Genomic DNA, 57,671 nt, shown 5'->3' on the forward strand with positions numbered 1-57,671 from the left:
ACGAATCTCGCTGACGCCGATGCTGATGGTCACTGGCAACTCGCGGCTGTCGTGCATCGCTGCCGTTTCCGCGACCTTGCGGCGCAGACGGTCTGCGAACAGCTCCGCGTCGGCAAGCGCAGCGCCGGGAAGGATGATCGCGAATTCCTCGCCGCCAAGGCGTCCCGCCGTGTCGACGCGGCGCAGTTCCTGACGCATCGTGGCGGAGAGGTGGCGCAGCACCTGGTCGCCGGCGACGTGCCCGCTGCTGTCGTTGACCCGTTTGAAGTGGTCGATGTCGATCATCAGCACGGAAAGCCCGATCGAATATCGCATCGAACGCGCGACCTCATCTTCAAGGCGACGGTCAAGATAGCGGCGGTTGAATACCTTGGTCAGCGGATCGGAGATGTTCTCTGACTCCAGCAGGCTTATGCGCTTCAGATCGGCAGCGGTTTGCAGTGCAAGCGATATCGTCAGCCAGACGAATAGTGCGCCAAACAGGAATATGCCGGGCGTGAAAAGCTCGTTCCACTCCGTCTGTTTGCCCCAAAGTACGATGATGTATCCCAGATAACCGGCGATGAACAGGAGTACCAGTCCGCCCATGGCGAGCCACTTGTTGCGTAGCGTGCCGGCCGGAAGGATAGAGACCAGTCTGCGCAGCGGGTAGAGCGTGGCCACATGGATGATCAGGCCGACCAGAACCAGCAAGGCAGATAGATAGGAGATGAGGGGCGCTTGCATATATCGCGTTCTGGGCTATTCCGGAGTATCGGCGGAATGTACCTGAGACGGATTGATTTGACTACCTGCCTATCGGTTTTGTTTGCAGCCGCTGTCGCGGAGGAAACTCATTTCACGCTCGCCACCGCCACCCGCGTCTTGGGCAAACCCTTGCCGAGGAAGAATCCCTCGGCGACGCTCACCGCCTCTTCCGGTCCGGCGATATAGATGTCGCCCTTGAGCATGTTCTTGTCGGCGGCATGGATGTCGTCAAGCAGTTTGAGCAGCGTCGCTTCGCGATTGCCGCTCACCGTGCGCAGGTCGAAGCCCGCGACATGCTCTTCGTAGTGAAAATCGTCCAGCGCGTCGTCCCAGGCATGGGCGATGTTGGGCAGGTAGATGCTTTGCGGGTTGGAGCCTATCCAGTGCAGGTTGACGGTCTCGATATTGAGCGACAGCGCGTGTTCGATCACGCTCTTGATCGGGGCGAAGCCGGTGTCGAAGGCGAAGAAGTAGAGCGGTCTCGGCGATCTGTCGTGCAGGATGAATTCGCCCAGCGGTCCCTCGACTTCTACCGTGTCATTGTGTTTGAGGTGATCAAAAATGAAGTCGGAGAACAGGTTGCCGTTCTGCCGGTGCACATGGAACAGCAGGTTGCGGTCGTCGCAGGGGCAGCTGGCGATGGGCAGTTCCGCGCTGTAGGACTGGCCGACGCGCAGCGTGACGCTCTGACCCGCGAGGAAGCGCAGGCGCTGGGTGCGCGGGGTCTGCAGGTGCAGCAGGAGCATGTCGTCGTTGATATGCCCGGTGGTTTTGACGTGGGCCTTGATCTGTTGGAAGGGCATGTCGAGCACACTGTTCGCCACGGGAGCTTCGATCACCACATCGCTGACGGCGGTGTTGCTGCACAGCAGGATGTAGCCTTGGCTCTTTTCCACTTCGGAGATGACGAAGTCGTGCAGGCGGGTCTTCCTGACCTTGCCGGAGACGACCTTGGCTTTGCATTTGCCGCAGTTACCGCCGCTGCAGCCGTAGTCGAGCGGGATGCCTGCACGCATGGCGGCTTCGAGCAGGGTGTCGTGGCCTTCGACGAGGAAGTCGTGTTTGCTGGGCAGCACGGTCACCTGGGCGGTCATGACGCTGAGTACGGCGTCCTTGACCGCCAGCGGATTGATGAAGCCGGGTTCAGTCGCCATTTCGACCTCCAGTGTTATCCATTGTCTGAGTTCTTCCACCGTCGCGTGCGCCCCGGCGTCGAGTTTTGCTTCGGTCTCGTTGAGTTTGTCCCACAGCTTGCCCAGCAGAGTGTTGAATCGCTTCAGCTGCGCCTCGCTGTGCGCCAGGGTCTTGCTGAGTTCGATGATGCGCGCGGCGAGGACTTCCGGCTCGGGCAGGGAACGCTCCAGCACACGCTTGCCAAACGCGCGTTCCTTGATCTGGGCGATGCGCCGGGTCTCGGCATCGTCTTCCAGTTGCGCGTCGGGATAGCAGGCCAGCAGATTGCCGACCGTGACAGTCCCGTCGTGCGAGATCATCTCGCCGCGCTGTATCTTCTTTTGCAGTTCGGCGCGCGTCACGCCGATCAACCTTGCGGCGCGCGTCAGGCTCAGCACGTCACTCATCGCATCCTCCAATCGGATCCCATGCCTGTTGCTGCAATGTACCGGAGTCGGGGCGCTTTTTCCATCGGCAGACCGCTAAGGGGCGTAGCCGATGGATGCCAACTCCCCGAATATGGTTTCCGCCAGCAAGGCATGGCCGGCGGCATTGGGGTGGATCTGGTCTGCCTTCAGTTGAGGGTCGGAGAGCACATCGGGGACCGCATCCTCGATCAGCGGCACCTGCTGTGCCGCGGCCAGCTCGCGGTAGAAGCCGGGGGCGGACAGGTTCTGGAACACGGCCCCTGCAAGGCTCGGCTGCGGTATCGACAGCAATACCGGTTTGGCACCCCGGGCCTTTATCAGGACGAGGATCTTTTCCAGATTGGCGATGATCTCCTGCGGCGGGATGCGGCGCAGCATGTCGTTGCCGCCCAGCGCGACCAGCACCAGCACTGGCTCGTGCTGCTCCAGCAGATGCGGCAGCCGCTTCAACGCGGCCTCGCTGGTGTCGCCGCTGACCCCGCCGTTGCTCACATCCCATCCGGTCTTGTCCGCCAGCAAAGCTGGCCACGCTTCCTCGCGCTTCACCCCCAGCCCTTCGGTCAGGCTGTCGCCCAGTGCGAGCACCCGGCTGCCGGGCGGGATGGCAGTCTCTTTGTCTTCCTTGCCGCAGGCGGCGAGCAAGGCGAGGACGGCGCCGAGCAGCAGCGCGGTGAACCGAATGGAGGGGCGGATGTCCATGCAGGGAATGTAGCGCAGTCCATCGGGTTTGACCATCGCTGAACCGGTTTGCAGAAAAATGCCGGGCATGCCGGTCTTGTTCTTTGCTACTGTATTGCCTTGTTCCGCAGCTACACGTATCCACCGTGTCGGGAGGGTGATGCAGGCGGAAGGTTATGTTTTGAATGGGGAGTAGGCGCTTGGTTCTGGCATTTTTCGCGGTTGTCTTTGGTGTGGCGTTGCTGGTCTGGAGTGCGGACCGTTTTGTAGAGGGCGCGGCATCTTCTGCCCGCCATTTCGGCATGTCTCCGTTGCTGATCGGCATGGTGGTCGTGGGTTTTGGTACGTCCGCCCCGGAGATGACGGTCTCGGCACTGGCGGCAGCGCAGGGGAATCCCGGCATCGCGCTCGGTAACGCCTATGGTTCGAACATCGCCAATATTGGTCTCATCCTGGGCATCACCGCGCTGCTCAGCCCCATCGCGGTTCATTCGCGCGTGCTGCGCAAGGAGTTGCCCTTGCTTGTGGCGGTGACCGCAGTGGCTGCCTGGCAGGTTTGGGATGGCGGGATCACCCGTCTCGAAGCCTGGATATCGCTGGCAATCTTTGCCGCGGTGATGGGGTGGAGTATCTGGCAAGGCACGCGAAAAACGGAAGATACGCTCGGGACCGAATTCGAGCAGGAGTTGAGCGACCGCGCCCTGCCGTTGCGGCGCGCGGTGTTCTGGCTGGTTGTCGGTCTGATGTTCCTCATCCTCAGTTCGCGCATTCTGGTCTGGGGCGCGGTGACGATTGCCCAGGGGTTCGGCATCAGTGATCTGGTCATCGGTCTCACCATCGTCGCGGTCGGTACCTCGCTGCCGGAACTCGCCGCATCCATCATCGCCACCCGCAAGGGAGAGCACGACATCGCACTGGGGAACGTGATCGGTTCCAATCTGTTCAACACACTGGCGGTGGTGGGGCTGGCCGGGGTGATCGCACCGATATCGGTCGGGGCGGAGGTGTTCACACGGGATATGCTGGTGATGGCGGTGTTGACCATTTCTTTATTCGTCTTCTGCTCTGGTTTTCGCGGACCGCACCGCATCACCCGCATCGAGGGTGGTATCCTGCTGATGTCCTATGCGGCTTACACCGCGTACTTGATGGCGACGGCGCTCGGCTGAGCCGCATTCGATGCGGGGATGCGGAACACCTTTGCCGCACATGATGCTATCGGGGTAGACTGTGCCTGTGCTTCGTTCACGCAAGGATGATGATATGGAAACACCGAAAGCGCAGGGCGCGAAGCTGACGCCAAGCATGATTCTCAAGTTCCTCGACCAGTACGTGGTGGGGCAGGACGAGGCAAAAAAGGTGCTGTCGGTGGCGGTATATTCGCATTACCGCAAGCTCGGCAAGCGGCGGCCGGATTCGGTGGAGGTCGCCAAGACCAACATCCTGCTGATCGGGCCGACCGGCACCGGCAAGACGCTGATGTGCGAGACGCTGTCGCATTTCCTGAGCGTGCCCTTCGTCACCGCCAACGCCACTTCGCTGGCGCAATCCAAATACGTGAACGAAGAGATCGAGGCCCTGTTGCTGCGCCTGCTGGAGAAGGCGGGCGGCGATATCGACAAGGCACAATGCGGCATCGTGTTCATCGACGAAGTGGACAAGCTGAAGACGGGCACCGAGCAGCAGGGCGTTTCGGGAGAGCGCGTGCAGCATGCCATGCTGAAGATCATGGAAGGCACGTCGGTGCGGGTCGGCGCGCAGACAATCGATACCGCCAACATCCTGTTCATCTGCGCGGGTGCCTTCGTCGGGTTGGAGAGCATCACCGCCAACAGCCAGGCCTACGGTTTCATCGCCACCTCGCAGGACGATAACCAGAAGATCCTCGACCGCCTCAATTCGCGCGTGAAGCCCACCGACCTGTTCAAGTTCGGCCTGATCCCCGAATTCGCCGGGCGCCTGCCCATCATCGCCAACCTGGAAAGTCTGTCCAAGGAGTTTCTGGTGAAGATCATGACCGAGCCGCGCAATTCCATCTACAACCAGTTCCGCGAGATGCTGAAGGACGAGGGTGTGGAACTGGTCATCGAGGAGGCAGCCTTCCGCCAGATCGCCGAGATGGCATTCGAGTACAAGGTCGGCGCACGCAGTGTGCGCGGAATCTTCGAGGAGATGCTGATGCCGGTGATGTACGCCATTCCCGACCGGCCGGAAGTGCGCAAGGTCGTGATCCGGTCGCTGTTTGAAGAAGCGGAGCTGATCGCCGCTTCGTGATCCCCTGACCCGCGGGTTTTGCCATGAGCGCGTCTCTTCAGTACGCAAACCAGCAACGACTCATCGCCGCGCTGCGCTATCCGCGGCGCTATCCGCATGCCGCGCAAAACGTTGAGGTGATCGAGACGCATATCTCCTGGGTGCTGCTGGCCGGGGACTATGCCTACAAGATCAAGAAGGCGCTGAACCTCGGTTTCCTTGATTATTCGACCCTGGCCGCGAGGCACGACTTCTGCGACCAAGAGTTGCACCTCAACCGGCGCACCGCGCCGGACATCTACCTCGACACGGTCGCCATCGGCGGCTGTGCGGATGCGCCGGTGTTCGGCGCTCAGCCGGCCATCGAATATGCGGTGAGGATGCGCCGCTTCGATCCAGCAGCCACGATGGATCACCTCCTGCTGCAAGGCAAGATAGAGGCGCGGCATATCGACAGGCTGGCAGTCGTGATCGCCAACTTCCATTCCGGTTTGACGGTGGCGGCGGCCGATTCCGCGTTCGGCACGCCCGCCGCGATCCATGCCGCGGCGATGCAGAACTACGAGCAGTTGTGCGCATTGCTGCCGGGCAAGGCGGACAGGGCTGACATCGAAGAACTGGAAGCCGCCACCGAAGCGGGTTTCGCTGAGGGCAAAGAGATGTTCGCGCGGCGCCGCGCACAGGGTTTCGTGCGCGAGTGTCACGGCGACCTGCATCTGGGCAACATCGTGCTGCCGGGCGACGAGCCCGTTCCATTCGACTGCATCGAATTCAATCCATCCCTGCGCTGGATCGATGTGATGGACGAGGTTGCCTTCGCGGTGATGGACTTGCTGCATCGCAACCATGCAGACTTCGCCTGGCGTCTGCTGAACGCGTATCTGGAGGCGAGCGGCGATTACGGCGGATTATCGGTATTGCGTTTCTATCTTGCCTATCGCGCCGCGGTGCGCGCCAAGGTCTGCGCCATTCGCGCCGGTCAGGCGGATATCTCCAAACCGGTGAGACAACAGGAGTTGCTTGCATGCCGCAGCTATCTGGCGCTGGCGCGGCGCTGTCTGGTGCAATACGCGCCGGCCCTGATCATCACCCACGGTCTGCCCGGTTCGGGCAAGACCACGTTCTCCCAGCTCGCTTTGCAGCAACTGGGTGCGCTCCGCATCCGCTCCGATGTCGAGCGCAAACGTCTTTTCGGATTGGGTATGCTGGAGAATAGCCGGGACAGGGGCGGCGACATCTACAGCCGCGAAGCGACCCTGGCAACTTATGCGCGTCTGCGCGAACTGGCGCGCGAGTCGCTGGCGGCGGGCTACACCGTGATCGTGGATGCCGCCTTCCTCAAGCGCGGGGAAAGGGAGTCGTTCCACCGACTGGCGCGGGATATGTCTGTGCCTTTCGCCATCGCTTCGCTGTACGCAAAGGATGAGGCGTTACGCGAGCGTATCCGGCAGCGTTGCAACGATGCCTCGGAGGCCGATGTGGCGGTGCTGGAAAAATTGAGTGCGGTACAGGAAAGGCTGACGCCGGAGGAGAGCAAGTTGGCAGCCAGTTTCACTACCGCAGAAGCGCCCAATAGCGCGGCAAATACACGGGCCTGGAAAAAACTTTCCGATTTGCTGGCTTGAGCCGCTTATGCGCGCGGGCTCTTGAATGCGTGCAGATCGCACACCTGCGAATAGCTGGCGGGCATGGTCTTCAGATGCGGGACGCACACGACCGTGTCCTCGTTGCTGTTGTGCTTGAATGTGTGGACGCAATTGTCGCAGGTCGGGTGCTTTGTCTTACCGTCACGCTGATGAGACTTCTGTTTCTTGTTCATGCCACTCCTGCAGGTTCAAAACGGGTCGCCATGCTATTCATCCGCATACGGGCGGACGCACGTTGACATACAGATTCGATGGCGCAAGGGGGTAGAAGAACGGGCATGGGGAAGAGCCTCCATGTCGCAGTCCCGCTGCCGTAGTTTCCCTTAGGCCGGAGACTTTGCGTCGATACTTTTCAGTATGTTTGCCAAGTGGTGCGTACAGTACAGCCTGCGCAGCAGAGGGTCAATCGCAAAAGCTAAAGTGTTTGTTTTTGCTTGGACATCACTGCGTCTGCTTTTCCAGCTCTTTACGCTGTTTTTCCGCTTCTTCCTGCTGCATGGTGTTCACATCCTTGGCTTTGTCGAGCGCGTTGCGCTGGTCCTCGAACAGTTTCGGCGGCGGGGTGTCTTCTTTCTGGCCGCAGGCGTTGAGCAGGAAGATGAAAAGGATGGAGGATATGCGGTAGCTCATATCGCGTTCCTCAATCGTTTGGGATGGCGGTGCCGATGGGGCGGGCGAACACTTCGTCGACGCGGTTCTTGTCCATGTCGACCACCTCGAAGCGCCAGCCGTGCCAGTCAAAGGTCTCAGCCTTCTTCGGGATGCGGCCGACGGCGGTGATGACGAAGCCGCCGACGGTGTGATAGTTGCCGAGGTCTTCTTCCGGCAGCGAGGTGATGCCGAGTTTGTCCTTCATCTCGTCCAGCGGCAGCAGGCCGTCGAGTAGCCAGGAGCCGTCCTCGCGCTGCACGGCGAGCGGCAGTTCGTCGACCGAGCTGGGCACATCGCCGACGACGGAGGAGAGCAGATCGCTCAGCGTGACCAGGCCTTCGGTCTGGCCGAACTCGTTGACGACGATGGCGAGGTGGGTCTTCTGCTTGCGGAAGAATTCGAGCACGCCGATGAGCGACTGGGTGTTGGGGATGAACTGGATGGCATGGGTGGGTAGTTTGCCGAGGTCGAGCTGGTTGCCCGCCAGCAGGTGTTGCAGCAGTTCGCGGCTCTCGATGTAACCCATCACCTGACTCAGTCCGCCCTTGCAGACGAGGAAGCGCGAGACGCTCTGTGTCTTGATCTTTTCCAGGTTGATCTCGCTGGGGGCCTGCAGGTCGAGGAAGATGATGCCGTTGGCCGGCGTCATCACGCTCGCCACCTTGCGGTCGTCGAGACGGAACACGTTGCCGAGCAGTTCCCCAGAAGTGCCGTCCAGGCCGCCGTCGCGGCGCCCGGCGGTGATCATGGCGCGTATCTCGTCCGAGGCGACATGCGCGGCGCTCTCCTTGAACGGGAACAGCGCAAGCAGTCTCTCGCTGGCGACCGACAGCGCCCAGATGAAGGGGCGGTTGAGCTTGGCGAACATCGCCATGGCGGGGGCGAGCAGGGCGGCGATGGCTTCCGGTCTGGCCAGCGCGATGCGCTTGGGGATGATCTCGCCGATGACGATGGTGGCGAAGGTGATGCTGCCGACCACCAGCAACAAAGCCAGCGGATATTTGGCGAAGGCGAGCCAGGCGATCTCGGTTTCGATGAAGGTCTCGATGCGCGGCACCCACATGGCTTCGCCGAACACGCCGAGCAGGGTGGCGAGGGCGGTGAGCCCCGTCTGGGTAGCGGCAAGCAGGCGCGAGGGCTGGCTGCGCAGTGCGGCGGCGATGCGCGCACCTTCGTTGCCGGCTTCGGCCATCTGCGTGAGGATGGCGATGCGGCTGGCGCCTATGCTCATCTCGGACATGGCGAAAAAGCCGCTGAGCAGGATCAGCAGCAAGAGTATCCAGAATTCCATGTTGTTCTCCTAAAGGGGAGCTAGATCTTGCCCGTATCTTGGTCGTGGCCGTGCTTCTTGTAAAGCACCGCCATCAGTCCCGCCATCAGCAGACCGAAGAAAAGGATGATGAGGTTGAGCGAGAGCTCGAGTTTCTCCATCAGGGCGTACAGCCCCAGCATAAGGAAGATGCTGATGTTCTCGTTGAAGTTCTGCACGGCGATGGAACGTCCCGAACCGATCAGCAAGTGGCCGCGATGTTGCAGCAGCGCGTTCATCGGCACCACGAAGAAGCCGGCCATCACGCCGATGCAGATGAGCAGCAGGATGGCGAGCAGCGGATGGGTGATGGGGATCATCACCAGCACCATCAGGCCCATGCCGATACCGACCGGCAGCACTTTCACCGCATGCTCCAGTTTGATGAAACGTGCGGCGAGGACGGAACCGATGGCGATGCCCACGGCGAACCAGGCGATGAGCTTGGCCGCCTCGCCGATGCTGTAGTGCAGGGCGACGCCCGCCCAGGCTAGCACCAGCAGGCGCAAGGTCGCACCCGCGCCCCAGAACAGCGTGGTGACGGCGAGCGAAACCTGGCCCAGGGGATCTTTCCACAGCAGGATGAAGCAGTGCCAGAAATCCTTGAGCAGGAACAGCGGGCTGGGGCTGAGCGGTTTGTGCTCGATGGGGACGAGCGGGATGTAAAGATTGATCAGCGCCGCCAGCATGTAGACGAAGAGGATGACGAAGATAGCCATCTCGGCCGGTGTGATGCTGGCGGGCAGATTCAGCATGCGCTCGATGGAGGATGAAATGCTGGGCGTGACCAGCATGCCGCCGACCACCGCGCCCAGGATGATGGCTGCGACTGTCAGGCCTTCCATCCAGCTATTTGCCCACACCAGCCGCTCCGGCGGCAGGTATTCGGTGAGGATGCCGTACTTGGCGGGAGAGTAGGAGGCTGCGCCGAAGCCGACCATGCCGTAGGCCAGCAGCGGGTTCACGCCGACCAGCATGGCGAGGCAGCCGATCATCTTGATCGCGTTGCTGAGGAACATCACGCGGCCTTTCGGCAGCGAGTCGGCGAAAGCGCCGACGAAGGGCGCGAGCAGGATGAACGACAGGATGAACGCCTGTTGCAGAACGGGTGTTTGCCAACTGGGTGCATGCACCTGCTTGAGCAGCGCGATGGCAGCGAACAATAACGCGTTGTCTGCGAGCGCGGAAAAGAACTGCGCCGCCAGGATGGTGTAGAAGCCGCGATTCACTATGGGTTGGTCATTTGAGAGACGGTGTTTTATAACACGAAAATATGAGGCCTGCTATCATTCGCGGCACTTAAACCGTGCTTTCCCGATTTATCCATGTCCCGTCCGATACAAGCCCGCATCGACCTTTCGGCTTTGAAGAGCAACCTGCGCGTGGTGCGCCGTCTTGCGACGAGTCGCATCATGGCGGTGATCAAAGCGAACGCCTACGGGCACGGCCTGCTGCGCGCCGCCGAGGCGCTGGACGAGGCGGAGGGCTTTGCGCTGCTCGATGTGCGCGATGCCATCGCCCTGCGCGAGGCGGGTTTCCGCCAGACCATCCTGCTGCTGGAAGGGTTCTTCACGGCGGACGAACTCCCGCTGCTGGCCGAGTACGAGCTCAGCACCGTCATCCACAGCACGCAACAACTCGCCATGCTCGATGCCTATCCGCGTCGCGGCAGTCTGTCGGTGTGGCTCAAGATCAACACGGGCATGAACCGCCTGGGTTTTGCGCCGGAGCAGCTTCCAGCCGTGATGGAAAAGCTCAAGTCGCATCCGGCGATAGGCGAGGTCACCCTGATGACCCATTTCGCGCATGCGGACGAGGCGGAAGGCGTCGCCGAGCAACTCGAACGTTTCAAGGGGCTGACCGCCGCCTATCGTGCGCCGCGTTCGCTGGCCAACTCCGCCGCGGTGCTACGTTATCCCGCCACCCATGCCGAATGGGTGCGTCCCGGCATCATGCTCTACGGTGCCTCGCCGTTCGCCGATACCAGCGCACAACAACTCGGTCTGCAGCCGGTGATGACATTGAGCAGCGAGATCATCTCGGTGCGCGAACTGAAGGCGGGTGACCGCGTCGGTTATGCCGGGCTGTTCCGCGCCGACAAGTGCATGCGCATCGGCACCGTCGCCTGCGGCTATGCCGACGGTTATCCAAGACAGAGCGGAAGGGTGGAGCCGGAGGCTCCGGGTACCCACCGGCCTACCCCTGGCGGGTACGCACCGACCGGCACGCCGGTACTGGTGAACGGCCAGCGCACAAGCACGCTGGGGCGCGTATCGATGGACATGCTGAGTGTGGATCTGAGCGAAGTATCGGGTGCGGAAGTCGGCAGTCCGGTCACCCTATGGGGCAACGGTATGCCGGTGGAAGAAGTCGCCGCCGCCGCCGGGACGATCAGTTATGAACTGATGTGCGCCTTGACTGCGCGCGTACCGGTCGAATATTGACGCAAATAAAAACGGGCGGCGCGATCGCGCCGCCCGTTGTCTGAAGTCAGAACATCACTTCGCTTCGTTACACTGCAGTACGTTCTGTTTTCCGACTTCTTCGGTGACCGCCTGGATGCCGGAACCGCCTACAAAGACGCCCATCTTGATGTACTGCTGGAAGTAATAGTTCTTCCCGCCTTCGGCAGTGAATTTAAGGGTGTTGTCCCCGAATTCGGACTCGGTAGACAAAGTGTGCTCGCCCGGGGTGACTGTTTTGTGGAAGTAAACGCCATTGGCAGTTTCGCCGATGCCGACGTTGTCGATCATGAGTCTCTTCTTCAGCGCTTTTCCGACAAAGTTATTGCGATAGATATAGACGCCGGCCTGATCGGCGGCGGGAGCTGCGAAGGTCTTGCTTGCCGCATCCTGCTCTTTGGGAGCCATCGGGACTGTCGATGCGCAGCCGGTCAGGACGGCAAGTGTTGCAACAACTACCAGGGTTTTCAAGGAGGTACTGATTTTCATGGTGCGCCTTTCACAGTAATTGGACGAGCGATTGTTTGACAATCGCGCGATAGCCTAGCATAGCCATGATAAAAATGTGGGATTGGATATTGCTATGCGTTGCCGGGAGGCCATCGATCGGATCGCGAGCAATTTGATGCATAAAATTGGCAATTGCGCGCGTTCCCGTCACTGCTGGCAGTGACGGGAACGCACTTTAGTTCAGGCGATACGGAAGCGCCCCGCCAGTTCGTCCAGTTGTTTGCTGAGGTCCGTCATCTGCTGGGCGGATGCGGCGGTCTGGGCCGAGGCCAGATTGTTCTCTTCGGTTCCCTGGGCGATCTTTTCGATGCGTTGCGCGATGTCGCGGGCGGCGAGTGACTGTTCCTGGATCGCCGAGTTGATGTCGTCCACTGCATGCGCGGCGTGCTGAGCCGCATCGCGGATGCTGCTGACGGAATCGCCGGCCTTGCGTGCCAGACCGACCCCGTCGCTGACCCGCTTCACCCCTACTTCCATTTCATCGACCGCCAGTTTGGTGCTGTTCTGGATCTTGTCGATCATGCCGGTGATCTCCTTGGTCGATGTCGCTGTCCGTTCGGCCAGTTTGCGCACTTCGTCCGCGACCACGGCGAATCCGCGGCCCTGTTCGCCGGCACGAGCCGCTTCGATGGCAGCATTGAGCGCCAGCAGATTGGTCTGGTCGGCGATGTCCCGAATGGTGTTCACGATCCCGGAGATTTGCGCGGAATACTCGTCCAGGCTGCGGATGGTCTCGGCGACATGGTTCACCGCCGTGGCGATGTTCTCCATCTCGGTTGCCGCGCTGTGGATGATGCGGCCGCCTTCTCCGGCCTGTTCGCTGGAAGTCTGGCTGACGCGGTAGGCCTCGCTGGCGTGCTCGCTGACCTGATCGATGGATACGGAGAGTTCTTCCATTGCTGCGGCCATGCCCGATGCCGCTTCCGATTGCATCTCGGTCACTTTCGAACTGCTGTGTGCGGAGTCCGATACGTCGCCGGAGGTCTTGTTCAAGTCGCTGATGCCGTCGCGGACACTGGCGATCAGTTCGTGCAGGTTGTTGCGCATCACCGATAGCGAGGCGGTCAGGTCGCCGAGTTCGTCCCGGGTGGGAGCGGGCAGGGGGCGGGTGAGATCGCCCGCGGCGATGGCATCGGCGGCATCCTGCGAGGACTGCAGGCCGTTCTTGATCCTGCGGATGAGGAGCAGGGATTGACCCAGCAAAACAAGCGTTCCCGCCGCGAACAGAATGGTGAATACCGTCATCCCGGTGGTGGCTGCCTGCTTCGACTGTTCATACTCGCTCTTGGCGACGCTGGTCTGGTGCACGATCAGCTTGTCCATCGCGTCGTGCAAGGCCTGACGTTCTTCTCTTCCCCCCTTGAGATACGCGGCCAGCACCGACGGGCTGTAGTTGCCCGCCATCAGCGCATTGATCGCGACATCTTGCTTGCTTCGCCAGGCGGCACGTTTGGCATCCACATCCGTGGCGAGCGTTTTCTCGCTGTCGCTCATTTCGCTGGACTTGTATTTGCGCCACACTTGATCCACGTTCTCCCTGCGTTCCTTCACGGCATTCAGGTGACGGTCGAGCGGATGGTCGTGGATCGCGGCGAGTTGGCCGGAGGGGTCGTGCTGGAACGACAGCAGCACTTCGGAAAAATTCTTGCGTGTCTCCGCATCGATCTTGGAAAGCTCGTACATGGGCAGCGCGCGGTCTTCGTACACCGTCTTTAACGAGCGCGCCGAAGAAGACAGGCTTTGCCAGCCGATCGCGATCGCGATGACGAAGCAGAACAGCCCGCTGAGCGCCAGGAACCACAGGCGCGGAATGATGCGTATGCTGCCGATCTTTCGGGCCAGACTCGAAACCATGCTGTTGCCGACAAGTTGGCCCTCGTCCAGTTTGAGGTTCTCATTGCCGCGCATCTGCGCATAGAGCTTTTCGGCGGCAGCGGATTCCTCGCGGGTTGCGGCAACGCGGACCGAGACATAACCGCTGCCGTCCGCCAGCGGAGAGGCATAGGCGCGTACCCAGTAATGGTCGCCGTTCTTGCGCCGGTTCTTCACCAGTCCGCTCCACGGGCGCCCCTGCTGCAGGGTATGCCACAGGTCGCGAAAGGCTTCCGCGGGCATGTCGGGATGGCGCACGAGGTTGTGCGGTTGGCCGATTAGCTCTTCTTTGGTGAAGCCGGACAGATCGATGAAGGCCTCGTTGGCGCGGGTGATCTGCCCTTTCAGGTTGGTATAGGAGATGACCGTCTTGCCTGGCGGGAAGGGGTGTTCGCGCCCTGTGACTGGTTGGTTGTTTCTCATCAGGTAATCCTTTGAATATGAATCGCTAAAGAGGCTATCGGCTTTGAATGATTATACTTGAGCAAGTACGTATATTATTTTAATTACTGCATTGTTAAAGCCGGAGTAGGCAGTGAAAAGCAATGCAATTCATTAAGTTGCTGCCGGGCTATAGGGGGAGGAGCCTATCTGCCCTGGGAGGCAGGGCGGGCATAGTGGGTCAAGCGCGGTAAGGAGAAATGCCGAAGCGTGTCAGGTCGGCAGTCGCTGCAGGAACTGAGCTGCCGGTTCCGGTCTGCCGAACAGGTAGCCCTGATGAATGACCGGTCCCCGCAGGTTGAGGAACGCGGCCTGTTCTTCTGTCTCCACCCCTTCGGCCACCACCTTGAGGTGCATGTGCTGTGCCACCAGCAGGATGGTCTCGACCAGCGAGGCATCGTTGGCATCGGTGGTCATGTCCTGCACGAAGGTCTTGTCGATCTTGATTTCGTGGATCGGCAGGCGCTTGAGGTAGGACAGCGAGGAATAACCCGTGCCAAAATCGTCCAGCGAGAAGTGGATGCCCATGGCGCTCAATTCCACCATCTTGGCGATGACGTCGTTGATATTGTCGATCAGCATCCCCTCGGTCACCTCCAGCATCAGGCGCGCGGGATCAACGCCGGTGTGGAGGATGCTGCGTTTGAGTTGGTCGACGAAATCCGCCTGGCGGAAATGGCGCGGACTGATGTTGACCGAGATGCGCATCGTGGAGGTCGACATCTCCTCCTGTGTCAGCAAGCGGCTCACCTCGGCGAACACCCAGTTGCCGATCTCGACGATGAGGTTTGATTCTTCCGCGATGGGGATGAATGCGCCGGGTTGTATCAAACCGCGCTGCGGATGCTGCCAGCGAACCAGCGCTTCCGCGCCGACCGTCTTTCCTGCCGCATCCACCTGGGGTTGCAGGAATACGCGCAGCTCTCCCGCTTTGATGGCCTGGTGCAGTTCGCGTTCGATATCGAAGCGCTGTTTGGCGACCTCGTCCAGCGCCCCCTCGAAGAAGGAGGTTTGGCCGTTGCCCCGCGTCTTGGCATGGTGCAGCGCGGTGTTGGCGCGGCGCAGGATGTCCAGCGGCGTATCTTCGTCGCGGTCCGGGAACATCGCGATGCCCAGACAGGCGGTGAGCGTGATGTGCTCATTCCCGACCTTGAATGGCTTGTGCAGCGAGGCATGGATCTTGTCGGCAACGTGCAGGGCGTAATGGGCTGCCGACTGCTGCTGCGGGGCAAGGTCGGTGAGCAGGATGCCGAACTCGTCGCCCGCGATGCGTGCGACGACATCGCCCTCGCGCATGGTAGCGGACAAGCGTTCGGCCACTGCCTTGAGCAGGGTGTCGCCCAGCTCCTGGCCGCCGGCGTCGTTGAAGGTCTTGAAACGGTCGATATTGAAAGCGATCAATGCGCTGAGATGGCTGGTGCGCCGCGTCAAACCCAGCGTCTGTGTCACGCGCTCCAGCAGCAAAGTGCGGTTGGGCAGGCCGGTGAGCGTATCGTAGAAAGCCAGCCGGTTGATCTCCGCCTCGGCCTGTTTCTTGGCGGTGATGTCTTCCTTGACCGCGACATAATGGGTGATGCGGCCGTCGGGTTGGCGGATCGGGCTGATGACGGCGTGCTCTGTATATTCGCTGCCATCCTTGCGCTTGTTATGGAACTCGCCTTGCCAGATGCTGCCATCGCTCAGGGTCTTCCAGAGCTCATCGTATGTTCCCTTCGGCGTCTTGCCCGAATGCAGCACGCGCGGATTCTTTCCAAGGACTTCCTCGCGGTTGTAGCCGGTGTTGCGAACGAATGCTTCGTTCACATATTCGATGCTGCCGTCGAGGTTGGTGATGACGATGCTTTCCGGGCTTTGCTCCACCGCCAGAGAGAGTTGACGCAATTTCTCCTCGTGCATCTTGCGGGTGCTGATGTCCAGATTGACGCCCGAGAGCCGGATCGGTTTGCCGGCATCATCGTACTGAGCGCTACCTTTTGACATCAACCAGCGCATCTCGCCCGATTTCAGCCGATAGCGGAATTCCGCTTCGAAGGGCTCGCCTTTCAGGATGTGTTTCTCCCACTCATCATCGATCAGATGTAGGTCTTCGGGATGCACATTGGCACGCCAGTCGTCGTCGTTGCGCAGGGTGCCCGGTTCTACGCCGTAGAGGCGCTCGGCTTCCGGACTCCAATAGGATCGGCCGGAAACAAGGTCCAATTCCCAGATACCGGCATGTGCGGCTTCCTGAGCCAGCAGCAGGCGCTGTTCGCTTTCGCGCAATGCTCCCTCGGTTCGCTGTTTCTCGGTGATGTCTTCGCCGGAACTCAGTGTGCCGATGATGTTGCCCGCCTGATTCATCAGAAATCTGTTGCGCCAGGAGATCAAGCGTTGCGTGCCGTCGCGGCAGAGGACCGTGTTCGTATATTGTTCGGTGTTGTCCAAATTCCCCGACATGAGTTTGCGGTACACCGGATAGACGGTTTCCATCCCTTCTGGTTGCGGCAAACAGGTCTTGAACCAGTTCTCGCCCAGCAACTCGCTTTCCCGGTAGCCCAGCAGTTCGCAGCCGTAGCGGTTGAGCATGGTGATGCGACCTTCCGAATCGAGCGCGAGCATGATGCCCTGCAGCGTATCGAGATAGCGCTGGTTGCGGTCGCGTTCCCGCCGCAGGGCGTCCTCTGCCGTCTTGATCGAGGTGATGTCGCGGGCGATACCGAAGACGCCGGTGACGGCGCCATGCTCGTCATGCAGCGGTCCCTGCGTCGTGGAAAAGACCCGGCCGCCCAGCGCGGTGGTGAGTCTGTGTTCCCAGGTCATGACCTGATTCGCTTCCATGACACGTTGGTCGTCGGCCATGACCAACGCGGCATCCTGCGGTTTGAAGATCGAGGTGTCGTCCTTGCCGATCACCTCTGCGGCCGTCTTGCCGACGTTGCGTGCGGCTGCCTGGTTGAACAGCAGGTAGCGCCCCTGGCTGTCTTTGGCAAAGATGGCATCTGTGGCGCCTTCGGCGATGCCCTCGAGCAGTTGCATGGCGCGAGTCTTCTCAGTCAGACTGGCCTCGGCCTGCCTGCGGGCCTGTTCGGAACGGTAGCGCGCCTCGTGCAGCATCATGCTGAGGTAACTCACCAGCAATCCGTTAACGATCATGAATCCCGTCGGCAGCAGGTCTTGTGGCAGGCGGAAGCCTGCTTCGCCCGCTGCCGGGGTGAAGTAGTAGCCCGCATACAGCGTGGCGATGCCGGTGGAGAGCAGGCCGGGGCCGAATCCGCCGAGGGCGGCGCTCATGATGATGGGGAACATGAGCATGATCAGCATCGGCCGCATGTTGAACTGGGTGCCGATGCCTTCACGTACCAGCAGGGCGAACAGCGTGATGATCGCAGCGAACAGGTAGAGTTGCCAGCGTTTCCAGTTGACGATCCCGCCAAACTGAGTAGGGGCCTCGTGGACATGCTGGCGGTGCTCGATCCTGCGCAGCAGGTAATAGAGCAGCAGCGAAGTGACTGCCATGAACAGCCAGCCTTTGACGGTCTGGAGGATCATGTGGGTCTCGTGGGTGGTGGGAAACGATTCGACCATCTGGTCGGAGAAGAGTATCCAGAGACTGCCGAAGAGTGCATAGATCAGCACGACCTTGAGGGTGTCGGAGTGCGACGAGCGGTTGGTGCCAGGGTCGTGCATGACGAAACTCCCGATCCGTTTTGCGTCTGGTGTCCCCGACAGGAATCGAACCTGTAATTGACCCTTAGGAGGGGCCGGTTATATCCATTTAACTACGAGGACTTGCGTGATAGGTGCTGAACTGCGCGCATTCTAACGTAAAATCTCGGCTCCGCTCAGGCATGTCCAAGGAGAGCAACATGAAATGGTTGATGCTGTTCGGTCTGTTTGCCGCACTGGCACTGGTGTTGAGCCAGATGGCGCGTGCGGGCGAGTTGCCCAAGGTGGGCGAGGCTGCGCCTGATTTCGATCTGCCCGACCAGAACGGGGTGCGACACACCCTGAATGGATATTCGGGCAAGTGGCTGGTGCTGTATTTCTATCCCAAGGACGATACGCCCGGTTGCACGCAGGAAGCCTGCGCTTTCCGTGACGACTTGCACAAGCTGACGGCATTGGGCGCGCAGGTGGTTGGCATCAGTGTGGATGACAGCGAGAGTCATGCCGAGTTCGCCAAGAAATATCATCTGCCGTTCCCGCTGCTGGCGGACAAAACTGCAGCGGTGGCGGCGAAGTACGGCGCGCTGACGAATCTGGGGCTGATCAAGTTCGCCAAGCGCTACACCTTTTTGATCGACCCGCAGGGTAAGGTCGCGAAGGTTTATATGAAGGTCGAGACCTCGAAACACTCGACCGAGATCATCGAAGATTTGAAGAAATTGACTGAGAAAGGCAAGTGATGCGTTATCCGAATGTGAATGTGTTTGCAGCATGGTTCCTGATGCTGCAGACGTTGGCGATGGGCTGGGTCGCGGCGGCCGGGCGCGTGGTGCTGGAACTGCTGGGCGTGGCGACCACCGAGGGCGACATCCCCGGGCGCGTGGTCGGTGCCTTGCTGTTGCTGCTGATCGTGTTCCTGGTCTGGTATTTCATGCGCGGTTTGCCGCCGCAGGGAAAACCGGAGGGCAACGGATTCAAACTTGGTCACCGTTTGTTGCTGGCCGGCAATGTCATGGCGGCGTTGCTGTTCGTGTTCCATTTTTTCGCCACCGGTATCGACGACTACAACACGCATCTGGTGTTGAGCAAGTTCACCACCTCGTTCGGCTATTTTTCGATGGGCTTCTTCGCTGTCGGTTTCTCGCTGGTCTATCAATCCTCGCTGCCGCAAGAAGAAAAGAAAACCTAAATGCCGTATATCACGCTGGACAAGGCGAGTATCGCCTTCGGTCACGTCGCCCTGCTGGACCATGTGGACTTTCAACTCGACGAGGGTGAACGCGTCGGCCTCATCGGTCGTAACGGGGGGGGTAAATCCACCCTGCTCAAGGTGCTGGCCGGGCAGGCCCATCTGGACGACGGCACATTGTGGCGCCAGCCTTCCACACGCATCTGCTACGTGAGCCAGGAGCCGGTGCTGGATCCCGAGGCCACCGTGTTCGACGAAGTCGCGCGCGGGTTGGGCGAGCTGCACCAGATCATTACCGACTACCATCATCTTTCGCACCAGCTGGGCGAGCCGGATGCCGATTACGACAAACTGCTGGAAGCCATGCAGCCCTTGCAGACCGCGCTGGAAGCGCAGAACGGATGGGCGGTGACAGCGCGCATCGAGACTGCGATCCAGCGGCTGGAGCTCGATCCGGAAGCGCTGGTGGGTTCGCTTTCCGGCGGCGTGCGCAAACGCGTGGCGCTGGCGCAGGCGCTGGTGGCCGAGCCGGAAGTGCTGATCCTCGACGAGCCGACCAACCACCTGGATTTTTCCTCCATCGAATGGCTGGAAGGTCTGCTGACCAGTTTTCGTGGCAGCGTGCTGCTGGTCACCCATGACCGGCGCTTCCTCGACAACGTCGCCAACCGTATCGTCGAACTGGATCGCGGCAAGCTGGCGAGTTTCCCCGGCAACTTCGCGGCCTACCAGAAGATCAAGGAACGCATGCTGGCGGACGAGGCAGTGGTGAATGCCAAGTTCGACAAGGTGCTGGCGCAGGAAGAGGTGTGGATACGCCAGGGCGTGAAAGCGCGGCGCACGCGCAACGAGGGGCGCGTGCTGCGACTGGAGTCGTTGCGTCTGGAGCGCGCTGCGCGACGCGAGAAGGTCGGCAAGGTGGAGATGAATCTGGATGCGGGTGACCGCTCCGGCAAGCTGGTGGCGGAACTGGAGCATGTCAGCAAGTCTTACGGCGAGCGCAAGATCGTCGACGATTTCTCCTGCCGCATCCAGCGCGGCGACAAGATCGGTCTGCTCGGTCCCAACGGCGCGGGCAAGAGTACCTTGCTTAAGATCATCCTGGGCGAACAGGCACCGGATTCCGGCACCGTGAAACTGGGCACCAAGATCAGCGTGGCCTATTTCGATCAGTTGCGCGCGCAGCTCGACGACAACGCCACGCTGGCCGATACCATCAGCCAGGGCTCGGATTTCATCGAGATCGGCGGGGCGAAGAAGCACGTCATCAGCTATCTCGGCGATTTCCTGTTCGCGCCGGAACGTGCTCGCTCGCCGGTGAAGTCGCTCTCCGGCGGTGAACGCAACCGTCTGCTGCTGGCGCGCCTGTTCACCCGGCCATCCAATGTGCTGGTGCTGGACGAGCCGACCAACGACCTCGACATCGAGACGCTGGAGTTGCTCGAGGAGATGCTGGCACAATACGACGGTACGCTGTTCCTGGTCAGCCATGACCGTGCTTTCCTCGACAACGTGGTGACGCAGGTGATCGCCTTCGAGGGTGACGGCAAGCTGATGGAGTACGTCGGCGGCTACGAGGACTGGGTGCGGGTGAAGAAATTCGAATCCGCGCAGAAGCCGGCGGCGGCGCCGGCCAAGGCGGCAGCAAAGGTCGAAGCGGCCAAACCAAAAGCCACGAGCAAGCTCAGTTTAAAGGAACAGAAAGAGCTGGACGAGATGCCGTTGCGCATCGAAAAGCTGGAGCGAGAACAGGAAGAGATCACTGCCGCACTCGGGGCGGGTGCGCTGTTCCGTGACAATCCCGCACATGCCAAGCAGTTGCAGCAGCGTGCGAGCGAGATCGAGGAAGAGTTGCTGCATCTGATGACGCGCTGGGAGGCGCTGGAGAACCGGTAAGGGGGTAAGGGTGAAGTTCAAAAGCGGATTGATATCCATCGCGGTCGCTGCCTTGTGTCTGCCGGCCTGTTCCACGCAACAGTTGGTCACGGTGGCGACGGCGAAAGACCCTGAGAAGGCGCTGAAGGGCATGGCCGAGCGCCGGGTGAATTCCTACAAATACAATCCCGAGTTGATCGTCGTCGATTTCAAAAAGGCCAAGTCCGAGTACGACCGCCTGATGGGCAACGTGAAGAAGGAGAGCGGTGCCAAATGGGGCAAGCGCGAATCCGCCACCCTGCCGACACGTACCCGCTATGTTAAGTACACCGAGGACTACAAGAACCGTGTGGTGGTGGATTACGACGCGGGCAGCATACTCATCGAGCATCTGGACGAGGAAGGCGTGCAGGAGAAACTGCGCAACGCTGCCGTCGTGGCGCTGCTTACCCCGGACGATCCGGGCGCGGTCGACCTGTTCTCGGACAAGGAGATCCGGCTCGACGGCACACCTTATTTGCGCGAACTGGTGGTGGACGAGAACGGCGTGGTGCTGAAGTCGCGCGAGGATATCGACCGCTATACCGCCTGGCTGGTCGGGAACAGATTGCAGAACCGCATGATCGACGCCAACGGTGTCAGCAAGATGGTGTTCTACGTGCAGATGAGCATGGTGAACGCGCATGTGGACAAGCGCGCGCTGCAATACGCCGAGTCCGTGCGCAGGCATGCCGAAGGGACACAGGTCAGCCGCAGCCTCATCTATGCGGTGATCAAGACCGAAAGCGCATTCAATCCCTTTGCCGTGTCCAGTGCACCTGCCTACGGCATGATGCAACTGGTGCCGTCCAGTGGCGGGCGCGAGGCCTACCGCAAAGCCAAGGGGCAGGATGTGATGCCGAGCAAGGAGTACCTGTTCAATGCCGACAACAACATCGAACTGGGTTCAACCTACCTGAGCGTGTTGCTCAACGACAGTCCGCTGCGCGGGATACGCAGCGCGGTGGCGCGCGAGTATTGCGCCATCGCCGCCTACAACACCGGCCCGTCCAACGTGTTCCGCGCGTTCAGCAAGCTGAGCGGCAAGGCGCGCCAGGAGGAAGCGCTGGACAGGATCAATGCCATGAAGCCTGACGAGGTGTACGACACCCTGCGCACCAAACTGCCGTACGAGGAGACGCGCGGTTATGTGGCCAAGGTGGTGGACGCGAAGAAACGTTACGCGACGATGTGAGTCAGATAACCGGGTTCTGCAGCAGCCAGCCCAGCGCGCCCAGCGAGCCGAACAGGATAGTCAGATGCAGCCCGGTCCATAGCTTGTAACGCCAGGCGAGTTTTTCGTGGTCGAGGTTGCTGATGAGATACAGGCGACCGTCGTGCGGCTTGAGCATGAAGTTGGTGTCGGGTTGGGCGTGCAACTCGTTCAGTCTATTCTCCGCCTCGCGCTTTGCGGCCGAGCGAGCCAGTCCCCACTCCCGCATGTCCAGGACCCCGTTGTTGTCGAGGTCGAAACGCTGCATCAGGTTCTCGTTGTCCATCTTCCATTCCGACAGCACGTCCTTCACCAGATCCTCATGCGTGGTCGTTAGCGTGCTACCGCCCACGGTTTTGAATTCGCCCAGCGTGTAGATGTCGTCGATGTCGAGCAGCTTCCATTCGGTATAGCGCAGGTCGCCGGTAGTCCAGCTATCTTTATGTCGGGTGAGTATCTCGGCGTGCTCGGGATCGACCACGCATTTGCCGCTGCCGTCGTCGATGACGAAGGGGGCGCTGGTCTCGCCTTTTTCGACGGTGTGCCAGCCTTTGTTGTCACTGCTGCGTTTCTCTTGCAGGTGGCGGCACCACAGGCAGGGCAACATCGAATAGCGCGACATGACCGGATTGCCGTGCGGCTCGCCCTGCCCGATGAGTTCGACATAGCCCTGCGCGGCCGAGCCGATGCGCGAAGTCGGTGTGCCGCTGACCATGCGCAGGCGGTGCAGGGCCGAATACCAAGCCATCAGGCTGATGAAAGCCATGAGGCCCAAGCACCACAGCCAGCCGGCATAGGATTCCAGCTTGATGCCGACGAACAGCAGGAAGAGCTGTGAGCCGGAGGTGACGAGCTGTGCGTATTCGCGTTTCAGCGAAACGAGCATGGGACGCTTAGCTGAACAGCGACTTCATATCCACATCGGCCTTTTCCGCGGTGGAGAATTCCAGCAGCGGTTTCGCCGAGTAGGCGAACATGTTGGCGATGAGAATGGCAGGAAACTGTTCGATACCGACGTTGTAGATGTTGACTGATTCGTTATACAACTCGCGGCGGTCGGCGATGCCGTTCTCCAGCCCGGTGATGCGGGTTTGCAGTTGCATGAAGTTCTGGTTGGTCTTCAGATCGGGATAGGCCTCGGCCACCGCGAAGATGTTGCCCAATCCCATGCGCAACATACCCTCTGCCTTGCCCAGAGCCTCGATGTCCTGTCCCTGGCGCGCGGTCTGCACCATGGAGCGCGCTTCGATCACGCGTTGCAGGGTCTCCTGCTCGAACTGTTTGTATTGTTTGCAGACTTCCACCAGCTTGGGCAGTTCGTCGTGACGCTGCTTGAGCAGAACGTCGATATTGGCCCAGGCTTTGCTGACAGCATGCTTGAAGCTGACAAGGGTGTTGTACAGGCTGACGGCATAGATCAGGACAACGAGGCAGATGCCGAGAAGGATGAGAGTGCTGGTCATTGCGAAGCTCCTTGTGCGAGTGGAAGACGACGCGGCGAATCATAAAACAAAACGCCGCGCCTCTGCACAGGATTACTTCTGGATCACTGGCCGAAAAACTCCTTCACCTTGCCCATCCACGACTTGGCGCGAGGATTGTGGCGTCCGGTGTCCTGCTGGCTGATGGCCTCGAACTCGCGCAGCAGTTCCTTCTGGCGGTCGGTCAGGCTGGAGGGCGTCTCGACGATGACATGGCAATGCAGGTCGCCGTGGGTGTGCGTGCGCATGCCCTTGATGCCCTTGCCGCGCAAACGGAAGATCTTGCCGCTCTGCGTTTCTGCGGGGATCTTGATGCTGGCCTTGCTGTCCAGCGTGGGTATCTCGATCTCGCCGCCCAGGGCCGCGGTGGAGAAACTGATCGGCATCTCGCAATGCAGGTCGTCACCGTCGCGCTGGAACACGCTGTGCGGCTTGATGTGGATCTCGACGTACAGGTCGCCGTGCGGCGCACCGTGCGAACCCGCCTCGCCGTGGCCGCTGTGTCGCAGGCGCATGCCGCTGTCGATGCCGGCCGGGATCTTGATCTCCAGCGTCTTGTGCTTCTTCACGCGCCCGGTACCCTGGCAGTCCTTGCACGGCGAGCTGATCTGCTTGCCGCTGCCGTGGCAGCGCGGGCAGGTCTGCTGCACCGAGAAGAAGCCCTGCTGCATGCGCACCTGACCGTGACCGGCGCAGGTCTGGCAGGTGGTGGCGCTGGTGCCGGGTTTTGCGCCCGAGCCGCTACAGGTCTCGCACTCTTCCATGACCGGGATACGGATCTGTTTCTCGGCGCCGCGTGCGGCTTCTTCCAGCGTGATCTCCATGTTGTAGCGCAGGTCGGCACCGCGATGCGCCTGGCTGCGCCCGCCGCGGCCACCACCGAAGATGTCGCCGAAGATATCGCCGAAATCGAAGCCCTGCGCACCCGCACCGCCGGCACCAAAGGGATTGCCGCCGCCCATGCCGCCCGCTTCGAACGCCGCGTGGCCATACTGGTCGTAAGCGGCACGCTTCTGTCCGTCGGATAAAGTCTCGTACGCTTCCTTCGCTTCCTTGAACTGCTCTTCCGCTTTGGGATTGTCCGGGTTGCGGTCGGGGTGGTGCTTCATCGCCAGCTTGCGATAAGCCTTTTTGATCTCTTCCTCCGATGCGTCGCGGTTGATGCCGAGGACTTCGTAGTAGTCGCGCTTGCTCATGTTTTTTCCATGTGACGATGGGGCGCACGCGCCCCACCGGTTACAACCTCAATTAATTTCCGGCTTACTTCTTGTCTTTGACTTCGGTGAACTCGGCATCCACCACATCGCCTTCGTCAGCCTTGGCTTCCGGTTGCGCACCGCCTTGTGCGCCTTGCGTCTTGGCCTGCTCGGCGGCATACATCTTTTCGCCCAGCTTCTGCGCGGCAGTGGCCAGTGCTTCGGTCTTGGCGTCAATGGCTGCCTTGTCGTCGCTCTTCACCACTTCTTCGGCTTCCTTCACGGCAGCTTCGATGGCGGCTTTTTCGTCGGCAGACAGTTGCTCGCCGTATTCCTTCATCGACTTGTTGGTGGAATGGATCAGGCCATCCAATTGGTTGCGCGAAGTCACCAGTTCCATCGCCTTTTTGTCTTCGTCGGCGTGTGCTTCGGCATCCGCCACCATGCGCTGGATCTCTTCTTCACTCAAGCCGGAGCTGGCCTTGATGGTGATATTGGCTTCTTTGCCGGTGGCCTTGTCCTTGGCGCCCACATGCAAAATGCCGTTGGCGTCGATGTTGAAGGTCACTTCGATCTGCGGCATGCCGCGCGGTGCGGGCGGGATGTCGGCCAGATTGAATTGCCCCAAGCTCTTGTTGCCCGAAGACATCTCGCGCTCGCCCTGCAGCACGTGGATGGTCACCGCAGACTGGTTGTCGTCGGCAGTCGAGAACACTTGCGATGCCTTGGTCGGGATCGTGGTGTTCTTCTTGATAAGCTTGGTCATCACGCCGCCCATGGTTTCGATACCCAGAGACAACGGGGTCACGTCCAGCAGCAGCACGTCTTTCACTTCACCCTGCAGCACGCCGCCCTGGATCGCCGCGCCAACCGCCACGGCTTCGTCCGGGTTCACGTCCTTGCGCGCTTCCTTGCCGAAGAACTCTTTAACTTTTTCCTGCACCATCGGCATACGGGTCTGGCCGCCGACCAGAATCACGTCGGCGATGTCGGCGTTGGTTACGCCCGCATCCTTCATGGCGATCTTGCACGGCTCGATGGTGCGTGCGACCAGGTCTTCCACGATGCTTTCCAGCTTGGCGCGGGTGATCTTCACGGCCAGGTGTTTCGGGCCGGTCGCGTCTGCCGTGATGTACGGCAGGTTCACTTCGGTCTGCTGTGCGGAAGACAGCTCGATCTTGGCTTTTTCCGCCGCGTCTTTCAGGCGCTGCAGGGCCAGCATGTCCTTCTTCAGGTCGACGCCGCTTTCCTTCTTGAACTCTTCCACCAGGAACTCGATCACGCGCATGTCGAAGTCTTCGCCGCCGAGGAAGGTGTCGCCGTTGGTGGACAGCACTTCGAACTGGTGCTCGCCGTCGATTTCGGCGATGTCGATGATGGAGATGTCGAACGTGCCGCCACCTAGGTCATACACCGCGATCTTGCGGTCGCCTTCCTGCTTGTCCAGGCCGAAAGCCAGCGCAGCCGCAGTCGGCTCGTTGATGATGCGCTTCACGTCCAGACCGGCGATGCGACCTGCGTCCTTGGTGGCCTGGCGCTGCGAGTCGTTGAAGTAGGCCGGAACCGTGATGACGGCTTCGGTGACGGGCTCGCCGAGGTAGTCTTCGGCGGTCTTCTTCATCTTGGCCAGCACTTGCGCGGAAATTTCCGGTGCGGAGATTTCCTTGTCGCGCACCTTTCCCCAGGCGTCGCCGTTCTTGGCCTTGACGATGGTATAGGGCACCATGTTGATATCTTTTTGAACCATCGGCTCTTCGAAACGACGGCCAATCAGGCGCTTCACGCCGTACAGGGTGTTCTTCGGGTTGGTCACGGCCTGGCGTTTGGCGGGCGCGCCCACCAGTACTTCACCGTCTTCCATGTAGGCGATGATGGAAGGTGTCGTGCGCGTACCTTCCGCGTTCTCGATCACCTTGGTCTTGCCGTTTTCCATGATGGCCACGCAGGAGTTCGTCGTGCCCAGGTCGATACCGATGATTTTTCCCATGATGCTTTCCTTTCAGTTGAATTCTTAAGATTGGTTGAATGCCGTTGTTGCCTTGCCGCCTAACATCAGGGCGGCATTCGATATTTCAAGTGCTTATTCCTTGGACTTCGCCACCATGACCAGGGCCGGGCGCAAAATGCGGTCATTCAGGCTGTAGCCCTTCTGCATCACGTTGACCACGGTGTTCGCCTCCTGCTCGCTTTCCAGCATGCCGATGGCCTGGTGCTTGTGCGGGTCCAGCTTTTCCCCGACCGGGTTGATTTCCTTGATATTGAACTTCTCGAACACGCTGGAGAGCTGCTTCAGCGTCAATTCCATGCCGCTCTTGAAACTCTCGATATTGTCGGTCTGCACGGCCATGCCGGCTTCCAGGCTGTCCTTCACGGCCAGCATCTCGTTGGAGAAGCGCTCCACGGCGAACTTCTGTGCCTTGCTCACGTCTTCGGCGGCACGGCGGCGGATGTTCTCGCTCTCGGCCTTGGCGTACATCCAGGCGTCGTAGTGTTCCTGCGCCTTGCGCTCGGACTCCTGCAGCATCTCTTCCAGGCTGGGCGTGGTGTCCGGTGCTGTTTCGGCGGCCGGGGTCGCCTGCGCTTGCTCGTTCTGCTGGGTGTTTTCGTTCTTTTCCATGCTGCTCTCCTGTTTTCGACTTCGGGCAAATTGGGGCGGGATGGGGGATTTCAAGTGTCATGGCGAATTTTTTTTTTCGCATGAGATAATGCGGCCCGTTCAGTTGCCCGTCTGTTATGTACACCACCAAGAACTACCACTGGCGCATCGCCGGCTTTTACTTTTTTTATTACGCCTTCGTGGGGATGTTCTCGCCCTACTGGAGTTTGTATCTGCAATCCATCCACTTCGATGCCATCGAAATCTCCATTTTGATGTCGATTCAGCCTGTGATGCGCATGGTCGCGCCCAACATCTGGGGCTGGTTGGCCGACCACACCGGAAAACGGCTGCTGGTGGTGCAGGTCGCCGCCAGCCTGAGCGCGCTGTTCTATCTGGGGGTGTTCGCCACCACCGACTTCTGGGGCCTGTTCCTGGTGCTCGCGCTGATGAGCTTCTTCTGGAGCGCTTCCATGCCCCTGGTCGAAGCGACCACGCTCAGTTATCTGGGCAAGAACACCGCGCATTACGGGCGCATACGGTCCTGGGGGTCCATCGGTTTCATCGTCTCTGTGGTGGGGTTGGGCTATGCCTTTGACTACATTGCGATTGCATGGTTGCTGTGGGCGGGGCTGGTGTGCGAGGTCGGCATCCTGATTTTCTCGCGCCAGATCCCAAAGACCGAAGTGCTGGCGCATCACACCGATCACCAGCCGATCCGGCAAATCCTGCTGCAGCCGCGCGTGCTGGCGCTGTTCGGCGCGTGCTTTTTGATGTCCGTCGCGCACGGTCCTTACTACACCTTCTTTTCCATCTACCTGGTCGAGCACGGTTATGCCAAGAGCGTGGTGGGCGGGCTGTGGGCGCTGGGGGTGATCTGCGAGATCGGCGTGTTTTTCTTGATGCCCGCGCTGGTGCGGCGTTTCGGCTTCACGCGCATCCTGCTGGTCAGCTTCAGCGCGGCGGTGCTGCGCTTTCTGCTCATCGGCTGGGCGGTGGACGTGGTCGTGCTGCTGCTGTTGGCGCAGGTGTTGCACGCGCTGTCCTTTGGCGCTTTCCATGCCGCCTCGGTGGGCCTGGTGCACCAGTTCTTCCAGGGGCGGCATCAATCCCGAGGGCAGGCGCTGTATGGCAGCTTCACCTACGGTGCGGGCGGCATGCTGGGCGGCCTGGCGAGCGGCCCGATCTGGCAGCACTGGGGCGCGTCGGCGCTGTACACCTTCAGTGCCGGAATGGCTTTGGCGGGGCTGCTTCTGATGTGGTGGAAACTGCGCAACATGGAAAATGCCAGGGCGCCAGGGGCATAGGTTCAGAGCGGCAGCGCTGTCTTGTCCACTACCCGCCGCAATACAAAACTCGAATGCACGCCCGTGACACCCTCGATGCGGGTAATGCGGTTCAGCAGCAATTCCTGGTAGGCGTCCATGTCTTTCACCACCACCTTGAGCTGGTAGTCGGCGTCCTGTCCTGTGATCAACAGGCATTCCAGCACATCCGGGATTTCCACAACTTTCGCCTCGAAATTGCCGAGGCGCTCCGGCGTATGTTTATCCATCGAGATCAGGATCAGCGCCGTCAGGGACAGCCCCAACTTTTTCGCGTCCAGCAATGCGCGGTATCCGGTGATCAGTCCGGATTCTTCCAGCGCATGCAAGCGGCGCAAGCAGGGAGAAGGCGTGAGGCTGATGCGGTCGGCCAAATCCTGGTTGCTGATGCGCCCGTCTGCCTGCAGTACACGCAAAATCTGTAAATCGTAGCTGTCTAGTTGCATGATATTTCCAGTTAGTCGACTTGCGGGGTGGATAGTTCTAACTATAACGCCAATATGCGCAATATTATTGCCAATAAGTCAATTATTTGGGTGAAGTACGCAAGTATCTGCCGAGGATGTTCTATTAATATGCAACTCATTGAGTTTATGTAAATTACTTAAGGAGTGATCATCATGTTGCGACATCCCGAAACCAAATACAGGCCGTTTCAGCCGATCAATCTGCCCGACCGCCAATGGCCAAACCGCACCATCACCAGGCCGCCAGTCTGGATGAGTACGGATTTGCGCGACGGCAACCAATCTTTGTTCGAGCCCATGAACGCCGAACGCAAGATGCGCATGTTCCACATGCTTTGCGATATCGGTTTCAAGGAGATCGAGGTCGCTTTCCCTTCGGCTTCGGCCACGGATTTCAATTTTGTGCGCGGCTTGATCGAGGGAGGGCATATTCCGGAGGATGTCACCATCGAAGTGCTGACCCAGGCGCGTGAGCACTTGATTCGCCGCACCATGGAATCGCTCAAGGGCGTGCGCCGGGCCATCGTGCATGTGTACAACCCTGTCTCCAAGCCATTTCGCGAAATTGTGTTCCGGATGAGCAAGGCGGAGGTGGTCGATATGGCCGTGTCCGCTGTGAAACTGGTCAAACAGTTGGCTGCCGAACAGCCGGAGACGGAATGGGTGCTTGAATACAGCCCGGAAACCTTCACGGCGACCGAGCTCGATTTCTCTCTCGAAATTTGCAATGCGGTGACCGAAGCCTGGAGCGCGACGCCGGACAATAAAGTTATTCTCAATTTACCGATTACCGTGGAGCTTGCCACGCCCAATGTCTATGCGGACCAGATCGAGTGGATGCATCGCCACCTCGCGCGGCGTGACAGCGTGATTCTCAGTTTGCACACGCATAACGACCGGGGCACGGCCGTGGCGTCCGCCGAACTCGGCTTGATGGCCGGTGCCGACCGCGTCGAGGGTTGTCTTTTCGGCAGCGGGGAACGCACCGGCAATGTGGATATCGTGACGCTGGCCTTGAACCTCTATACGCAGGGCGTAGCTCCCGGGCTGGATTTCTCCGACATCAACGCGGTGGCGCGCACGGTCGAGTATTGCAACCAGATGCCCATCCATCCGCGCCATCCGTATGTGGGCGATTTGGTTTTCACGGCTTTTTCCGGCTCGCACCAGGATGCGATCAAGAAGGGTTTTGCCGTGCAGCAGCCGGAGGCAGCCTGGAACGTGCCTTATTTGCCGGTCGATCCCAAGGATGTGGGGCGAAATTACGACTCGGTGATTCGCGTCAACAGCCAGTCCGGGAAGGGCGGCGTCGCGTATTTGCTGGAGACGGAATACGGCGTCGTCATGCCGCGCCGTTTGCAGGTCGAGTTTTCCGGTGTCGTGCAGAAGCATGCCGACAGCCATGGCGGTGAAATCAGTGCTGCGGAGATATGGCGGCTGTTCGCGGCAACCTATTTCGACACGGCCGAACCGGTGCATTACCGGGAACACCATCTGTTTGAGCATGGCGCGGCACAAGGCATACGGTTGAATGTGGAAATCAACGGGACGTCGCATTTGCTGGCAGGCGAAGGGAATGGGCCCATTGATGCCGCAGTTCATGCCCTGCAAAGTGCGGGATTCGGTGTTCAGGTTCGCAGCTATGAAGAGCGTTCGATGAGTGCAAGCAGCGCTGCGGGCGATGCAAGAGCCTGTGCATTCATGGAGATAGCCAATTCACAGGGTGGTGCCGAGTGCTATGGAGTGGGCATGGACTCGAACATCGTGACCGCATCGATCAAAGCGCTGGTGAGCGGCGTCAATCGGGCGGAACTGGCCGTGCAAAGCACGATCCGGAAGCGGGCGGCTTAGGCGTATTTTGACCGGTAACCATCCCGGAAGAGCCCCGGATGGGGTGGTGCTGTTTGGGATGGCGCGGCGGCTGTGGCATAATCACAAGCTCTATTGAGGTGTGGAAATGAACGCAAAAACGTTGTACGACAAACTCTGGGACAGCCACGTGGTGCGGCAGGAAGCCGACGGCACGGTGCTGCTGTATATCGACCGTCATCTGGTGCATGAAGTCACCAGTCCGCAGGCCTTCGAGGGCCTGAAGCTGTCCAACCGCGGCCTGTGGCGCACTTCGTCGATTCTGGCTGTGGCCGATCACAATGTGCCGACCACCAACCGTGCGGCGGGTATCGCCGATCCGGTCTCGCGTTTGCAGGTCGATACGCTGGATGCGAATTGCGCCGAGTTCAAGGTGACCGAATTCAGGATGAACGACGTACGTCAGGGCATCGTGCACGTGATCGGCCCGGAGCAGGGCGCGACCTTGCCGGGCATGACGGTGGTGTGCGGCGATTCGCATACCAGCACGCATGGCGCGTTCGCGGCATTGGCGCACGGCATCGGCACGTCCGAGGTTGAGCATGTGATGGCCACGCAGTGCCTGATGGCGAAGAAGTCCAAAGCCATGCTGGTCAGGGTGGAAGGTGCGCTCGGCCGCGGCGTAACGGCCAAGGATATCGCGCTCGCGGTAATCGGCAAGATCGGCACGGCGGGCGGCACGGGCTATGCCATCGAATTCGCGGGCAGTGCGATCCGCGCGCTGAGCATGGAAGGCCGCATGACCCTGTGCAACATGGCCATCGAAGCGGGCGCCCGCGCGGGCATGGTGGCGGCGGACGACACGACGATCAATTACGTGAAGGGCCGTCCGTTCGCCCCGCAGGGTGGCGACTGGGACAAGGCGGTGGCCTACTGGAAGACGCTGCACAGCGATGTCGGGGCGAAATTCGACGCAACGGTGGAACTGGATGCCGCGCAGATCAGGCCACAGGTGACCTGGGGTACCTCGCCGGAGATGGTGGTGGCGGTTGACGGGCGCGTGCCCGACCCGGCAACGGCCGCCGATGCAGTGAAGCGCGGCGACTGGGAACGCGCACTGGTTTACATGGGATTGCAGGCCAATACGCCGATCACCGAGATCAGGATCGACAAGGTGTTCATCGGTTCCTGCACCAACGGGCGCATCGAGGACATGCGCGCGGCAGCTGCGGTGGCCAAGGGCAAGAAAGTTGCGGCCAACGTGAAGCTGGCGATGGTGGTGCCCGGTTCCGGCCTGGTGAAACAGCAGGCCGAGCAGGAAGGCCTGGACAAGATATTGATCGCGGCCGGTTTCGAGTGGCGCGATCCGGGTTGCTCCATGTGTCTGGCGATGAACGACGACCGGCTCGCGCCGGGCGAGCGCTGTGCGGCAACGTCCAACCGCAACTTCGAGGGACGGCAGGGGCAGGGCGGCCGTACGCATCTGGTGAGCCCGGAGATGGCGGCGGCGGCGGCAATCGCGGGCCATTTTGTGGACGTGAGCCTGTAGGAGTGAGGTCATGAAGAAATCGATTGTGTTGATGCTGTTGCTGAGTGCGTTCCTGTACCAGAATGCTTTCGCAGAGGAAGAAAAAAGCGTTCCCCAGAAAGTGGGCGAAAGCGTGAAGAAAGGTGGCGAAGCCGCGGGGCAGGGCATCGAAAAGGGCGCCGAGGTTGTCGGGAAGGGTCTCAAGAAAGGCGGCGAGGCGACGGTCAAGGGCGTCAAGAAGGCCGGCGAGTGGGTTGGCAAGAAGCTGCAAAAAGGCGGCGAAAAACTGGAGAGGGCGAGCGAGTGATGCAACGCGTTCTCATGGTATTGGTCTTGTCTCTGTTTACAGCGGGCGCGCTGGCTGAAACACCCCGTGTGATCAAGAAGGCCGGGGAAGGTATTGAGAAGGGCGAAGCTGCAGCCGGGCGCGGCCTGAAAAAAGGCGGACGGGCGGTCGGCCGCGGCATCGAAAAAGGGGTCAAGTATCCCGTCAAGGGCATCAAGAAAGCCGGGAGCTGGCTTGATAAGAAGTTGGGCAAAGGCGGCTAACAATTGAAAAAAGCGAGTGAGTGATGCGTAAGTTTTCGTTACTGGATGGCTTGGTAGTGCCGTTGGATAGAGCCAACGTGGATACCGACGCGATCATCCCCAAGCAGTTCCTGAAGTCGATCAAGCGTTCCGGCTTCGGCCCCAACGCGTTCGACGAATGGCGCTACCTCGACCACGGCGAACCGGGCATGGACAACAGCAAGCGTCCGCTGAACAAGGACTTCGTGCTGAACCAGCCGCGCTATCAGGGCGCGCAGATTCTGCTGGCACGCGAAAACTTCGGTTGCGGTTCGTCGCGCGAGCATGCGCCGTGGGCGCTGGAAGACTACGGCTTTCATGTCATCATCGCGCCGAGCTTTGCCGATATCTTCTTCAACAACTGTTTCAAGAACGGTCTGTTGCCGATCAGACTGGATGCGGCAATCGTTGACGCGCTGTTCAAGGCGGTGGAAGCCAACTCCGGCTACAAGCTGAAGGTCGACCTGGAGCAGCAGGCCATCACCGCGCCTGACGGCAAGGTCTACAAGTTCGAAGTGGATGCCTTCCGCAAGCATTGCCTGCTGAACGGGCTGGATGATATCGGCCTGACCTTGCAGCATGTGGAAGACATCAAGTCGTATGAAGCCAGGCATCGCGCGGCGCAGCCGTGGCTGTTTGCGTAATCGTTTTTTTGTAAATTCGAATGGAAAAGCAGATGAAGATCGCAGTTTTGCCGGGTGACGGCATCGGACCGGAAATCGTTGCACAGGCCGTAAAAGTGCTGGAAGCGTTGCGCAGCGACGGCTTGAAGATCGAAATGGAACATGCGCACATCGGCGGCGCGGGCTACGATGCGGCGAACGACCCGTTGCCGGAAGCAACCCTGAAACTGTCCAAAGAGTCCGATGCGGTATTACTCGGCGCCGTGGGCGGTTATCAATACGACAATCTGCCGCGCCCGATGCGCCCCGAGCAGGGCCTGCTGCGCATTCGCAAGGGCCTGGGCCTGTTCGCCAACCTGCGTCCGGCGATGGTTTATCCCGAGCTGGTGAATGCTTCCACGTTGCGCTCCGACATCGTGTCCGGTCTGGACATCATGATCCTGCGCGAACTGACCGGCGACATTTACTTCGGCCAGCCGCGCGGCATTCGCACGCTGGAAAGCGGTGAACGCCAGGGCTTCGATACCATGCACTACAGCGAGTCAGAGATTCGCCGCGTGGCGCATGTCGGTTTCCAGATCGCCATGAAGCGCAACAAGAAGCTGTGCTCGGTGGACAAGGCCAACGTGCTCGACACCAGCATGTTCTGGCGCGAGATCGTCACCGAAGTGGCGAAGGAATATCCGCAGGTCGCGCTGTCGCACATGTACGTGGACAACGCCGCGATGCAACTGGTGCGCGCGCCCAAGCAGTTCGACGTGATCCTCACCGGCAACATTTTCGGCGACATCCTGTCGGACGAAGCCTCGATGCTGACCGGCTCCATCGGCATGCTGCCGTCGGCGTCGCTGGTTGCGAACAACAAGGGGCTTTACGAACCCTGCCTCGGCTCCGCGCCGGACATCGCGGGCAAGGATATCGCCAATCCGCTGGCGACCATCCTGTCGGTGGCGATGATGATGCAGTACACGTTCGCCAAGCCTGATGTTGCGCAGCGTATCGAAGCGGCGGTGCGCAAGGTGTTGCAGCAAGGTCTGCGCACGGGCGATATCTACGAGGACGGCAAGCAAAAGGTCGGCTGTGCCGCGATGGGCGATGCGGTTGTCGCAGCGCTATAAATTTTGAATTAAGGAAGAATTATGAAAGTAGGCTTGATCGGTTGGCGCGGTATGGTGGGTTCGGTGCTCATGCAGCGCATGCGCGAAGAAAAAGATTTTGACCTGATCGATGCGGTGTTCTTCACTACGTCGAATGCCGGCGGACAAGCGCCAGCCGAAGGGCGCGGCGTGCCGCTGAAGGACGCATACGACCTGAACGAACTGAAGGCGATGGACACCATCATCTCCTGCCAGGGCGGCGACTACACCACCGAGATTTTCCCCAAGCTGCGCGCGGCCGGCTGGAACGGCTACTGGATTGACGCGGCATCCACGCTGCGCATGGAAAAGGACGCGGTCATCATTCTTGACCCGGTCAACCTCGACCTCATCAAGAAATCGCTGGCGAACGGCGGCAAGAATTTTATAGGCGGCAACTGCACCAACAGCATCCTGCTGATGGGCCTGGGCGGCCTGTTCCATGCAGGCCTGGTGGAGTGGGTTTCGTCCATGACCTACCAGGCGGCAAGCGGTGCGGGCGCGCAGAACATGCGCGAACTGCTGAACCAGATGGGCGTGGCTTACGCTTGCGTCTCCGATCTGCTGGCCGATCCCAAGTCGGCCATTCTGGACATCGACCGCCGTCTGGCAGAGAAGCTGCGCTCGGCGGACATGCCCACCGAAAATTTCGGCGCTCCGCTGGCAGGCAGCCTGATCCCGTGGATCGACAAGCAACTCGACAACGGCCAGTCCAAGGAGGAGTGGAAAGGCAAGGCCGAGGTCAACAAGATACTGGGTACTGACGCTGTGATTCCCGTGGACGGTCTGTGCGTGCGCATCGGCGCGATGCGCTGCCACAGCCTGGCGCTTACCCTCAAGCTGAAGAAGGACGTTCCCCTGAGCGAAATCGAAGCGCTGATCAAGGGCGGCAATCCCTGGGTCAAATTTGTGCCGAACGAGCGCAGTATCTCGGTGCGCGAACTGACTCCGGTGTCCGTGACCGGCAAACTGGATATCGCCGTCGGCCGCGTACGCAAGATGGAACTTGGCCCCGAGTATGTAAGTGCTTTCGTATGTGGCGACCAGTTGCTGTGGGGGGCTGCGGAACCGTTGCGCCGTATGCTGCGTATCCTGTTGGGCAAGTAGTTCGGCGGGGTAAATCTGGTTTTTAACTGGTGGTTAACGCATGAACTTAAGGGAAAAGTGAGCTTGCATCACTAACCCTATGATGTTAATCTGAATAACGTCTGGGCAAATAAAGGGTGGCGGCGTGCTGAAATCAATTCTAAAAACGTCTGTATATATAGTCTGCTTGGCTGGGTCGGGTATCACCTGGGCAGCAGGCTTGGGTGGCATCAATGTCACGTCATCACTGGGGCAGCCGCTGAAGGCAGAGATCGAAGTGGTCGCTGTCGACAGGGGCGACAAATCAAGCCTGAGAGCCAAACTGGCCTCCGCCGACGCGTACAAGAACGCCGGCGTCGACTACCCATACAATTTCCCCAAACTCAAATTCCAGATTGAAGAGCGACCCAGTGGCGATCCTTACATCAAGGTGACCACCGCGCAGTCGGTGAACGACCCGTTCGTGACCTTGATGGTTGAGTTGAGCTGGTCATCCGGCAAGCTGTTGCGCGAATACACATTCCTGCTTGATCCGATTGACTACAAAGCGGCGCAACCCAAGCCGGAAGTAGTGCAGCCCATCGAGCCTGTCATGGCAGTACCTGCCGTCGAACCGGCTCCGGTGCCGGTGCCCGCGCCAATCGTTGCCGCTGAACCCGAAGCAGAACCCGTTGCTGCACAAGCGCTGGAGGAAACTCCACCCGTTGTTGAAGCAGCGCCAGCTCCGGTTGCCGAAGCACCCGTTGAAGCTGCTCCTGTTGTTGAAGCCGCCCCGGTTGCCGAAGCCGCACCTGCGGAACAAGAACCGGCCTTGGTTGAGGCTGAACCTGTCGAAATGACCCCCATGACTCAGGACCCGCTGAGCAAGGAAGAGGCGATGGACGAAGCCGCTCCGGGAACCGCACCCGAGCAGATCGTCGTGATGCGCGGCGACACGCTGACCAAGATCGCTGCACAAATCAAGCCTGCCAACGTCAGCCTGGAGCGCATGCTGGTTACGTTGTACCGCGAGAATGCAGGCATGTTCGACGGTCACAACATGAACCGTATCCGTGCCGGGAAGATACTTTACGTTCCTTCTAACGAGGCGGTGGAAATGCTGCCCCAGGCCGATGCCGAGGAAGAGATTCGCGCGCAGGCAGCCGACTGGAATGCCTATCGCCAGAAATTGGCGGCAGTGAGCACGCCGCGAGTGGAGCTTGATGACAAGCAGGAAGTCACCGGCAAGATCAGTGCTGCGGTAATCGACAAGGCGTCGGTCAGCAAGGAACCCCCCAAGGAAGTGCTGAAGCTCTCCAAGGGCGAGGCTCCGAACGACAAGGCAGTGGGCGGCGGCAAGACCTCGGCGCAGGAACAGGCGATTGCCAAGGAAGAAGAAGCCATCGCCAGCAGCAAGGCGTTGAAGGAAGCGCAAGAGCGCACCGCGATTCTGGAAAAGAACGTGCAGGATCTGAAACGCCTGGAAGAATTGAAGAAAGAATCCGCACCGGTTGCGGCATCTGCTCCGCCTGCAGTGGTTGCGCTGAATGCCGCTTCCGCTCCGCAAGCTGCCAGCAGCGTGGCGCCCGCCAAACCCAAGGTCGTGCCGCCCAAGGTTGTCGAGCAACCTTCACTGGTTGATCAGATTCTGGGCGAGCCGCTGTATCTGGCCGGGCTTGCAGCATTGCTGCTGCTTCTGGGCGGATTGGGACTCATGGCCGCGCGCCGCGGCAAGCAGGGCGGCAAGAAGAAAGATGCTTCCAAGAACAAGAAGAAGGAAGACATCGGCAGTACCACCGGACGCATAGCGGCGCCGGTTGCGCCGTCGCCCGAGACAGGCGACTTTACCCATGCGGCCGTGCAGACGGCAACGATGGCGGTAGCGGAGACCGAGGAAGTTGATCCCATCGGTGAAGCGGATTTGTTCCTGACTTTCGGCCGCGATGCGCAGGCGGAAGAGGTTCTGAAAGAAGCGTTGAAGAAGAACCCGAACAACATTCCGGTCAAACTCAAACTGTTGTCCATCTATGTCACGCGCAAGGATACAAATTCCTTCTACAGCTATGCCCGCGAGATCAAGGAATCCGGCGATGAATCTGCCTGGGATCAGACTGCCAAAATGGGGCGCGAGCTGGATCCGACCAATCCCTTCTACGGCGGCAGTGCAGCTGCGGCACCGGCGGCCGATATCCCCGCTGCACCGGCGGCGGCAAATCCCTCGGTGGACTTCGACCTGGGCTTCGGCTCGCCGACGACCACCATGCCCAATTTTGCGAGCCAGAAGACGGTAGTCATCGAGCCGACGGTTGAGTCGCACGAAAAGACCACAATCCTGTCGTCAGAGGAATTGCGCAGCGCCCAGACGACGACGATGGATTTCGACATCACCGGAACCAACCCCGGCTTCCCGGCGGCTAAACCCCAGGCGCCCAACCAGGATACGACTACCGCCCTGAATATGGACGATCTGGTGTTTGACGTGACCGCGACCCATCCGAGGGTGCCGGTTCCGCCGCCTGCACCGGCCGCTCCGTCGCAGGATGACAGCATGGCGTTCACGCTCGATTTCCCGACCGAAACCACGGCCAAGTTCACCGCTCCTGCGCCCGAAATGGGGCTGGGGGACATCAATCTGGATATGGATCTGCTGCGGCCGTCCGCAGGCTCTTCCGGTGTGAAGGACGAGCGCTGGCAGGAAGTGGCCACCAAACTCGACCTGGCCAAGGCGTATCAGGAAATGGGCGATACCGCCGGTGCACGCGAGATTTTGGACGAAGTGTTGCGCGATGGCGACGACCAGCAGCGCGAGTCAGCGCAAACTCTGATGCAACAGTTGCTGTAATCGGCTTGAACGTACCGGACGGCAGCCTGTACGGCTGCCGTTTTCATTTGAACGATATGAAAATCATCCCGCATCCTGCCGTGCAGATCCTCGTTTGGGCGTTGCTCGCCTTGCTGGCACAACGCCTGCAACCGCTGCCTTTGCTTTCGCTGTGCGCCGTGCTGTTCGGTCTGGCTTTGGTTCTGAGCTCCAGGCAATTGCTCGCCCTGCTGCGGCGCACGCGCTGGATATTGTTTTCCCTGCTGCTGATCTATGCTTACACGACGCCCGGCGCGGCGCTGTGGACCCGGTTGGGCGTCCTGTCGCCCACGCACGAAGGGTTGCTGGACGGGCTGCTGCAATTGGGGCGATTGCTGAGCGTGCTGTCCGGACTGGCGATTCTGCTGGAACTGCTGCCGCTGGAGCGACTCATCAGCGGTTTGTACACCCTGGCCTATCCGCTGCGCTGGTTTGGCCTGTCGCGCGAACGCATTGCCGTGCGTTTGGCGCTGACGCTTGAATACGCCGAGTCGGCCATGGGTGATACGGCCAAGGACTGGCGCACGACCATAGCTTCCGCATTGCAGCCCGCCACAACGGGCGGCGCGCATATCGAGTTGCGCCTGCAGGCGTTCGGTCTGGTCGATGCCCTGCTATTGCTGGCAAGTGTCGCCGTGCTGGCAGGAGTATGGCGATGAGGATCGCGCTCGGTGTCGAGTATGACGGCAGCGGCTACAACGGCTGGCAGAGCCAGCCGGATGTGCCCAATGTGCAGGACACCTTGCAAGCGGCCTTGAGCGAAATCGCGGGCGAAAGCATCGCGGTCCTTGCCGCCGGGCGCACCGATACCGGCGTGCACGCGCTGGAGCAGGTCATTCATTTCGACACCGGTACCGAGCGGCCGCTCAATGCCTGGGTGCGCGGCACGAATGCATTTCTGCCCAAGGATATTGCCGTGCTGTGGGCGCATTCGGTGAGCGAGGAATTTCATGCACGCTTTTCGGCGCAGGCGCGCAGTTACCAGTATGTGCTCGTCAACCGTCCTTCGCGCCCCGCCGTGCACCACGGCAAAATGGGCTGGTTCCACTTGCCGCTGGATGTGGCTGCGATGCGCGAGGCCGCGCAATACCTGCTGGGCGAACATGATTTCAGCGCCTTTCGCTCCTCACAATGCCAGGCCAAGACGCCAGTGAAAAACCTGGCACAGCTGGACATCCGGCAAGAGGGCGACACCATTATCTTCAATCTGACCGCCAATGCCTTTTTGCACCACATGGTGCGCAACATTCTGGGGTGCCTGCTGTATGTGGGTAAAGGCAAGCATGCGCCGGAATGGATGGGCGAAGTGCTGGCGGGCGGCGACCGCAAGTACGCTGCACCGACATTTGCACCGGACGGCCTGTACCTGCGCCATATCACCTACGACGAAAAGTGGGGCCTGCCGCAAGGTACAATGCCGCCCTGTCTTTGAAATAAAGCAATCTCATGAGTCCCATTACCCGAACACGGATAAAAATCTGCGGCCTGACGCGCGAGCAGGATGTGCTGGCTGCAGCGCGCGCCGGTGCGGACGCGTTGGGGCTGGTGTTCTACGAAAAAAGCCCGCGCCACGTCGGGTTGTCGCAAGCTGTCCAGTTGGCACGGACCGTACCGCCGTTTGTTACGGTGGTTGGGTTGTTCGTGAACCCATCTGTCGATTACGTGCGCGAAGTGCTGTCAAAAGTGCCGCTCGATGTGTTGCAGTTCCACGGCGAAGAAACGCCTGAGTTCTGCACCCAGTTCGGCAGGCCTTACCTCAAGGCGATCCGGGTCAGGGCGGGAGTGGATTTGATACAATGCGCAGCCCGTTATGCCGGTGCTCAGGGTTTGTTGCTCGATGCCTATGTCGAAGGCACGCAGGGCGGCACGGGCGAGTCGTTCGATTGGGCGCTTATCCCGCAGAACCTGCCGTTGCCGGTGATCCTGTCCGGCGGTTTGCATGCGGGCAATGTGGCGGCGGCGATTCGGCAAGTGCAGCCTTACGCGGTGGATGTGTCCAGCGGCGTGGAGGCGGAAAAAGGAATCAAAGATGCGGCGAAAATCGCCGCATTCATAAACGAGGTTGAGAACGTTGACTTACAGTTATCCCGATAAGAACGGCCATTTCGGTCCCTACGGCGGCATCTACATGGCCGAGACGCTGATTCCGGCGGTGGAAGAATTGCGCCAGCAGTACCTGCGTTTCCGCGACGATCCCGAATTCAAGGCCGAATTCGCTTACGAGCTGAAACACTACGTCGGTCGTCCCAGCCCCATCTACTACGCCAAGCGCCTGTCGGAAAGCCTGGGCGGCGCGCAAATCTACCTGAAGCGCGAAGACCTGAACCATACCGGCGCGCACAAGATCAACAACGCCATCGGCCAGGCGCTACTTGCAAAAAGAATGGGCAAGAAGCGCGTCATCGCCGAGACCGGCGCGGGCATGCACGGCGTGGCGACCGCCACCGTGGCGGCGCGCTTCGGCATGGAGTGCATTGTGTACATGGGCGCGGAAGACATCCAGCGCCAGGCACCCAACGTGTTCCGTATGAAGCTGCTGGGCGCGACTGTCGTTCCCGTGGAAAGCGGCTCCAAAACGCTCAAGGATGCGTGTAATGAAGCCATCCGCGACTGGGTTACCAACGTCGAAAGCACGTTCTATATCTTCGGCACGGCGGCCGGCCCGCATCCGTACCCGATGATGGTGCGCGACTTTCAGTGCGTGATCGGTAATGAAGCCAAGGTGCAGATGCCGGAAATGATCGGCCGCCAGCCGGATGCGGTGATTGCCTGCGTGGGCGGCGGTTCCAATGCGATTGGCTTGTTCTATCCCTACATCGAGGAAACAAGCGTGCAGATCATCGGCGTGGAGGCAGGCGGTCACGGCATCGCCAGCGGTCAGCATGCCGCACCGCTCACCGGCAATGCCAAGGTCGGCGTGTTGCACGGCAACAAGGTTTATCTGATGCAGGACGAGAACGGCCAGATCATCGAGACGCACTCCATCTCGGCAGGACTCGATTACCCCGGCGTCGGCCCCGAACACTGCCTGCTCAAGGATCAGGGGCGCGCGCAGTATGTCGCCATCAACGACGACGAAGCCATTGGTGCCTTCGATGCACTGTGCCGCTTCGAGGGCATTATCCCCGCGCTGGAATCCAGCCATGCGCTGGCACACGCGATGAAAATCGCGCCGACGATGGCGAAAGACAAAGTGCTGCTGGTGAACCTGTCCGGTCGCGGCGACAAGGACATGAATACTGTGGCGAAATTGAAGGGCATCACGCTATGAGCCGCATCGATACGACCTTCGGCAAACTCAAGCAACAACAGCGCAAAGCGCTCATCCCCTTCGTCACCGCAGGCGATCCGTCGCAGCAACTTACCGTGCCGTTGATGCACGGTCTGGTGGCGGCGGGTGCGGACGTGCTTGAGCTGGGTGTGCCGTTCTCCGACCCGATGGCGGACGGACCGGTGATTCAGCGCGCTTCCGAGCGCGCGCTCAAACAGGGCATGTCGCTGCGCGGCGTGCTGGGCATGGTGGCCGAATTCCGCAAGCAGGATGCTGCCACCCCGGTAGTGCTGATGGGCTACGGCAATCCGATTGAGGCCATGGGCTGGGAAGTGTTCGCGCAGCGCTGCGCGGAAGTTGGTGTGGACGGTGTGCTGACGGTGGACTTCCCGCCGGAAGAAAGCCATGCGGCGTTCGAGCATCTGCAACGCCACAACATCGCCCCCATTTTTCTGTTGGCGCCGACCACCAACGAGGCGCGCATCGAACATGTCGCCAAGCTGGCGCGCGGCTATGTGTATTACGTTTCGCTCAAGGGCGTGACCGGCTCGGGAGCCATCGACCTGTCCGCCATCGAGCAGAAGCTGCCGCAACTGCGCAAGCACATCAAGCTGCCCATCGGTGTCGGCTTCGGTATCCGCGATGCGGCGACAGCCAAGGCGGTTTCAAAACTATGCGACGGCGTGGTGGTGGGCAGCCGCATCGTGCAGGAAATCGAGAATTCCAATGAAAATAATGTAGTCGCCAATGTGGGCAAATTGGTGAAAGAATTGCGTCAGGCGATAGATCAATAAATAGGAGAACGATATGAGCTGGTTCCAAAAACTGTTACCGCCCAAGATCAAGCGCCGCGAGAGCGCAGACGTTAAAAAGAGCGTACCGGACGGCCTGTGGCACAAATGCCCGTCCTGCCAGGCTGTGCTGTACCACGCCGACCTGGAAAAGAATTTCAGTGTCTGCCCAAAGTGTAGCCATCATCACCGCATTACCGCGCGTACCCGTCTGGATTGGCTGCTGGATAACGAGGGCCGCTTCGAAATCGGCGCCGAAGTCTTGTCGGTCGACACCCTGAAATTCAAGGACCAGAAGAAATACAGCGACCGCCTGGTCGAGGCGAAGAAGAAGACCGACGAGGATGATGCGCTGGTCGTGCTGCAAGGCAGTATCCATGCGTTGCCGGTTGTGGTGGCCGCGTTCGAGTTCGATTTCATGGGCGGCTCGATGGGCTCGGTCGTCGGCGAACGCTTCGTCCGCGGCGTGCAAGTCGCGCTGGAGCAGAAATGCCCCTTCATCTGCTTCGCTGCCAGCGGTGGTGCGCGTATGCAGGAAGGCCTGCTGTCGCTGATGCAGATGGCCAAGACCAGCGCCGCGCTTACGCAACTGAGCGAAGCCAGGCTGCCCTTCATCTCCGTACTCACCGACCCCACCATGGGCGGTGTGTCGGCCAGCTTCGCCTTCCTGGGCGACGTCGTGATTGCCGAACCCGGCGCGCTGATCGGCTTTGCCGGTGCGCGCGTTATTCAGCAGACCGTGCGCGAGACGCTGCCGGACGGTTTCCAGCGGGCCGAGTTCCTGATGGAACATGGCGCCATCGACATGATCGTGGACAGGCGCCAGATGCGCGACCAACTGGCTACGCTGATCACGCTGCTGACCAAGCAGGATGCGGTGGCGAGGTTGGAGGCGGCTTAGTGGCTGCCTGAAATATATGAAGAAAAACTATTTTGATGGTGCGAAATTAGCATTCATCATTAGTTTTTTTCCTTTTGTTACAGGATGTGCGACTTTAGCATCCCAAAAGATAGGGGTTATGGACGAAGTTGGCATCGGCTTTGAAAGCCTGCATACGGACGGAGAACAAATATTTGTTCAATACAAAGTCAATACCTATCCAGCCCCTCCGTGGAATTTTGACAATGGAAAGCCAGTTGAGTCGAATTCCCTGCGATGGGCTGTGGCGGAAATCGGGAAAGTAAACTGGGCGAGGGGACTTGATTGGGGTGTAGGGGCGTGGGCGCATACAGAATTGCAACTGTTGCCGACAACATTTTTGCTGCCCACGGCGCCCAACATGACTACTATTCCTATCGCAAGCACAAAAGATAAAAATACCTTTAATCGTGAAATGGAAGGGGCCTTTCTTGCTGGACGGCCTATTTTTGCATCTGCCTTCTACAACTCGTCTATTACATTGACTCGCCCAGATCCGGTTAATCATGAAACTTATCAGTTTTCGCAACTACTTTTACCGGAACACGTTGATCAGCCGTATGCTCAAATAAAGCGCGCTATTGCTTTGCCTTTTGCATTGGTATTTGATGCTGCGACACTTATCATCCAGGCGCCTATATTTTTGTTTGTGGCAATTCGTGGGCAGTAATATGGAAATGGCAGGGAGTAAATTTCAATCTCTTTCTGACTGGCTAACCTATCTCGAATCCCTGCATCCCAAAACTATCGCGCTCGGTCTGGAGCGCGTGGCGCAAGTCAAACAGCGGCTGAATCTCCAGCCCCAGTTCCCAGTTATCATCGTTGGCGGCACCAATGGCAAAGGTTCGGTGTGTGCCATGCTGGAATCAGTCCTGCATGCCGCCGGGTACAAGGTCGGCTGTTATACCTCGCCACATCTACTGGATTACAACGAGCGCGTGCGCATCGCCAAACGGCAGGCGAACGATGCAGAGCTGTGTGCTTCGTTTGCTGAGATCGAGCAGGTGCGCGGCGATATCGCGCTGACCTATTTCGAGTTTGGCACGCTGGCTGCCATGCAGTGCTTTATTTCTCACAAGGTCGATGTCGCCATTCTCGAAGTCGGACTGGGCGGCAGGCTGGATGCGGTGAATGTATTCGACGCGGATGTTGCGGTGGTGACCAGTGTGGATATAGATCACGTCGATTATCTGGGCGATACGCGCGAGCAGATTGCCTTCGAGAAGGCCGGCATTTTCCGCAAGGGGTGCGTGGCGATTTGTGCGGACAGCGATGTGCCGCAGGCGCTGCGCCGGCACGCGCAGGAGATCGGCGCGGAGTTGTGGTGCATCGGCAGCGAGTTCGGATTTGCCAAACATGACGGACAGTGGGATTACCGCAGCAATGTGGGTTCGCGCAGTGCCTTGTCTTACCCGGCCTTGCGCGGCGCCTTCCAGTTGAGCAATGCCAGTGCCGTCCTGGCGGCGCTGGATGCTGTCAGGGATAAATTGCCCGTGAACATGCAATCAGTACGGCGCGGCTTGGCCGAGGTGGAGCTTGCCGGGCGTTTCCAGTTCGTGCCGGGCAGGCCGCAGTTGATCCTGGATGTGGCGCACAACCCGCATGCGGCGCGTTCGCTGGCGCAAAACCTGGCCAATTTGCCGCCCGCAAAGACGTTTGCGGTGTTTTCCATGCTCAAGGATAAGGATATGGACGGCGTGGTGCGGGCGCTGGACGAGCAGGTCGATGTGTGGCTGGTGGCGGGAATAGATGCGCCGCGCGGGGCGACGACCGCTGAACTGGTGCATGTGCTGCAAAATGCCGGAGTGCGCGGCGAGGTTAAACCCTGCGTTTCACTCGTCGATGCGGTGAATGAGGCCCGCAATCGCGCGAGCGAAAATGATAGAATCGCGGCCTTCGGATCATTCTATACGGTAGCGGAAGTGATGCGGGTGCGCGGCATGCGCGGCGGCTGAGCTTTCTCCTTGAAATCAATGGCAAAACAGACAGCAGAAGAAGAATTCAATTTGCGGCGCTTGACCAGACGCCGTTTGATCGGCGCGATCGCGCTGGTGCTGGTGGTAGTGATCCTGCTGCCCATCGTATTCGACAGTGAGCCGCCGGCTGCTGGCAACGGCATCGAGCTGCGCATCCCGAACAAGGACAACGCGGGCGATTTCCAGCCCAAGATCGACTTGCCGGAACTGGACAAGATGGCTTCGGAAGTCGCGGCAGCGTCCTCTGCGGCAAGTGTGCCGGCCGTTGTAGCCGAATCTGCAGTTGCAGTTGTGCCCACACCGGTCGTTGCGCCTGTTCCGGCAGTGAGCCAGCCCAAGCCGGAAGCCAAGCCTGTCGCCAAGCCACAGCCCAAGCCTGTAGTGAAGCCGCAGGTTGTGCCCAAGACTGGTTGGGCGGTGCAGGTCGGTGCGTTCGCCAATGCGGATACCGCTCGCAACCTGCAAGCCAAATTGAGCAAGCAGGGCTATCACGCTTATACCGAAAAAGCGGGCAACGTCGTGCGCGTGCGCGTGGGCGGCTATCCAACGCGCGAAGCGGCAGAGAAGATAGAGAGCAAGCTGGAAGCGCAAGGAATGCAAGCCAACGTGGTCACTCTTGACTAAGGTTCGCGCGTGACGTCGTTTGATTACGCGGTCATTGCAATCGTCTTGCTGTCGGCGTTGGTGGGTTGGTGGCGCGGTTTCATGTACGAGTTGTTTTCGCTGATCGGCTGGCTTGCGGCGTATATCGTGGCGCGCACATATTCGGAGCAAATGGTGCCGTATGTGCCATTGGCGGTCGGGGCGGAAAACCTTCGTTCGGCAGCGGCGTTCGCGGTCTTGTTTATCGCAACGCTGATCGTGGGCGCGGTGTTCGCCTGGTTCCTGGCGCGGTTGGCGAAGTTCGCCGGACTGGGCGGGGTGGATGGCAAGTTCGGCGCGATATTCGGCATGTTGCGCGGCGGTCTGATGGTGATCGCGCTGGTGTGGCTGGGCGGGCTGACCGATTTGCCGCAGTTGCCGTTCTGGCGCAATGCGCTGTCGAGCAAGCCGTTGCAGCAGGCGGCCTTGTACGCCAAGGATTATTTGCCGGAAGAAACGGCCCTGAAGTAAACGAATCATTTTTCGAAAAGCAGAAACAAACTATGTGTGGGATTCTAGGAGTCGTAGCGCAAAGTCCCGTCAACCAGTTGCTGTATGACGGTTTGCAGGTGTTGCAGCATCGCGGGCAGGATGCGGCGGGTATCGCCACGCTGGATCGCAATACTTTCCATTTGCACAAGGGCAACGGCCTGGCGCACGACGTGTTCCGCACCCGCAACATGCGCGCGCTGACCGGCAACGCAGGTATCGCCCATGTGCGCTATCCGACCGCCGGCTCCGCCGTCGACCACAACGAAGCGCAGCCGTTCTATGTGAATTCGCCGTTCGGTCTGGTGCTCGGCCACAACGGCAACCTCACCAACACCTCGCAGCTGCAAAAAGAACTGTTCCTCGAAGACATGCGCCACGTGAACACCAATTCCGATTCGGAAGTGTTGCTCAACGTGCTCGCGCACGAACTGCAAGCCAATGCCACCAACTTCCGTCTCGACACCAAGGCCATCTTCGCCGCAGTGAGCGCGGTGCATCGCCGCTGCAAGGGCGCGTACGCCGTGGTGGCGATGATCTCGGGTTATGGCCTGCTGGCGTTCCGCGACACCCACGGCATCCGTCCGCTGGTGGTGGGCAGCAACCAGACCGACAAAGGTGTGGAATATCTGGTGGCCTCCGAAAGCGTGGCGCTGGATACGCTGGGCTTTAAGTATCTGCGCGACATCGCGCCGGGCGAAGCGGTGTACATCGACCTCGACGGCAATTTCCACAACCAGCAATGCGCCGAGCAACCCGAGCTCAATCCCTGCATTTTTGAATATGTATATTTTGCGCGCCCCGATTCGGTGATCGACGGTATTTCGGTTTACGAGACGCGCCTGAAAATGGGCGAATACCTGGCCGACAAACTCATGCGCGTATGGCCGGATCAGGATATCGACGTGGTAATCCCCATTCCCGACTCCAGCCGCCCCAGCGCGCTGCAGTTGGCCAACCGGCTGGGCATCCCGTTCCGCGAAGGCTTCGTCAAGAACCGCTACATCGGCCGTACTTTCATCATGCCCGGACAGGCCATGCGCAAGAAATCAGTGCGCCAGAAGCTCAACGCCATCAGCGTCGAATTCAAGGGCAAGAACGTGCTGCTGGTGGACGATTCCATCGTGCGCGGCACTACCAGCCGCGAGATCGTGCAGATGGCGCGCGATGCCGGTGCGCGCAAAGTGTATTTCGCCTCCGCCGCGCCTCCCGTCAAATTCCCCAATGTGTACGGCATCGACATGCCCAGCCGTAAGGAGTTGATCGCCACCGGACGCACGGATGAAGAGATCTGCCGCGAGATTAGTGCCGACCGCATCATCTATCAGGATCTTGCCGACCTGAAGGCTGCGGTGCAGGAATGCAATCCCAAGATCAAGCAATTCGACTGTTCCTGTTTTGATGGCGAGTACATCACGGGCGATATCACCGCCGAGTACCTGGATCGCGTGGAAGCGTCACGCGCGGGCGGCAAAGCGAACAAGACGCTGGAAGAAGACCAACTGGAGCTCGATCTGGTGATGAGTGCTTCCTCCATGTAGATTGACACTGCTGCTGGGCGGGTGTTACTTTCCGTCTGCGCCGATTTGAGGAACAGCTTGCGGGCGCTTTAACAATCCTGCTAAAGCGAGGGAAACCCGGTATAGCGCTAAGCTTTCCGGGTTTTTTATTGGCGGCACTGTCGGCGTGGACAGGCTGCAAGGACGATGAACATGACTGAATCATACCAACCCGAAACACTGGCCGTGCGTGCAGGCAATGTGCAAAGCCAGTTTCACGAGCACAGCGAGGCGCTGTTCCTCACTTCCAGCTTCACTTTCGACAATGCCGAGCAGGCGGCCAAGCGCTTCATCGGCGAAGAGCCGGGCAATATCTATGCGCGCTTCACCAATCCCACCGTCACCATGTTCGAAGACCGCCTGGCTGCGCTTGAAGGCGCCGAGCAATGCGTGGCAACGTCTAGCGGCATGTCAGCCATTCTGTCGGCCTGCATGGGTCTGCTCAAGGCGGGCGACCATGTGATTGCATCGCAGAGTCTGTTCGGTTCGACGGTGAACCTGTTCAATACCGTGATGAAAAAGTTCGGCGTGGAGACGACTTTTGTTTCCGCCACCGACGTGTCGGCATGGAAGGCGGCAGTGCGCCCGAACACCAAACTGTTCTTTCTGGAGACGCCGTCCAATCCGCTCACCGAAATCTCCGACATCGCGGCCATTTCAGCGGTGGCGAAAGGCTGCGGTGCCTTGCTGGCGGTGGACAACTGCTTCTGCACGCCCATCCTGCAGCGCCCGTTCGATTTCGGCGCAGATATCGTGATCCATTCCGCCACCAAATACATCGACGGCCAGGGCCGCGTGCTGGGCGGTGCGGTGCTGGGCAGCAAGAAATTGATGGAGCCAGTGTACGGCTTTCTGCGCACCACAGGACCTACCATGAGCGCGTTCAACGCTTGGGTATTCTTGAAAGGTCTGGAGACGCTTAAGCTGCGCATGGACGCACACAGCGCCAATGCGTTGCAACTGGCGCAATGGCTGGAGAAACAACCCAACGTGGCGCGCGTGTTCTATCCCGGCCTGCCGTCGCATCCGCAGCATGCGCTGGCGATGAAACAGCAGAAGACCGGCGGCGGCATTGTGGCGTTCGAGGTCAAGGGCGGCAAGGCCGCAGCCTGGAAGGTGATCGACAGTACCAAGCTGCTGTCCATCACCGCCAATCTGGGCGACACCAAGACCACCATCACTCATCCGGCAACCACCACCCATGCGCGCATTTCGCCCGAGGCACGGGCAGCGGCTGGCATCGGCGAGGGGCTGATCCGCATCGCCGTGGGGCTGGAGGCGATAGTAGATATCCAAAACGATTTGGCTAGGGGGTTATGAAAATGAAGAGGGCAAAAAGAGCGCCACGTCCGGTTGTGGCTGCGGCAGCAGTTGTGCAGGATACCGGGCGGCTGCTGGCGCAGCAGGTCGGCGATGCGCTCAAGGGACACGGCATGACGCTGGTGACGGCGGAATCCTGCACCGGCGGCGGCATCGCGCAGGCGATCACCATGATCTCCGGCAGCTCGGCGTGGTTCGACCGCGGTTTTGTGACCTATTCCAACACCGCCAAGGAAGAAATGCTGGGAGTTGCGCCGCACACATTGGAGGAGCACGGCGCGGTGAGCGAACAGACCGTGCGCGAGATGGCGGACGGCGCGCTGCAATATAGCCGTGCGCAGGTGGCGTTATCGGTGAGCGGTGTCGCCGGACCCACCGGCGGCACGCCGGAGAAGCCGGTCGGCATGGTCTGGTTCGCCTGGGCGAGCAACGATAACGTGCAGGCGGTTTGCCATCAGCTCTCCGGGGATCGCGATGCCATCCGTGCAAAATCGGTGCAGATTGCCCTGCAGGGCGTACTCAACCTGTTGAATGGCATTACAAAAACGGCATAGGCAACAAAGAGAACGAACGTTCTGTACAAGTCCGAATTGTTGTGCCACAATCCGCCCCATCGAATTTTTGAAAGGGGAACACAAATGGATGACAACAAGAGCAAGGCACTCGCGGCGGCACTGAGCCAGATCGAAAAACAGTTCGGCAAGGGCTCCATCATGCGCCTAGCCGAGGGCGAAGCAATCAAGGATGTCGAGGTTGTCTCCACCGGTTCGCTGGGTCTGGACATCGCATTGGGCGTCGGCGGTTTGCCGCGCGGCCGCGTGATCGAAATCTACGGCCCGGAATCTTCCGGCAAAACCACACTTACCCTGCAAGTCATCGCCGAGATGCAAAAACTCGGCGGCACCGCTGCCTTTATCGACGCGGAACACGCGCTTGATCCGCAGTACGCGCAAAAGCTGGGCGTCAGGGTGGAAGACCTGCTCATTTCGCAGCCGGACAACGGTGAGCAGGCGCTGGAAATCGTCGATATGCTGGTGCGCTCCGGCTCCGTCGATATCGTGGTGGTGGACTCAGTTGCCGCCCTTACCCCGAAGGCCGAAATCGAAGGCGAAATGGGCGACGCACAAATGGGCCTGCATGCGCGCCTGATGTCGCAAGCCCTGCGCAAGCTTACGGCCAACATCAACCGCTCCAACACCATGGTCATCTTCATCAACCAGATCCGCATGAAGATCGGCGTGATGTTCGGCAACCCCGAAACCACCACCGGCGGCAACGCGCTCAAGTTTTATGCCTCGGTGCGCATGGACATCCGCCGTACCGGCGCGATCAAAAAGGGCGACGAAGTCATCGGCAACGAAACCCGCGTCAAAGTGGTCAAGAACAAGGTTGCGCCCCCGTTCCGCGAAGCCAACTTCGATATTTTGTACGGGGAAGGCATCTCGCGCGAAGGCGAAATCGTCGAACTGGGCGTGCTGCACAAGCTGGTCGAAAAATCCGGTGCCTGGTATGCCTACAAGGGCGAAAAAATCGGCCAAGGCAAGGACAACGCGCGTGAATTCCTGAAGAGCCATCCGGACATCGCCGCCGAGATCGAAAACAGCATACGTGAAGCCGTCGGCGTGGCGAAACTGGAGGTCGCTGAAAAAGCAACGGCGAAAGGAAGCGAAAAATCCAGTGCCAAAGCAGGTTCGAAAGCCGTTGAGGAACAAGCCTGAATTAAGCCTGCGTGTCCGCGCCATGCGCTATCTGGCGCGGCGCGAACATAGCCGGGCCGAACTGCACAGCAAGCTGCTGCCGCATGTGCAGGAGGGCGAAGACCTCGATGCGGTGCTGGACGAACTGGAAAAACGCAACTGGCTGTCCGATGCACGTGCCACCACGCAATGGGTGGACGCCAAGCGCGGCCGCTTCGGCACCCAGCGCATCGCCCACGAGCTCCGTCAAAAAGGCATTCCCGAGAACCTGATTTCCGATGCCTTGCCGCAACTGAAAGAAACAGAACTGGAATCGGCAAGCCAAGTGTGGCAAAGGAAGTTCGGTATCCAGCCTCAGGACTCCAAAGAAAAAGCCAAACAAATACGCTTTCTGCAGTCGCGCGGGTTTTCCATGGATGTGATTTTCAAGTTGTTGCGCGCGGCGGAATCGGGCGACGATGGGCCATGAGTGCGCGTGGCTGAAACAACAATTTTTCGTGTGATGGTGTTTGCCTAGGATGTCGGGGGCGCGGCGTTCGGGAAAGGAATATGCTTTGCATGGCGCACGCCATTGCGCCTCATACTGACGAGCTATTCCGGTTCCGACGGAAGCGTGTCTATTTCACGGTAAGTATTCAGGGCTTGCTGTACATAGAGGGGAATGATTCCCGGATTTTTGGCTGGCTCCATATGCCGTGCGGGATGTGCTGAAACCTGGTTGCCCGCAGCTTTCAGGGTGTTCTGCGCGCGCGCGATAACAATATTGAGCAGATTTTTATCGCTCAAGTCTATCTTCAGTTGTTTTGCGAGTCGTGCCACCGCCTGTTGAGTGAGCGACAGGGCCAATGAGGCTGGTTCGTCTCCGGGCTGCGCCCCTGCATTGCCTTCATGCAGGTTGCGTGGGAGGTCGGTCATTTTTTCTCCGACTCATGCAATAGCAGCAGGGCCAGCAACAATGCTGCGATCGAATCATCGAACTTGTTCCAGCCCAGTAGATTCTGCAATGTGGCAATGGAAATTTTATCCGGGAAATTTGCGGTTATGGACGTACCGTTGACTGCGTCGGCTCCGGTCAGGAGGACCACGCTCGCAGGCTTTGCATTCGTGATGTCCGCAGCCAGCGCCGCCTTGGAAGCATCGGAAATGTTTACCGTGATGCCGGATGGCGATTGGGGAGCTGCAACTCCCGCCGATGGCGCTACGGCACCTGCGCCGGCCACACCGCCTATTGCTGCGCCGCCAGCCACGCCGCCAATGCCCGCCATGCCGCCTATCATGCCAGCGCCGCCAATACCGCCTACCATTCCATTCATGATATGGCTCCTTTCAGGGGTTGAATGTCTGTGCGGGTTTCCACGCCGCTATCCGGTACATCTCTCCGGACGGCGGCAAGACGATATTCGTTAAACGCTTGCCGGGTCTATGCGATCCCGGCAGATCGCCGCGCAACGCTATCGAGGGGTTGACGTCATCATCGCGAAACGGCCATTTTGGAGCAATACCGTCAACCCTTCATGTTGGCGTTCCCCGTTCGTGTAGAAGACGCTTGTATGTGAGTGATAAGGTGAGGAAAATTTGTAGTACTGCGCGTCAGGTGGATTATTGAGCAAGCGTGCAATAAACGTAGTGCATTGCACCGGATGTTATGTGGAAAATGGTGCAATGCCGTTTGCCCTTCGTCAGGTTCAGGAGAGCGTTATTGCACGCTACATAAGCAGCTTCCCGGGCGGCCAGTTCTGGTTGCTCTCCCCAAGCGGCTAAAATCCTCCCCATGGTATGATGCGCGCCTTGTCCAGCTTGGCTGGAATGTGACTATTGAGTTCAGGGTGCATCATGAAAAGCAGTGAAATCCGTCAGAAATTCCTCGATTATTTCGCCTCCAAAGGCCACACGATAGTCGCCTCCAGTTCGTTGGTGCCGCATGAAGACCCTACGCTGTTGTTCACCAACGCGGGCATGAACCAGTTCAAGGATGTTTTTCTCGGTTTCGACAAACGCCCCTATACCCGCGCCACGACCTCGCAGAAATGTGTGCGCGCCGGCGGCAAGCACAACGACCTGGAAAACGTAGGCTACACCGCGCGCCACCACACTTTCTTCGAGATGCTTGGCAACTTCAGCTTTGGCGACTACTTCAAGCGCGATGCGATCAAGTACGCCTGGGAACTGCTTACCGAAGTATTCAAGCTGCCCAAGGATAAGCTCTATGTCACCGTGTATGCCGAGGACGACGAGGCGTACGACATTTGGACCAAGGAAGTCGGCCTGTCGGCAGACCGCGTGATCCGTATCGGCGACAACAAGGGGGCGCGCTATGCATCCGACAACTTCTGGATGATGGGCGACACCGGCCCCTGCGGTCCCTGCACCGAAATTTTCTACGACCACGGCGCGCACATTCCCGGCGGTCTGCCCGGCACGCCCGAGGAAGACGGCGATCGTTACATCGAAATCTGGAACAACGTGTTCATGCAATTCAACCGCGACGAAGCGGGCGTGATGCATCCGTTGCCCAAGCCCTCGGTGGACACCGGCATGGGACTGGAGCGCATCTCGGCAGTGTTGCAGCATGTTCATGCTAACTACGAGATCGACCTGTTCCAGGCGTTGATCAAGGCGGCCGCGCGCGAGACCAAGCAAAGCAACCTCGACCAGCCGTCTTTGCGCGTGCTGGCCGACCACATCCGTGCCTGCTCCTTCCTGATCGCCGACGGCGTCATTCCGGGCAACGAAGGCCGCGGCTACGTGCTGCGCCGCATCATCCGCCGCGCGATCCGCCACGGGTACAAGCTGGGGGCGCGCGATGCGTTCTTCTACAAGATGGTGCCCGATCTGGTGGAGCAGATGGGTGTTGCGTATCCAGAGCTGGTCGCGGAACAAGCGCGCGTGAAGGGCATTCTCAAGCTGGAAGAAGAACGTTTCTTTGCGACAATCGAACACGGCATGGCGATCCTCGAAACCGAACTGGCCGAAATGGACAAGGCGGGCAATAAGGTATTCAACGGCGAGACCGCCTTCAAACTGCACGACACCTACGGTTTCCCGCTCGACTTGACCGCCGACATCTGCCGCGAGCGCGGTGTGAAGGTGGACGATGCTGCCTTCAATGCGGCCATGGCTCGGCAAAAGGAGCAGGCGCGTGCAGCGGGCAAGTTTAAAATGGCCGCGAACCTCGAATATTCCGGCCCGGCAACGACTTTTCACGGTTACGACACACTGGACCACAAAGGCAACGTCCTCGCCTTGTACAAGGACGGCGTTGAGGTGAACGAACTGGTCGAAGGCGACATGGGCGTGGTGGTGCTGGATGACACCCCGTTCTATGCCGAATCCGGCGGCCAGGTCGGCGACTGCGGCGAGTTGCGCAGCGTGCATGGCATATTCGCTGTGGAAGACACGCAGAAGATACAAGCTACCGTGTTCGGGCATCACGGTGTGGTGAAAACCGGCAAGCTGACGGTGGGCAACGGCGTCACGGCGAAAGTGGATGTCGCGGCACGCAGCCGCACTGTGCGCAATCACTCGGCCACGCACCTGATGCACAAGGCCTTGCGCGAGGTGCTGGGTACGCATGTGCAGCAGAAAGGTTCGCAAGTCGACCCCGACAAGACGCGCTTCGACTTCGTGCATACGCAACCGATGAGCGATGCCGAAATCCGCAAAGTGGAAGCGATTGTAAATGCCGAGATTCTGGCCAATGCGGAATGCCAGTCGCGCGTGATGGCGATTGACGATGCGCAGAAGACCGGCGCGATGATGTTGTTCGGCGAGAAATACGGCGATGTGGTGCGCGTACTGAATATTGGCTCGTCCATCGAGTTGTGCGGCGGTACGCACGTGAAGCGCACCGGCGACATCGGCCTGTTCAAGATCGTGGCCGAAAGCGGCGTCGCCGCAGGCGTGCGCCGCGTGGAAGCGGTGACGGGCGAAGGTGCGCTGGCACTGGTTCAGGCGCAGGAACAGCAGTTGCAGCAAGTCGCCGATGCCGTCAAGGCGCAACCGCAGGAGGCTGCCGCGCGCATTGCACAGATCATGGATAACGTGAAGTCGCTGGAAAAGGAATTGGCGGCTTTGAAGTCCAAACTCGCATCCTCGCAGGGCGACGAGCTGCTGGCGCAAGCGCAGGACATCAACGGCGTGAAAGTGCTGGCCGCCAAGCTGGATGGCGCGGATGCAGCAGTGTTGCGCGAGACCATGGATAAGCTGAAAGATAAACTGAAATCTGCCGTGATTCTGCTGGCGGCGGTGGGTGACGGCAAGGTGAGCCTGATCGCGGGCGTGACGGCGGACGCCACAGCCAAAGTCAAAGCGGGCGAACTGGTGAACTTCGTCGCGCAACAGGTCGGCGGCAAAGGCGGCGGACGCCCCGACATGGCGCAAGCCGGCGGCACCCAGCCGGAACACTTACCCGCAGCTTTGGCCTCCGTTGCAGCTTGGGCGAAGTCCAAACTCTAGATAAAATACCGGCCAATGCGCGGGGCGCGAGTGTCGCGTGCGGAACGGTATGGCATAAGAATAAGGTGTGGGCCGCGCGTAGCGGTTACACTACGACGATTCCCGATCATTTATGGGTTGGTTGGCAATGCTGAGACAAGAGAACGAGACAATACTGTTGGTCGAAGACGGTGAGGCCGAGGTGCTGCTGATACGGCAGGCGGTTGCGAGCTGCCCGGAAGAATTGCATCTGGCTGTGGCAAACGATGCGGGCGAGGCGCTGGAATGGCTGTCCGATACTGTGGAGCGCGGTTATTCGATGCCGCGCATGATTTTGCTCGATCTGAAACTTCCCAAGCTGGCCGGTCTGGCCGTCCTGCGCACCTTGCGCATGGAAGCGCGCATGCAGGATGTGCCCATCGTGGTCTACTCCGAACAGCATGAATCCCCGGATGTGGTGTTGAGCTACCAGTTGGGTGCCAACAGCTTCGTCAAAAAACCGGCCAACTTGGCCGAATTCACCCAACTCTTGCGTGAGCTGGCCGACCTCGGCTGGCTGAGCGGTCAGGGGCTGCAGAATTCCCGCCCGCGCGCGGCTGTCGACAGGCGCGCCACTCCCCGCTAAGGCTGGCGCGGTCTAGAACGGCAGCGATAAATCCGGTGCCGCCGACAACAAGATACGGCGGAAATCATTCTGGATGCGGCGCAGGGCCGCAGCGTCATCAGCCTCGAAGCGCAACACAATCACTGGCGTGGTATTGGAAGGACGCATCAGGCCGAAGCCGTCGGCATATTCCACACGCAGTCCGTCGATGGTGATGATGTCTTTGGCGTCGGTAAAGCGGGCTTCCTTTTGCAGGCGTGCGATCAGCGTATGGTTTACGCCTTCCGCCGTATGGATGTGCAACTCCGGCGTGCATACCGCATCCGGCAGGGCATTCAACGTGGCGCTCGCATCGGCAACCTTGCTCAATATCTCCAGCAGCCGCGCTCCGGCATAAAGTCCGTCGTCGAAACCGTACCAGCGTTCTTTGAAGAACACATGGCCGCTCATTTCGCCGGCCAGCAGGGCGCCGGTCTCGCGCATCTTTGCTTTCACCAGCGAATGTCCGGTCTTCCACAGCGTGGGCTTGCCGCCGTGTTCGCGTATCCACGGAAACAGGTTGCGCGTGGACTTCACGTCGAAAATGATTTCGGCACCCGCGTTGCGGCTCAGCACGTCGGCGGCGAACAGCATCAGTTGGCGATCCGGGAAGATGATCTTGCCGTCCTTGGTGACCACGCCCAGCCGGTCGCCGTCGCCGTCGAAAGCCAGGCCCAGTTCACAGTCGTTGGCTTTCAAAGCGGCAATCAGGTCGACCAGATTGTGCGGGTCGGACGGGTCGGGATGGTGGTTGGGGAAATTGCCGTCCACGTCGCAGAACATTTCCGTGACCGTGCAGCCGATGCCGCGATACAGCGTGGCGGCGAAATCTCCGGCCACGCCGTTGCCGCAATCCACGGTGATGTTGAGCGGGCGCGCCAACTTGATGTCGCCGATGATGCGCGCCAGGTATTCCGGCGCGATGTCGTATTGCGAGTAGCTGCCGTTGCCGTGCGCGAGGTCGTTGGTTTCGATGCGGGTGCGCAGCTTCTGGATGGTTTCGCCGGACAGGGTTTCGCCTGCCAGTACCATCTTCAGCCCGTTGTAATCGGGCGGGTTGTGGCTGCCGGTGATCATCACCGCGCAATCGGTCTTGAGCTGGAAAGCGGCGAAGTAGGTCATCGGCGTGGCGACCATGCCGACGTC

Annotated in this window: 53 protein-coding genes, 1 tRNA gene and 1 riboswitch (1 of these 55 running past the window's edge); of the genes, 34 read left to right on the forward strand and 20 right to left on the reverse strand. The window is 59.8% G+C overall.

Features of this window, described 5'->3' with window-relative positions:
• From Q7V20_RS15960 to Q7V20_RS15970, 3 genes are all read right to left on the reverse strand, one after another.
• On the reverse strand, window positions 1–726 hold a 726-nt coding region (locus Q7V20_RS15960), incomplete at its 3' end, for a GGDEF domain-containing protein (protein WP_304793254.1).
• Between the two features lie 107 nt (window positions 727–833).
• Window positions 834–2,327 carry a 2Fe-2S iron-sulfur cluster-binding protein gene (locus Q7V20_RS15965; RefSeq protein ID WP_304793257.1) on the reverse strand — a complete coding sequence of 498 codons (1,494 nt, stop codon included), beginning with the start codon at window positions 2,325–2,327 and terminating at the stop codon, window positions 834–836.
• Between the two features lie 75 nt (window positions 2,328–2,402).
• Window positions 2,403–3,116 carry an arylesterase gene (locus Q7V20_RS15970; RefSeq protein WP_304793260.1) on the reverse strand — a complete coding sequence of 238 codons (714 nt, stop codon included), beginning with the start codon at window positions 3,114–3,116 and terminating at the stop codon, window positions 2,403–2,405.
• Window positions 3,117–3,226: 110 nt separating this feature from the next.
• On the opposite strand from Q7V20_RS15970, the gene Q7V20_RS15975 reads away from it, so the two are divergent.
• From Q7V20_RS15975 to Q7V20_RS15985, 3 genes are all read left to right on the forward strand, one after another.
• Window positions 3,227–4,195: a calcium/sodium antiporter gene (locus Q7V20_RS15975; RefSeq protein WP_304793263.1), complete on the forward strand. Its 969-nt coding sequence runs from the start codon at window positions 3,227–3,229 to the stop codon at window positions 4,193–4,195.
• A 94-nt stretch (window positions 4,196–4,289) separates the two neighbouring features.
• Complete coding sequence (gene clpX, locus Q7V20_RS15980; RefSeq protein WP_304793266.1) at window positions 4,290–5,300, forward strand: ATP-dependent Clp protease ATP-binding subunit ClpX; 1,011 nt, start codon at window positions 4,290–4,292, stop codon at window positions 5,298–5,300.
• Window positions 5,301–5,323: 23 nt separating this feature from the next.
• Window positions 5,324–6,904 carry a bifunctional aminoglycoside phosphotransferase/ATP-binding protein gene (locus tag Q7V20_RS15985; RefSeq protein ID WP_304793269.1) on the forward strand — a complete coding sequence of 527 codons (1,581 nt, stop codon included), beginning with the start codon at window positions 5,324–5,326 and terminating at the stop codon, window positions 6,902–6,904.
• Between the two features lie 5 nt (window positions 6,905–6,909).
• On the opposite strand, the gene Q7V20_RS15990 is transcribed toward Q7V20_RS15985, so the two are convergent.
• The 4 genes from Q7V20_RS15990 to lplT form a co-directional block, all read right to left on the reverse strand.
• A complete protein-coding gene (locus Q7V20_RS15990; RefSeq protein WP_304793272.1) occupies window positions 6,910–7,098 on the reverse strand; it encodes a hypothetical protein in 189 nt (62 codons plus the stop codon).
• Window positions 7,099–7,220: 122 nt separating this feature from the next.
• A riboswitch (cyclic di-GMP riboswitch) is annotated at window positions 7,221–7,301 on the reverse strand.
• 65 nt (window positions 7,302–7,366) lie between these two features.
• Window positions 7,367–7,555 (reverse strand): hypothetical protein, encoded by a 189-nt coding sequence (locus tag Q7V20_RS15995; RefSeq protein WP_304793275.1) that lies wholly within the window; start codon window positions 7,553–7,555, stop codon window positions 7,367–7,369.
• Window positions 7,556–7,565: 10 nt separating this feature from the next.
• Window positions 7,566–8,867: a hemolysin family protein gene (locus tag Q7V20_RS16000; RefSeq protein WP_304793278.1), complete on the reverse strand. Its 1,302-nt coding sequence runs from the start codon at window positions 8,865–8,867 to the stop codon at window positions 7,566–7,568.
• A 20-nt stretch (window positions 8,868–8,887) separates the two neighbouring features.
• Window positions 8,888–10,114, reverse strand: a complete 1,227-nt coding sequence (lplT, locus tag Q7V20_RS16005) for a lysophospholipid transporter LplT (protein WP_304793281.1) — start codon at window positions 10,112–10,114, stop codon at window positions 8,888–8,890.
• 96 nt (window positions 10,115–10,210) lie between these two features.
• Between lplT and alr the strand changes: the two genes are divergently transcribed.
• Window positions 10,211–11,329, forward strand: a complete 1,119-nt coding sequence (alr, locus tag Q7V20_RS16010; RefSeq protein ID WP_304793284.1) for an alanine racemase — start codon at window positions 10,211–10,213, stop codon at window positions 11,327–11,329.
• Between the two features lie 54 nt (window positions 11,330–11,383).
• On the opposite strand, the gene Q7V20_RS16015 is transcribed toward alr, so the two are convergent.
• From Q7V20_RS16015 to Q7V20_RS16030, 4 genes are all read right to left on the reverse strand, one after another.
• Entirely contained in the window at window positions 11,384–11,836 is a 453-nt protein-coding gene (locus Q7V20_RS16015) for a DUF2846 domain-containing protein (protein ID WP_304793286.1), read from the reverse strand.
• A 201-nt stretch (window positions 11,837–12,037) separates the two neighbouring features.
• A complete protein-coding gene (locus tag Q7V20_RS16020) occupies window positions 12,038–14,152 on the reverse strand; it encodes a methyl-accepting chemotaxis protein (RefSeq protein WP_304793289.1) in 2,115 nt (704 codons plus the stop codon).
• Between the two features lie 231 nt (window positions 14,153–14,383).
• Complete coding sequence (locus Q7V20_RS16025; protein WP_304793292.1) at window positions 14,384–17,836, reverse strand: PAS domain S-box protein; 3,453 nt, start codon at window positions 17,834–17,836, stop codon at window positions 14,384–14,386.
• A 27-nt stretch (window positions 17,837–17,863) separates the two neighbouring features.
• A tRNA-Arg gene (locus Q7V20_RS16030) sits at window positions 17,864–17,938 on the reverse strand.
• Between the two features lie 77 nt (window positions 17,939–18,015).
• Here Q7V20_RS16030 and Q7V20_RS16035 point away from each other — a divergent pair.
• From Q7V20_RS16035 to Q7V20_RS16050, 4 genes are read left to right on the forward strand one after another with little or no spacing between them, the layout of a single operon-like run.
• Window positions 18,016–18,555 (forward strand): peroxiredoxin, encoded by a 540-nt coding sequence (locus Q7V20_RS16035; protein WP_304793295.1) that lies wholly within the window; start codon window positions 18,016–18,018, stop codon window positions 18,553–18,555.
• The gene (locus Q7V20_RS16040) at window positions 18,555–19,004 is read left to right on the forward strand and encodes a hypothetical protein (protein WP_304793298.1); all 450 of its coding nucleotides are present in this window, start codon (window positions 18,555–18,557) and stop codon (window positions 19,002–19,004) included. Before Q7V20_RS16035 ends, Q7V20_RS16040 begins: the two co-directional genes overlap by 1 nt.
• Entirely contained in the window at window positions 19,005–20,900 is a 1,896-nt protein-coding gene (locus Q7V20_RS16045) for an ATP-binding cassette domain-containing protein (protein ID WP_304793301.1), read from the forward strand.
• Between the two features lie 10 nt (window positions 20,901–20,910).
• A complete protein-coding gene (locus Q7V20_RS16050; RefSeq protein ID WP_304793304.1) occupies window positions 20,911–22,113 on the forward strand; it encodes a murein transglycosylase domain-containing protein in 1,203 nt (400 codons plus the stop codon).
• Window position 22,114: 1 nt separating this feature from the next.
• Here Q7V20_RS16050 and Q7V20_RS16055 read toward each other — a convergent pair whose 3' ends face one another.
• The 5 genes from Q7V20_RS16055 to grpE all read right to left on the reverse strand — a co-directional run bounded on the left by Q7V20_RS16055 (window position 22,115) and on the right by grpE (window position 27,479).
• The gene (locus Q7V20_RS16055; protein WP_304793309.1) at window positions 22,115–23,017 is read right to left on the reverse strand and encodes a hypothetical protein; all 903 of its coding nucleotides are present in this window, start codon (window positions 23,015–23,017) and stop codon (window positions 22,115–22,117) included.
• A gap of 7 nt (window positions 23,018–23,024) precedes the next feature.
• Window positions 23,025–23,594 carry a LemA family protein gene (locus Q7V20_RS16060; protein ID WP_304793311.1) on the reverse strand — a complete coding sequence of 190 codons (570 nt, stop codon included), beginning with the start codon at window positions 23,592–23,594 and terminating at the stop codon, window positions 23,025–23,027.
• An 83-nt stretch (window positions 23,595–23,677) separates the two neighbouring features.
• Window positions 23,678–24,808 carry a molecular chaperone DnaJ gene (dnaJ, locus tag Q7V20_RS16065; protein ID WP_304793314.1) on the reverse strand — a complete coding sequence of 377 codons (1,131 nt, stop codon included), beginning with the start codon at window positions 24,806–24,808 and terminating at the stop codon, window positions 23,678–23,680.
• A 64-nt stretch (window positions 24,809–24,872) separates the two neighbouring features.
• On the reverse strand, window positions 24,873–26,795 hold the full coding sequence (gene dnaK, locus Q7V20_RS16070) for a molecular chaperone DnaK (RefSeq protein WP_304793317.1): 1,923 nt from the start codon (window positions 26,793–26,795) through the stop codon (window positions 24,873–24,875).
• Window positions 26,796–26,888: 93 nt separating this feature from the next.
• Window positions 26,889–27,479, reverse strand: coding sequence for a nucleotide exchange factor GrpE (grpE, locus tag Q7V20_RS16075; RefSeq protein WP_370652485.1), 591 nt, complete (start codon window positions 27,477–27,479; stop codon window positions 26,889–26,891).
• A gap of 62 nt (window positions 27,480–27,541) precedes the next feature.
• Here grpE and Q7V20_RS16080 point away from each other — a divergent pair, with 62 nt between their 5' ends.
• Window positions 27,542–28,711, forward strand: a complete 1,170-nt coding sequence (locus tag Q7V20_RS16080; protein WP_304793319.1) for an MFS transporter — start codon at window positions 27,542–27,544, stop codon at window positions 28,709–28,711.
• Between the two features lie 2 nt (window positions 28,712–28,713).
• On the opposite strand, the gene Q7V20_RS16085 is transcribed toward Q7V20_RS16080, so the two are convergent.
• Window positions 28,714–29,175, reverse strand: a complete 462-nt coding sequence (locus Q7V20_RS16085; RefSeq protein WP_304793321.1) for an Lrp/AsnC family transcriptional regulator — start codon at window positions 29,173–29,175, stop codon at window positions 28,714–28,716.
• Between the two features lie 174 nt (window positions 29,176–29,349).
• Between Q7V20_RS16085 and leuA the strand changes: the two genes are divergently transcribed.
• From leuA to recX, 23 genes are all read left to right on the forward strand, one after another.
• Entirely contained in the window at window positions 29,350–31,047 is a 1,698-nt protein-coding gene (leuA, locus tag Q7V20_RS16090) for a 2-isopropylmalate synthase (protein WP_304793324.1), read from the forward strand.
• A 106-nt stretch (window positions 31,048–31,153) separates the two neighbouring features.
• Entirely contained in the window at window positions 31,154–32,554 is a 1,401-nt protein-coding gene (gene leuC / locus Q7V20_RS16095; RefSeq protein WP_304793327.1) for a 3-isopropylmalate dehydratase large subunit, read from the forward strand.
• Window positions 32,555–32,564: 10 nt separating this feature from the next.
• The gene (locus tag Q7V20_RS16100) at window positions 32,565–32,840 is read left to right on the forward strand and encodes a hypothetical protein (protein WP_304793331.1); all 276 of its coding nucleotides are present in this window, start codon (window positions 32,565–32,567) and stop codon (window positions 32,838–32,840) included.
• The gene (locus tag Q7V20_RS16105) at window positions 32,840–33,082 is read left to right on the forward strand and encodes a hypothetical protein (protein ID WP_304793334.1); all 243 of its coding nucleotides are present in this window, start codon (window positions 32,840–32,842) and stop codon (window positions 33,080–33,082) included. The genes Q7V20_RS16100 and Q7V20_RS16105 overlap by 1 nt, the downstream gene beginning before the upstream one ends.
• A 23-nt stretch (window positions 33,083–33,105) precedes the next feature.
• The gene (leuD, locus tag Q7V20_RS16110) at window positions 33,106–33,744 is read left to right on the forward strand and encodes a 3-isopropylmalate dehydratase small subunit (RefSeq protein WP_304793337.1); all 639 of its coding nucleotides are present in this window, start codon (window positions 33,106–33,108) and stop codon (window positions 33,742–33,744) included.
• Window positions 33,745–33,776: 32 nt separating this feature from the next.
• Entirely contained in the window at window positions 33,777–34,841 is a 1,065-nt protein-coding gene (leuB, locus tag Q7V20_RS16115) for a 3-isopropylmalate dehydrogenase (RefSeq protein WP_304793340.1), read from the forward strand.
• A 21-nt stretch (window positions 34,842–34,862) separates the two neighbouring features.
• Entirely contained in the window at window positions 34,863–35,966 is a 1,104-nt protein-coding gene (gene asd / locus Q7V20_RS16120) for an aspartate-semialdehyde dehydrogenase (RefSeq protein WP_304793343.1), read from the forward strand.
• A gap of 199 nt (window positions 35,967–36,165) precedes the next feature.
• Window positions 36,166–38,766, forward strand: coding sequence for a FimV/HubP family polar landmark protein (locus tag Q7V20_RS16125; RefSeq protein ID WP_304793344.1), 2,601 nt, complete (start codon window positions 36,166–36,168; stop codon window positions 38,764–38,766).
• A 5-nt stretch (window positions 38,767–38,771) separates the two neighbouring features.
• Window positions 38,772–39,443: a CbiQ family ECF transporter T component gene (locus tag Q7V20_RS16130; RefSeq protein WP_304793347.1), complete on the forward strand. Its 672-nt coding sequence runs from the start codon at window positions 38,772–38,774 to the stop codon at window positions 39,441–39,443.
• On the forward strand, window positions 39,440–40,216 hold the full coding sequence (truA, locus tag Q7V20_RS16135) for a tRNA pseudouridine(38-40) synthase TruA (protein WP_304793350.1): 777 nt from the start codon (window positions 39,440–39,442) through the stop codon (window positions 40,214–40,216). The genes Q7V20_RS16130 and truA overlap by 4 nt, the downstream gene beginning before the upstream one ends.
• A 14-nt stretch (window positions 40,217–40,230) precedes the next feature.
• On the forward strand, window positions 40,231–40,878 hold the full coding sequence (locus Q7V20_RS16140) for a phosphoribosylanthranilate isomerase (RefSeq protein ID WP_304793352.1): 648 nt from the start codon (window positions 40,231–40,233) through the stop codon (window positions 40,876–40,878).
• Window positions 40,856–42,055, forward strand: a complete 1,200-nt coding sequence (trpB, locus tag Q7V20_RS16145) for a tryptophan synthase subunit beta (RefSeq protein ID WP_304793355.1) — start codon at window positions 40,856–40,858, stop codon at window positions 42,053–42,055. Before Q7V20_RS16140 ends, trpB begins: the two co-directional genes overlap by 23 nt.
• On the forward strand, window positions 42,052–42,849 hold the full coding sequence (gene trpA / locus Q7V20_RS16150; RefSeq protein WP_304793358.1) for a tryptophan synthase subunit alpha: 798 nt from the start codon (window positions 42,052–42,054) through the stop codon (window positions 42,847–42,849). The genes trpB and trpA overlap by 4 nt, the downstream gene beginning before the upstream one ends.
• A 13-nt stretch (window positions 42,850–42,862) precedes the next feature.
• Entirely contained in the window at window positions 42,863–43,747 is an 885-nt protein-coding gene (gene accD, locus Q7V20_RS16155; protein WP_304793361.1) for an acetyl-CoA carboxylase, carboxyltransferase subunit beta, read from the forward strand.
• A 16-nt stretch (window positions 43,748–43,763) separates the two neighbouring features.
• Entirely contained in the window at window positions 43,764–44,435 is a 672-nt protein-coding gene (locus Q7V20_RS16160; RefSeq protein WP_304793364.1) for a hypothetical protein, read from the forward strand.
• A gap of 1 nt (window position 44,436) precedes the next feature.
• Window positions 44,437–45,720 (forward strand): bifunctional tetrahydrofolate synthase/dihydrofolate synthase, encoded by a 1,284-nt coding sequence (folC, locus tag Q7V20_RS16165; RefSeq protein ID WP_304793514.1) that lies wholly within the window; start codon window positions 44,437–44,439, stop codon window positions 45,718–45,720.
• 18 nt (window positions 45,721–45,738) lie between these two features.
• On the forward strand, window positions 45,739–46,365 hold the full coding sequence (locus Q7V20_RS16170; protein WP_304793517.1) for an SPOR domain-containing protein: 627 nt from the start codon (window positions 45,739–45,741) through the stop codon (window positions 46,363–46,365).
• 9 nt (window positions 46,366–46,374) lie between these two features.
• Window positions 46,375–46,854, forward strand: a complete 480-nt coding sequence (locus Q7V20_RS16175; RefSeq protein WP_304793366.1) for a CvpA family protein — start codon at window positions 46,375–46,377, stop codon at window positions 46,852–46,854.
• 32 nt (window positions 46,855–46,886) lie between these two features.
• Window positions 46,887–48,413 (forward strand): amidophosphoribosyltransferase, encoded by a 1,527-nt coding sequence (gene purF / locus Q7V20_RS16180; protein ID WP_304793369.1) that lies wholly within the window; start codon window positions 46,887–46,889, stop codon window positions 48,411–48,413.
• 171 nt (window positions 48,414–48,584) lie between these two features.
• Window positions 48,585–49,751, forward strand: a complete 1,167-nt coding sequence (locus tag Q7V20_RS16185; protein ID WP_304793372.1) for an O-succinylhomoserine sulfhydrylase — start codon at window positions 48,585–48,587, stop codon at window positions 49,749–49,751.
• 2 nt (window positions 49,752–49,753) lie between these two features.
• Window positions 49,754–50,305, forward strand: coding sequence for a CinA family protein (locus Q7V20_RS16190; protein ID WP_304793375.1), 552 nt, complete (start codon window positions 49,754–49,756; stop codon window positions 50,303–50,305).
• 84 nt (window positions 50,306–50,389) lie between these two features.
• Window positions 50,390–51,469 carry a recombinase RecA gene (gene recA / locus Q7V20_RS16195; RefSeq protein ID WP_304793378.1) on the forward strand — a complete coding sequence of 360 codons (1,080 nt, stop codon included), beginning with the start codon at window positions 50,390–50,392 and terminating at the stop codon, window positions 51,467–51,469.
• 22 nt (window positions 51,470–51,491) lie between these two features.
• A complete protein-coding gene (gene recX, locus Q7V20_RS16200) occupies window positions 51,492–51,917 on the forward strand; it encodes a recombination regulator RecX (protein WP_304793381.1) in 426 nt (141 codons plus the stop codon).
• Between the two features lie 122 nt (window positions 51,918–52,039).
• On the opposite strand, the gene Q7V20_RS16205 is transcribed toward recX, so the two are convergent.
• Together Q7V20_RS16205 and Q7V20_RS16210 are read right to left on the reverse strand one after the other, a co-directional pair.
• Window positions 52,040–52,363, reverse strand: a complete 324-nt coding sequence (locus Q7V20_RS16205; protein WP_304793384.1) for a hypothetical protein — start codon at window positions 52,361–52,363, stop codon at window positions 52,040–52,042.
• The gene (locus Q7V20_RS16210) at window positions 52,360–52,761 is read right to left on the reverse strand and encodes a hypothetical protein (protein ID WP_304793386.1); all 402 of its coding nucleotides are present in this window, start codon (window positions 52,759–52,761) and stop codon (window positions 52,360–52,362) included. Before Q7V20_RS16210 ends, Q7V20_RS16205 begins: the two co-directional genes overlap by 4 nt.
• A 520-nt stretch (window positions 52,762–53,281) precedes the next feature.
• Here Q7V20_RS16210 and alaS point away from each other — a divergent pair.
• A complete protein-coding gene (alaS, locus tag Q7V20_RS16215; protein WP_304793389.1) occupies window positions 53,282–55,903 on the forward strand; it encodes an alanine--tRNA ligase in 2,622 nt (873 codons plus the stop codon).
• Window positions 55,904–56,060: 157 nt separating this feature from the next.
• On the forward strand, window positions 56,061–56,507 hold the full coding sequence (locus Q7V20_RS16220) for a response regulator (RefSeq protein ID WP_304793392.1): 447 nt from the start codon (window positions 56,061–56,063) through the stop codon (window positions 56,505–56,507).
• Between the two features lie 12 nt (window positions 56,508–56,519).
• Here Q7V20_RS16220 and Q7V20_RS16225 read toward each other — a convergent pair whose 3' ends face one another.
• Window positions 56,520–57,671 carry the 3' portion of a phosphomannomutase/phosphoglucomutase gene (locus tag Q7V20_RS16225; RefSeq protein WP_304793395.1) on the reverse strand. The gene runs 225 nt beyond the window's last position, so the window shows 1,152 of its 1,377 coding nt (coding positions 226–1,377); its start codon lies beyond the right edge, outside the window; it ends in the stop codon at window positions 56,520–56,522.

This window comes from Aquabacterium sp., from assembly GCF_030652515.1.
GTDB lineage: Bacteria > Pseudomonadota > Gammaproteobacteria > Burkholderiales > Burkholderiaceae_C > Aquabacterium.

Bases quoted from the DNA above. Each gene is read 5' to 3' on its own strand.
- Q7V20_RS15965 (WP_304793257.1), bottom strand. From the start codon at position 2,327: ATGAGTGACGTGCTGAGCCTGACGCGCGCCGCAAGGTTGATCGGCGTG.
- Q7V20_RS15970 (WP_304793260.1), bottom strand. From the start codon at position 3,116: ATGCCCGGCATTTTTCTGCAAACCGGTTCAGCGATGGTCAAACCCGAT.
- clpX (WP_304793266.1), top strand. From the start codon at position 4,290: ATGGAAACACCGAAAGCGCAGGGCGCGAAGCTGACGCCAAGCATGATT.
- Q7V20_RS15985 (WP_304793269.1), top strand. From the start codon at position 5,324: ATGAGCGCGTCTCTTCAGTACGCAAACCAGCAACGACTCATCGCCGCG.
- Q7V20_RS15990 (WP_304793272.1), bottom strand. From the start codon at position 7,098: ATGAACAAGAAACAGAAGTCTCATCAGCGTGACGGTAAGACAAAGCAC.
- Q7V20_RS15995 (WP_304793275.1), bottom strand. From the start codon at position 7,555: ATGAGCTACCGCATATCCTCCATCCTTTTCATCTTCCTGCTCAACGCC.
- Q7V20_RS16000 (WP_304793278.1), bottom strand. From the start codon at position 8,867: ATGGAATTCTGGATACTCTTGCTGCTGATCCTGCTCAGCGGCTTTTTC.
- alr (WP_304793284.1), top strand. From the start codon at position 10,211: ATGTCCCGTCCGATACAAGCCCGCATCGACCTTTCGGCTTTGAAGAGC.
- Q7V20_RS16015 (WP_304793286.1), bottom strand. From the start codon at position 11,836: ATGAAAATCAGTACCTCCTTGAAAACCCTGGTAGTTGTTGCAACACTT.
- Q7V20_RS16020 (WP_304793289.1), bottom strand. From the start codon at position 14,152: ATGAGAAACAACCAACCAGTCACAGGGCGCGAACACCCCTTCCCGCCA.
- Q7V20_RS16025 (WP_304793292.1), bottom strand. From the start codon at position 17,836: ATGCACGACCCTGGCACCAACCGCTCGTCGCACTCCGACACCCTCAAG.
- Q7V20_RS16035 (WP_304793295.1), top strand. From the start codon at position 18,016: ATGAAATGGTTGATGCTGTTCGGTCTGTTTGCCGCACTGGCACTGGTG.
- Q7V20_RS16040 (WP_304793298.1), top strand. From the start codon at position 18,555: ATGCGTTATCCGAATGTGAATGTGTTTGCAGCATGGTTCCTGATGCTG.
- Q7V20_RS16045 (WP_304793301.1), top strand. From the start codon at position 19,005: ATGCCGTATATCACGCTGGACAAGGCGAGTATCGCCTTCGGTCACGTC.
- Q7V20_RS16055 (WP_304793309.1), bottom strand. From the start codon at position 23,017: ATGCTCGTTTCGCTGAAACGCGAATACGCACAGCTCGTCACCTCCGGC.
- Q7V20_RS16060 (WP_304793311.1), bottom strand. From the start codon at position 23,594: ATGACCAGCACTCTCATCCTTCTCGGCATCTGCCTCGTTGTCCTGATC.
- dnaJ (WP_304793314.1), bottom strand. From the start codon at position 24,808: ATGAGCAAGCGCGACTACTACGAAGTCCTCGGCATCAACCGCGACGCA.
- dnaK (WP_304793317.1), bottom strand. From the start codon at position 26,795: ATGGGAAAAATCATCGGTATCGACCTGGGCACGACGAACTCCTGCGTG.
- Q7V20_RS16080 (WP_304793319.1), top strand. From the start codon at position 27,542: ATGTACACCACCAAGAACTACCACTGGCGCATCGCCGGCTTTTACTTT.
- Q7V20_RS16085 (WP_304793321.1), bottom strand. From the start codon at position 29,175: ATGCAACTAGACAGCTACGATTTACAGATTTTGCGTGTACTGCAGGCA.
- leuA (WP_304793324.1), top strand. From the start codon at position 29,350: ATGTTGCGACATCCCGAAACCAAATACAGGCCGTTTCAGCCGATCAAT.
- leuC (WP_304793327.1), top strand. From the start codon at position 31,154: ATGAACGCAAAAACGTTGTACGACAAACTCTGGGACAGCCACGTGGTG.
- Q7V20_RS16100 (WP_304793331.1), top strand. From the start codon at position 32,565: ATGAAGAAATCGATTGTGTTGATGCTGTTGCTGAGTGCGTTCCTGTAC.
- Q7V20_RS16105 (WP_304793334.1), top strand. From the start codon at position 32,840: ATGCAACGCGTTCTCATGGTATTGGTCTTGTCTCTGTTTACAGCGGGC.
- leuD (WP_304793337.1), top strand. From the start codon at position 33,106: ATGCGTAAGTTTTCGTTACTGGATGGCTTGGTAGTGCCGTTGGATAGA.
- leuB (WP_304793340.1), top strand. From the start codon at position 33,777: ATGAAGATCGCAGTTTTGCCGGGTGACGGCATCGGACCGGAAATCGTT.
- asd (WP_304793343.1), top strand. From the start codon at position 34,863: ATGAAAGTAGGCTTGATCGGTTGGCGCGGTATGGTGGGTTCGGTGCTC.
- truA (WP_304793350.1), top strand. From the start codon at position 39,440: ATGAGGATCGCGCTCGGTGTCGAGTATGACGGCAGCGGCTACAACGGC.
- Q7V20_RS16140 (WP_304793352.1), top strand. From the start codon at position 40,231: ATGAGTCCCATTACCCGAACACGGATAAAAATCTGCGGCCTGACGCGC.
- trpA (WP_304793358.1), top strand. From the start codon at position 42,052: ATGAGCCGCATCGATACGACCTTCGGCAAACTCAAGCAACAACAGCGC.
- accD (WP_304793361.1), top strand. From the start codon at position 42,863: ATGAGCTGGTTCCAAAAACTGTTACCGCCCAAGATCAAGCGCCGCGAG.
- Q7V20_RS16160 (WP_304793364.1), top strand. From the start codon at position 43,764: ATGAAGAAAAACTATTTTGATGGTGCGAAATTAGCATTCATCATTAGT.
- folC (WP_304793514.1), top strand. From the start codon at position 44,437: ATGGAAATGGCAGGGAGTAAATTTCAATCTCTTTCTGACTGGCTAACC.
- Q7V20_RS16170 (WP_304793517.1), top strand. From the start codon at position 45,739: ATGGCAAAACAGACAGCAGAAGAAGAATTCAATTTGCGGCGCTTGACC.
- purF (WP_304793369.1), top strand. From the start codon at position 46,887: ATGTGTGGGATTCTAGGAGTCGTAGCGCAAAGTCCCGTCAACCAGTTG.
- Q7V20_RS16185 (WP_304793372.1), top strand. From the start codon at position 48,585: ATGACTGAATCATACCAACCCGAAACACTGGCCGTGCGTGCAGGCAAT.
- Q7V20_RS16190 (WP_304793375.1), top strand. From the start codon at position 49,754: ATGAAGAGGGCAAAAAGAGCGCCACGTCCGGTTGTGGCTGCGGCAGCA.
- recA (WP_304793378.1), top strand. From the start codon at position 50,390: ATGGATGACAACAAGAGCAAGGCACTCGCGGCGGCACTGAGCCAGATC.
- recX (WP_304793381.1), top strand. From the start codon at position 51,492: ATGCGCTATCTGGCGCGGCGCGAACATAGCCGGGCCGAACTGCACAGC.
- Q7V20_RS16205 (WP_304793384.1), bottom strand. From the start codon at position 52,363: ATGACCGACCTCCCACGCAACCTGCATGAAGGCAATGCAGGGGCGCAG.
- Q7V20_RS16210 (WP_304793386.1), bottom strand. From the start codon at position 52,761: ATGAATGGAATGGTAGGCGGTATTGGCGGCGCTGGCATGATAGGCGGC.
- alaS (WP_304793389.1), top strand. From the start codon at position 53,282: ATGAAAAGCAGTGAAATCCGTCAGAAATTCCTCGATTATTTCGCCTCC.